Source organism: Cryobacterium sp., from assembly GCF_026786305.1.
Lineage (GTDB): Bacteria > Actinomycetota > Actinomycetes > Actinomycetales > Microbacteriaceae > Cryobacterium.
In genome coordinates, this window is the sequence record NZ_JAJAYI010000073.1 from 1 (window position 1) to 57,230 (window position 57,230).

General features: G+C 65.6%; 53 protein-coding genes and 3 pseudogenes (1 of these 56 running past the window's edge). 18 read left to right on the plus strand and 38 right to left on the minus strand.

Annotated elements, in window-relative coordinates; all coding sequences use genetic code 11:
* The 6 genes and pseudogenes from LH475_RS09005 to LH475_RS14565 all read right to left on the minus strand — a co-directional run.
* A pseudogene (locus LH475_RS09005) lies at positions 1-330 on the minus strand (hypothetical protein); the annotation flags it as partial.
* Positions 331-402: 72 nt separating this feature from the next.
* On the minus strand, positions 403-714 hold the full coding sequence (locus LH475_RS09010; RefSeq protein ID WP_196843693.1) for a GNAT family N-acetyltransferase: 312 nt from the start codon (positions 712-714) through the stop codon (positions 403-405).
* A 466-nt stretch (positions 715-1,180) separates the two neighbouring features.
* Entirely contained in the window at positions 1,181-1,606 is a 426-nt protein-coding gene (arr, locus tag LH475_RS09015; RefSeq protein WP_297413542.1) for an NAD(+)--rifampin ADP-ribosyltransferase, read from the minus strand.
* A 158-nt stretch (positions 1,607-1,764) separates the two neighbouring features.
* Complete coding sequence (locus LH475_RS09020) at positions 1,765-2,664, minus strand: sigma factor-like helix-turn-helix DNA-binding protein (RefSeq protein ID WP_297413614.1); 900 nt, start codon at positions 2,662-2,664, stop codon at positions 1,765-1,767.
* Positions 2,665-2,769: 105 nt separating this feature from the next.
* Positions 2,770-2,874: pseudogene (locus tag LH475_RS14560) on the minus strand (YciI family protein); the annotation flags it as partial.
* Positions 2,875-2,889: 15 nt separating this feature from the next.
* Complete coding sequence (locus LH475_RS14565; protein WP_327012086.1) at positions 2,890-3,135, minus strand: hypothetical protein; 246 nt, start codon at positions 3,133-3,135, stop codon at positions 2,890-2,892.
* Positions 3,136-3,144: 9 nt separating this feature from the next.
* Here LH475_RS14565 and LH475_RS09030 point away from each other — a divergent pair, with 9 nt between their 5' ends.
* The 7 genes from LH475_RS09030 (at position 3,145) to LH475_RS09060 (ending at position 8,145) form a co-directional block, all read left to right on the plus strand.
* Positions 3,145-3,249 carry a DUF3224 domain-containing protein gene (locus LH475_RS09030; protein ID WP_297413543.1) on the plus strand — a complete coding sequence of 35 codons (105 nt, stop codon included), beginning with the start codon at positions 3,145-3,147 and terminating at the stop codon, positions 3,247-3,249.
* A 283-nt stretch (positions 3,250-3,532) separates the two neighbouring features.
* Positions 3,533-3,667 (plus strand): hypothetical protein, encoded by a 135-nt coding sequence (locus tag LH475_RS09035; RefSeq protein WP_297413545.1) that lies wholly within the window; start codon positions 3,533-3,535, stop codon positions 3,665-3,667.
* A 382-nt stretch (positions 3,668-4,049) separates the two neighbouring features.
* Positions 4,050-4,187, plus strand: coding sequence for a hypothetical protein (locus LH475_RS09040; RefSeq protein ID WP_196843691.1), 138 nt, complete (start codon positions 4,050-4,052; stop codon positions 4,185-4,187).
* A gap of 417 nt (positions 4,188-4,604) precedes the next feature.
* A complete protein-coding gene (locus LH475_RS09045; RefSeq protein ID WP_196843690.1) occupies positions 4,605-5,813 on the plus strand; it encodes an FAD-binding domain-containing protein in 1,209 nt (402 codons plus the stop codon).
* Positions 5,814-6,282: 469 nt separating this feature from the next.
* A complete protein-coding gene (locus LH475_RS09050) occupies positions 6,283-6,531 on the plus strand; it encodes a hypothetical protein (protein ID WP_297413548.1) in 249 nt (82 codons plus the stop codon).
* A gap of 50 nt (positions 6,532-6,581) precedes the next feature.
* On the plus strand, positions 6,582-7,076 hold the full coding sequence (locus LH475_RS09055; protein WP_196843689.1) for a DNA alkylation repair protein: 495 nt from the start codon (positions 6,582-6,584) through the stop codon (positions 7,074-7,076).
* 91 nt (positions 7,077-7,167) lie between these two features.
* On the plus strand, positions 7,168-8,145 hold the full coding sequence (locus tag LH475_RS09060; protein WP_297413551.1) for an NAD(P)H-quinone oxidoreductase: 978 nt from the start codon (positions 7,168-7,170) through the stop codon (positions 8,143-8,145).
* A gap of 45 nt (positions 8,146-8,190) precedes the next feature.
* Here LH475_RS09060 and LH475_RS09065 read toward each other — a convergent pair whose 3' ends face one another.
* The 3 genes from LH475_RS09065 to LH475_RS09075 all read right to left on the minus strand — a co-directional run bounded on the left by LH475_RS09065 (position 8,191) and on the right by LH475_RS09075 (position 12,447).
* A complete protein-coding gene (locus tag LH475_RS09065; RefSeq protein ID WP_196843687.1) occupies positions 8,191-8,430 on the minus strand; it encodes a hypothetical protein in 240 nt (79 codons plus the stop codon).
* A 257-nt stretch (positions 8,431-8,687) separates the two neighbouring features.
* A complete protein-coding gene (locus LH475_RS09070) occupies positions 8,688-10,310 on the minus strand; it encodes a GGDEF domain-containing protein (protein ID WP_196843686.1) in 1,623 nt (540 codons plus the stop codon).
* Positions 10,311-10,782: 472 nt separating this feature from the next.
* Positions 10,783-12,447, minus strand: coding sequence for an alkaline phosphatase D family protein (locus LH475_RS09075; protein WP_297413554.1), 1,665 nt, complete (start codon positions 12,445-12,447; stop codon positions 10,783-10,785).
* 259 nt (positions 12,448-12,706) lie between these two features.
* On the opposite strand from LH475_RS09075, the gene LH475_RS09080 reads away from it, so the two are divergent.
* A complete protein-coding gene (locus tag LH475_RS09080; RefSeq protein WP_297413556.1) occupies positions 12,707-13,372 on the plus strand; it encodes a hypothetical protein in 666 nt (221 codons plus the stop codon).
* A gap of 38 nt (positions 13,373-13,410) precedes the next feature.
* Here the strand turns inward: LH475_RS09080 and LH475_RS09085 are convergent, their stop codons facing one another.
* The gene (locus LH475_RS09085; protein ID WP_196843683.1) at positions 13,411-14,259 is read right to left on the minus strand and encodes a nuclease-related domain-containing protein; all 849 of its coding nucleotides are present in this window, start codon (positions 14,257-14,259) and stop codon (positions 13,411-13,413) included.
* Positions 14,260-14,544: 285 nt separating this feature from the next.
* Here LH475_RS09085 and LH475_RS09090 point away from each other — a divergent pair, with 285 nt between their 5' ends.
* The gene (locus LH475_RS09090; protein ID WP_196843682.1) at positions 14,545-14,754 is read left to right on the plus strand and encodes a hypothetical protein; all 210 of its coding nucleotides are present in this window, start codon (positions 14,545-14,547) and stop codon (positions 14,752-14,754) included.
* Positions 14,755-14,757: 3 nt separating this feature from the next.
* Here LH475_RS09090 and LH475_RS09095 read toward each other — a convergent pair whose 3' ends face one another.
* On the minus strand, positions 14,758-15,450 hold the full coding sequence (locus LH475_RS09095) for a hypothetical protein (protein ID WP_297413559.1): 693 nt from the start codon (positions 15,448-15,450) through the stop codon (positions 14,758-14,760).
* Between the two features lie 171 nt (positions 15,451-15,621).
* Between LH475_RS09095 and LH475_RS09100 the strand changes: the two genes are divergently transcribed.
* On the plus strand, positions 15,622-16,557 hold the full coding sequence (locus LH475_RS09100; protein ID WP_297413561.1) for a DUF1524 domain-containing protein: 936 nt from the start codon (positions 15,622-15,624) through the stop codon (positions 16,555-16,557).
* Positions 16,558-16,615: 58 nt separating this feature from the next.
* Here the strand turns inward: LH475_RS09100 and LH475_RS09105 are convergent, their stop codons facing one another.
* The 4 genes from LH475_RS09105 to LH475_RS09120 all read right to left on the minus strand — a co-directional run bounded on the left by LH475_RS09105 (position 16,616) and on the right by LH475_RS09120 (position 19,925).
* Positions 16,616-16,936, minus strand: coding sequence for a hypothetical protein (locus tag LH475_RS09105; RefSeq protein WP_196843679.1), 321 nt, complete (start codon positions 16,934-16,936; stop codon positions 16,616-16,618).
* Positions 16,914-17,381 carry a ribonuclease E activity regulator RraA gene (rraA, locus tag LH475_RS09110; RefSeq protein WP_297413563.1) on the minus strand — a complete coding sequence of 156 codons (468 nt, stop codon included), beginning with the start codon at positions 17,379-17,381 and terminating at the stop codon, positions 16,914-16,916. The genes LH475_RS09105 and rraA overlap by 23 nt, the downstream gene beginning before the upstream one ends.
* Positions 17,382-17,937: 556 nt before the next feature.
* Positions 17,938-19,047: an o-succinylbenzoate synthase gene (menC, locus tag LH475_RS09115; protein WP_297413565.1), complete on the minus strand. Its 1,110-nt coding sequence runs from the start codon at positions 19,045-19,047 to the stop codon at positions 17,938-17,940.
* Positions 19,044-19,925 (minus strand): hypothetical protein, encoded by an 882-nt coding sequence (locus LH475_RS09120; RefSeq protein WP_196843676.1) that lies wholly within the window; start codon positions 19,923-19,925, stop codon positions 19,044-19,046. Before LH475_RS09120 ends, menC begins: the two co-directional genes overlap by 4 nt.
* A gap of 347 nt (positions 19,926-20,272) precedes the next feature.
* Here LH475_RS09120 and LH475_RS09125 point away from each other — a divergent pair, with 347 nt between their 5' ends.
* Positions 20,273-20,542: an acylphosphatase gene (locus LH475_RS09125; RefSeq protein WP_297413571.1), complete on the plus strand. Its 270-nt coding sequence runs from the start codon at positions 20,273-20,275 to the stop codon at positions 20,540-20,542.
* A 72-nt stretch (positions 20,543-20,614) separates the two neighbouring features.
* Positions 20,615-21,268, plus strand: coding sequence for a Pr6Pr family membrane protein (locus LH475_RS09130; protein WP_196843674.1), 654 nt, complete (start codon positions 20,615-20,617; stop codon positions 21,266-21,268).
* Position 21,269: 1 nt separating this feature from the next.
* Here the strand turns inward: LH475_RS09130 and LH475_RS09135 are convergent, their stop codons facing one another.
* The 7 genes from LH475_RS09135 to LH475_RS09165 form a co-directional block, all read right to left on the minus strand.
* A complete protein-coding gene (locus LH475_RS09135; RefSeq protein ID WP_196843673.1) occupies positions 21,270-22,679 on the minus strand; it encodes an FAD-dependent oxidoreductase in 1,410 nt (469 codons plus the stop codon).
* 223 nt (positions 22,680-22,902) lie between these two features.
* Positions 22,903-23,706: an SDR family NAD(P)-dependent oxidoreductase gene (locus tag LH475_RS09140; protein ID WP_196843672.1), complete on the minus strand. Its 804-nt coding sequence runs from the start codon at positions 23,704-23,706 to the stop codon at positions 22,903-22,905.
* A 9-nt stretch (positions 23,707-23,715) separates the two neighbouring features.
* Positions 23,716-25,410 carry a methyltransferase gene (locus tag LH475_RS09145; RefSeq protein ID WP_297413574.1) on the minus strand — a complete coding sequence of 565 codons (1,695 nt, stop codon included), beginning with the start codon at positions 25,408-25,410 and terminating at the stop codon, positions 23,716-23,718.
* A gap of 35 nt (positions 25,411-25,445) precedes the next feature.
* Positions 25,446-26,642, minus strand: coding sequence for an NAD(P)/FAD-dependent oxidoreductase (locus LH475_RS09150; RefSeq protein ID WP_196843671.1), 1,197 nt, complete (start codon positions 26,640-26,642; stop codon positions 25,446-25,448).
* Positions 26,635-27,339 carry a class I SAM-dependent methyltransferase gene (locus tag LH475_RS09155; protein ID WP_297413577.1) on the minus strand — a complete coding sequence of 235 codons (705 nt, stop codon included), beginning with the start codon at positions 27,337-27,339 and terminating at the stop codon, positions 26,635-26,637. Before LH475_RS09155 ends, LH475_RS09150 begins: the two co-directional genes overlap by 8 nt.
* On the minus strand, positions 27,340-28,566 hold the full coding sequence (locus tag LH475_RS09160) for a type III polyketide synthase (protein WP_196843669.1): 1,227 nt from the start codon (positions 28,564-28,566) through the stop codon (positions 27,340-27,342).
* Positions 28,567-28,664: 98 nt separating this feature from the next.
* Positions 28,665-29,594, minus strand: a complete 930-nt coding sequence (locus LH475_RS09165; protein ID WP_297413579.1) for a phosphatase PAP2 family protein — start codon at positions 29,592-29,594, stop codon at positions 28,665-28,667.
* 219 nt (positions 29,595-29,813) lie between these two features.
* On the opposite strand from LH475_RS09165, the gene LH475_RS09170 reads away from it, so the two are divergent.
* A complete protein-coding gene (locus tag LH475_RS09170; protein ID WP_196843667.1) occupies positions 29,814-30,752 on the plus strand; it encodes a phosphodiesterase in 939 nt (312 codons plus the stop codon).
* Here the strand turns inward: LH475_RS09170 and LH475_RS09175 are convergent.
* The 4 genes and pseudogenes from LH475_RS09175 to LH475_RS09190 all read right to left on the minus strand — a co-directional run bounded on the left by LH475_RS09175 (position 30,682) and on the right by LH475_RS09190 (position 36,459).
* Positions 30,682-32,478 carry a stealth family protein gene (locus tag LH475_RS09175; RefSeq protein ID WP_196843666.1) on the minus strand — a complete coding sequence of 599 codons (1,797 nt, stop codon included), beginning with the start codon at positions 32,476-32,478 and terminating at the stop codon, positions 30,682-30,684. The two genes, LH475_RS09170 and LH475_RS09175, sit on opposite strands and share 71 nt — an antisense overlap.
* A 301-nt stretch (positions 32,479-32,779) precedes the next feature.
* On the minus strand, positions 32,780-34,858 hold the full coding sequence (locus tag LH475_RS09180) for a thioredoxin domain-containing protein (RefSeq protein WP_196843665.1): 2,079 nt from the start codon (positions 34,856-34,858) through the stop codon (positions 32,780-32,782).
* Between the two features lie 48 nt (positions 34,859-34,906).
* A pseudogene (pnuC, locus tag LH475_RS09185) lies at positions 34,907-35,509 on the minus strand (nicotinamide riboside transporter PnuC); the annotation flags it as partial.
* A 116-nt stretch (positions 35,510-35,625) separates the two neighbouring features.
* Positions 35,626-36,459: an aldo/keto reductase gene (locus LH475_RS09190; RefSeq protein WP_196843664.1), complete on the minus strand. Its 834-nt coding sequence runs from the start codon at positions 36,457-36,459 to the stop codon at positions 35,626-35,628.
* A 165-nt stretch (positions 36,460-36,624) separates the two neighbouring features.
* Between LH475_RS09190 and hrpA the strand changes: the two genes are divergently transcribed.
* Positions 36,625-40,764, plus strand: a complete 4,140-nt coding sequence (gene hrpA, locus LH475_RS09195; RefSeq protein WP_297413582.1) for an ATP-dependent RNA helicase HrpA — start codon at positions 36,625-36,627, stop codon at positions 40,762-40,764.
* 50 nt (positions 40,765-40,814) lie between these two features.
* On the opposite strand, the gene LH475_RS09200 is transcribed toward hrpA, so the two are convergent.
* From LH475_RS09200 to LH475_RS09210, 3 genes are read right to left on the minus strand one after another with little or no spacing between them, the layout of a single operon-like run.
* On the minus strand, positions 40,815-41,567 hold the full coding sequence (locus LH475_RS09200) for an amino acid ABC transporter ATP-binding protein (protein ID WP_158252828.1): 753 nt from the start codon (positions 41,565-41,567) through the stop codon (positions 40,815-40,817).
* Positions 41,568-41,590: 23 nt separating this feature from the next.
* On the minus strand, positions 41,591-42,574 hold the full coding sequence (locus LH475_RS09205; RefSeq protein WP_196843663.1) for an amino acid ABC transporter permease: 984 nt from the start codon (positions 42,572-42,574) through the stop codon (positions 41,591-41,593).
* Positions 42,575-42,592: 18 nt separating this feature from the next.
* Positions 42,593-43,486: an ABC transporter substrate-binding protein gene (locus tag LH475_RS09210; RefSeq protein ID WP_196843662.1), complete on the minus strand. Its 894-nt coding sequence runs from the start codon at positions 43,484-43,486 to the stop codon at positions 42,593-42,595.
* A 143-nt stretch (positions 43,487-43,629) separates the two neighbouring features.
* On the opposite strand from LH475_RS09210, the gene LH475_RS09215 reads away from it, so the two are divergent.
* The 3 genes from LH475_RS09215 (at position 43,630) to LH475_RS09225 (ending at position 46,386) form a co-directional block, all read left to right on the plus strand.
* A complete protein-coding gene (locus LH475_RS09215) occupies positions 43,630-44,169 on the plus strand; it encodes a GNAT family N-acetyltransferase (protein WP_297413587.1) in 540 nt (179 codons plus the stop codon).
* Positions 44,170-44,269: 100 nt separating this feature from the next.
* Complete coding sequence (locus LH475_RS09220) at positions 44,270-45,478, plus strand: MFS transporter (protein ID WP_297413589.1); 1,209 nt, start codon at positions 44,270-44,272, stop codon at positions 45,476-45,478.
* Positions 45,479-45,573: 95 nt separating this feature from the next.
* The gene (locus LH475_RS09225; RefSeq protein ID WP_196843659.1) at positions 45,574-46,386 is read left to right on the plus strand and encodes an aldo/keto reductase; all 813 of its coding nucleotides are present in this window, start codon (positions 45,574-45,576) and stop codon (positions 46,384-46,386) included.
* A gap of 142 nt (positions 46,387-46,528) precedes the next feature.
* Here the strand turns inward: LH475_RS09225 and LH475_RS09230 are convergent, their stop codons facing one another.
* The 9 genes from LH475_RS09230 to LH475_RS09270 form a co-directional block, all read right to left on the minus strand.
* Positions 46,529-47,515, minus strand: coding sequence for an aldo/keto reductase (locus tag LH475_RS09230; RefSeq protein WP_196843658.1), 987 nt, complete (start codon positions 47,513-47,515; stop codon positions 46,529-46,531).
* Positions 47,516-47,615: 100 nt separating this feature from the next.
* Positions 47,616-48,920: a thymidine phosphorylase gene (locus LH475_RS09235; RefSeq protein ID WP_196843657.1), complete on the minus strand. Its 1,305-nt coding sequence runs from the start codon at positions 48,918-48,920 to the stop codon at positions 47,616-47,618.
* Between the two features lie 44 nt (positions 48,921-48,964).
* The gene (locus tag LH475_RS09240) at positions 48,965-49,378 is read right to left on the minus strand and encodes a cytidine deaminase (protein WP_196843734.1); all 414 of its coding nucleotides are present in this window, start codon (positions 49,376-49,378) and stop codon (positions 48,965-48,967) included.
* Positions 49,379-49,380: 2 nt separating this feature from the next.
* Positions 49,381-50,679, minus strand: coding sequence for an ABC transporter permease (locus tag LH475_RS09245; protein ID WP_196843656.1), 1,299 nt, complete (start codon positions 50,677-50,679; stop codon positions 49,381-49,383).
* A complete protein-coding gene (locus LH475_RS09250) occupies positions 50,676-51,911 on the minus strand; it encodes an ABC transporter permease (RefSeq protein WP_297413617.1) in 1,236 nt (411 codons plus the stop codon). The genes LH475_RS09245 and LH475_RS09250 overlap by 4 nt, the downstream gene beginning before the upstream one ends.
* Before the next feature lie 53 nt (positions 51,912-51,964).
* Complete coding sequence (locus LH475_RS09255) at positions 51,965-53,485, minus strand: ABC transporter ATP-binding protein (protein ID WP_196843655.1); 1,521 nt, start codon at positions 53,483-53,485, stop codon at positions 51,965-51,967.
* 91 nt (positions 53,486-53,576) lie between these two features.
* Positions 53,577-54,686, minus strand: coding sequence for a BMP family ABC transporter substrate-binding protein (locus LH475_RS09260; protein WP_196843654.1), 1,110 nt, complete (start codon positions 54,684-54,686; stop codon positions 53,577-53,579).
* Between the two features lie 142 nt (positions 54,687-54,828).
* The gene (locus tag LH475_RS09265) at positions 54,829-55,893 is read right to left on the minus strand and encodes a BMP family ABC transporter substrate-binding protein (RefSeq protein WP_196843653.1); all 1,065 of its coding nucleotides are present in this window, start codon (positions 55,891-55,893) and stop codon (positions 54,829-54,831) included.
* A 102-nt stretch (positions 55,894-55,995) separates the two neighbouring features.
* Positions 55,996-57,114 (minus strand): mannose-1-phosphate guanylyltransferase, encoded by a 1,119-nt coding sequence (locus LH475_RS09270; protein WP_196843732.1) that lies wholly within the window; start codon positions 57,112-57,114, stop codon positions 55,996-55,998.
* Between the two features lie 86 nt (positions 57,115-57,200).
* Between LH475_RS09270 and LH475_RS09275 the strand changes: the two genes are divergently transcribed.
* Positions 57,201-57,230 carry the start of a glycosyltransferase family 1 protein gene (locus tag LH475_RS09275; protein WP_196843652.1) on the plus strand. 1,155 nt of this gene lie beyond the right edge of the window, so the window shows 30 of its 1,185 coding nt (coding positions 1-30); it begins with the start codon at positions 57,201-57,203; the stop codon falls past the right edge of the window.

The following is a 57,230-nucleotide window of genomic DNA, read 5'->3' on the forward strand; positions in this document are numbered from 1 at the left end:
CGGCAGAACAGGGTTGGTGTTGAGATCCTGCACGATCCTCTCGGTGGCCATCGAGTTGGCCTCGAGCTCCGAGGCGTTCATCCCCAACACGACGAGTTCGTCTGGGGCGGCGCGAAGATGCGACACCCACGACGACATCAGATCGAGTACTCGCCAGTGGTCCCTGGACAAACCGTCGATTCCGAGTTCCGCGTAGAGCTCCGAGACAGCGCCGATCGCGGCGTCGTCGATGTGTGTGACGAGCCTTAGCGGCCGGTAAAAGATGGCATCGGACGCGGGATCGCCACGCTCGAAGAACCCGTCGGGATAACCGCTCTCGATCTCGCTCACGGATCAATGATGCACCCTGGCTTTCACGGAGACCAGCTCTCGCCGAACGGTCAGCGGGCCGAACCGGTGGAGCTAGTGAGCGCGTCGGTAGATGTGCTCGACGACATCGCGGCCCAGGCCATCGGCATGCGATGTCTCGGAGCCGATATCCACGTATCCCGCGCGGGCCAGCACCCTGGCCGAGCCGAAAGTGTGCTCGGCTACGCGGGCGAGAACCGGCCGTATCGTCGCAACGGTCAGAAACACGAGGAGGGCTGCGCAGGCAAGTCCTTCGCCCCATCGAGCCGGGTCGATCCAGTAGGTAACCTCGCGGTCTCCATCGATTGTGAAGCTTCCAATGGTTCCCACCAGACCGTTACCGTCGTCGATCGCGCGGAGGATCACTGGCGGAGGATCACTGAGGGAGGCTCACTGAGGGATCGGTTCGAATTCGCTCGTAGTGGGTATCGAACACGTTCCGATCGGATGGATCCGCGCCGGTGAGCGCAGCCATCTCAGCTGCCGCACGATCCTGTTCCCAATCGAAGAGTCGATCAAGTTCAGCATCGTCAAGTTCCCGAAGCATTATGGCCACGCGCCTACCGTAACGGCTCCTACCGACAGACACCCGCAGGCCGAACCTTTAGCGGGACAGATTCGCCGCATCGCGGAGTCGCACCGCTCGGGAACGGATGTGACAGCGTTTATGGGGTCGAGCTCACCCGGCCGCGATCAATCCGCCCCGTTAGGGCTGGTTTGGCTTTCGCCTCGCCACCATAACGCGACCCACAATCCGCAACGGCGGCAGAGGTATGCGCCACCATCATTGAGGTAATGGAGTTTCGCCGGGCCCATCTGCGTCCGAACTCGGTCAGTCGTAGATGACCGCCAAGCCCCGGCGCTCCAGGTCGGCGAGGTTGTCTCGCATGGCCTGTAACTGATCAGGCGAGTGTCCGACCCAGTCCACCAGTTCACCGACGACCTTCACTGGCTCCCGGGTCCGATAGGATCGGGTCGGATTGCCAGGGAACTTTTTGTCCGTCACGTTGGGATCGTCTTCAGGGGTGCCCATCGGTTCAACGATATAGATCCGGCCAGAGCCCTCGCCTGCCGCTAGTTCAGCGCCCCACGTTGCGGCATCCACGGTCGCCGCAACATAGACGTGGTTCGCGGTCCGGCCCCCGCCGACGTTCGAACGCCGTCCGGGCCCCAAAAGATCGCCCACCGCGAGGTTCGCTTTCGTCCCGTGAAACAACGCCTCCGCCGCGTGGACTTCGAACGGTTTCGGCACGCTCATAATGTGTTCTCCCCAACATATTTGTACCGGGACTCTAGCGCGGTCGAGCACGTGGGCATTATCCACGACCCGGTCGCCGACGATCCACGACGAGCAGGCAGCCGCTGCGCCCGCAAGCTGGACTCTTATTGTGCACGATCAACGTGAACGTAAATTGGTCATTGCAGGCCGTCGACCTTCGCGAGGAGGACATCGCGTTCCCGGGAGTTAGTCGCCAGGCGGGCCGCTGTGAGCAGCTCGGATCTAGCCTCATCCGTCCGGCCGAGCTTCGCCAGGAGTTCACCGCGAACGCTGGGCAGCAGGTACGAGCCGCGAAGGGCGCCGTCGCTGTCGACGCGATCGACGATGGCGAGGGCGGTGGCTGGACTCATGGCCATCGATACCGCGACGGCCCTGTTGAGGTCGACGATGGGATTGGTCGCGATGCTCCCCAGTGCCTCGTAGAGCAGCACGATCCGGTGCCAGTCGGTGTGGTCGAACATCTCTGCAGTCGCGTGACACTCGCCGAGGTCGCGTCGAATCCAGTGGTCGCCCGTTGTCGGTGCGTACCCTTCCGTGAAGATCAGGTAGGCGACACCGAGCACGGACCCGATGTGCCTCTGCCATTCGTTTCGTTCCGGTACCTCGAAGGTGATCTTCGCAGCGCCCAGCGTCGCTTTCGCGCGAACGATGCGCTGCTGGATCGTGGCGACTGGCACGAAGAACATCCGCGCGATCTCGGCGGTCGACAGGCCGCCGATGATGCGGAGCGTCAGAGCGATCTGCGCCTCGCGGCCCAGGACCGGGTGGCACGCCGTGAAGACCAATCGGAGGACGTCGTCCTCGATGGGATGCCCGGAGCCCACTCCTGCAACGTAATCGTCCAGGTCCTGCGCCAGGGAACGGTATCGGTCCTCCAGCTTCCGGCGACGGTTCCACGCATCGATTGCTTCCCGCTTTGCGACGGTGGTGAGCCAGACGCCGGGATTTGTGGGTATCCCTGTGGAGGGCCACTCGGCCAGAGCGTCTGCGACCGCCTCCTGCGCCACATCTTCCGCCAGGCAGATGTCGCCGGTCAGGCGCGCGAGCGCCGGTCACTCCTGCCCGTTCTCGGCTCTCCACGCGCCCTCATTCTTCAGGGCGTCAGTATCGGCGAAGTCGGCGAAGTCGCTCATTTCGGTCACACGTCGCCCTTCGAGCTTCGAGCCCGGGCCCAGCGGAGCCCGACTGGCCCACTGAGCGGCTTCTTCCTTCGACGACACTTGGATGATCCAGAAGCCATTGAAGAGTTCGTGGACCTCCCCCTAGGGACCGTTCGTGGCGACCGGGGCCTCACCCGCGAAGTCCACAACACAACTGACGGTCGTGTCGTCGGCCAAGCCCTCGCCAGCCAGCAGCACGCCCGCCGCAACGAGTGCCTCGTTGTAGGCGCCCATCTTTTCGATGATCTCCTGGGACGGGCGGGTGCGCTTGGGGCGGTCGACTTCCGAACCAGAGGCCTCGCGCTCGGCCAGCTCGGCGTGGTGCACGAAGGTTCGCAGACGCTGCACTATGCGATCGTGCCCGGGTCGGGACACGGCGAGCTCAACGGCATTACCGGAACATTTCACCTCACCATCGAGGACGATGGCACCCACCGGTATGAACTCGACTACGAGGTATAGCCGGCGGAACGCTCGCCGACAGGATTCCTCCGTGCACCCCAGGAGAATTCAGGGAGCATGTCGGGGTGCGCGATAGCGGGACGCTCACCGGACGGCATTCCAGGTGCCCACGAAGTGTGATCGAGGCTGGATTTGAACCTTGCTCGCGTGCCCGCAAACCGAACAACCTGAGGGACCGTGCTCTCACGCGGATCCCTCAATGAACGTCCAGAATTCTGGGGCTTTCAGCCACTGAGGTAAAGCCGCCATGTCGAGGGGATCAGCCGTCTGCCATCATTGGTTCATGGCCTCGACTCCTATGCTCGAAAGCGCCGTGCCGGACCTTCCGTCCCGAAACTTTGACGCTACGAAAGCCTTCTACGGCGGCTTCGGTCTCGAGCCGGTGTTTCGCGACGTGGGTTGGATGATCCTGACCTGAGGTGGCTTGCAGTTGGAATTCTTCCCATTCCCCGGCCTCGAGCTGCACGACGCCACCCGCCGAACCGGGGTACCCGACGTCATTACCGGGATCGCTCGTCTGCAGCCTGTTCGAATGCAGAAGTGGGGGCTACGGGCTGGGTATCTCGTGGATCCCGATGGTACCCAACTCACCGTCATTGAGCAGCGAGCCCGAAGACAGCGCTGACGCTCCGTTAAGCCGGGGTGAGGAGTCTCCGTCGGTGGGTTACCGGAGCGTTTTGAGGACCATGCGGATGTTGTCGTTGTCGAGTTCGGTGAATCACCGGATTGCGAATCGACAAATCAAAGAAGGTTTGTCGTCCAGAGCGGTTCGACTCACCGTGGGTGGAAAGCGCAGGGCCATGATGAACCGTACCACCACCGCCCTGCGCCTCGTTGTCGCCGGCCTGATCCTCGCCGCGGTCATCAGCACCGCGGCGGATGTCGCCTCCCGGGTGCCCCTTAACCCCTTCAATTTCTTCGGGTTGTGCACAGTGTGAACACGGCCGGGCCGGTGGCTTGTCATCGCCCGTGCATCTGTGACGAGGTACATGATCATCGTCGGCATTGTCTACGCACTCCTTCTGGCGCCGCTCGGCGCCGCCGGCGGGGTTCCGTTGCCGTGAGCCAACGCTGTGCTTCACATTGTGGTGCCCGTCTACGCCGTCGTGGACTGGCTCGTGTTCGGGACGCTGGTGTTCCGGGCGAGCCGACTTGCGCGAAAGGAAGTACAGGGACCAGCAGTGACCTGAGAGAGCCGGTGTCAGGCTTATTCGACCGCTCCGGAAAGAAGTGCCGCACGCGCACTGATGCCGGCGAACAAAAGCAATGCGACAATAAGCAAGCAGTCGTCGGTGCAGGGTACAGATGCATTAGACACGGGGCTTTCCTCCATCTCCTCAGCCTAGAGTCGGCTGATGATCATCTCCCTTGATGGCGCCTCTCCGGAAGCCGTGGTTGAACGACACTTCTCGCATCTCGTGTGTGATCGCATCAGGGCGAGCCCAGACATCCGCGGTGGCCAAACGGCGGCGAATGCTGCGCTCAACGCTTTCGACGTGGCCGGGTACGCTGCGACGCGTAACCGGGTACTTCCAGAAGCGGCTCGCGGAGCCTCCCGGTTGTCGCCCTACATTCGCCACGGGTTGCTTTCGCTGAGGGAGGTCTGGAACGCAGTCGCCGGTCCAGCGTCGGATGTCTCAAAATTTCGCGACGAACTCCTCTGGCAGGAGTATGGCCGACATTTATACGCTCGACTTGGCATGCAGTTGCATCGCAATCTGCGGTTCGACGTGGCATGGTCTGGGGATTTCACACCAGCGGCCTGGCCGCGCGAAATGGCCTGTGTGAACTGGGCACTCTCGAGTCTGGAAACAGAGGGCTGGCTTGTGAATCAGACTCGCATGTGGCTTGCCTCGCATTACACCGTGCGATCCGGAGCAGGGTGGATGGCTGCGCAGGAGTATTTTCATCGCCACCTGCTCGACGGCTCTCGCGCTGCCAATCTGCTCGGGTGGCAATGGACAGTTGGCGCAGGCACCGGAAAACCCTACGGATTTGCACGTTGGCAGGTGGAGAAACGAGCGCCTCAACTGTGCACGGCTTGTCCTCTCAATCGCAATTGCCCGATAGAGAACTTTCCTTCGGATACGGTTCCGCGGCCGGTTGCCGTACCGAATCCACGGCTCGTCCGGGACGACGATCTGGCAACCACCCGAGGTCCATCCACGGTCGTCGAACGCTCCACACCACAATCTGTTTTGCTCACAGTCGAATCACTGGGCGATGAGGATCCGGCACTTCTCGCCCATCCGCAGCTCCCTGTTGTCTTCATCTTCGACGAACCGGCCTTGGAAAAACTGCGCCTGTCGAGCAAAAGACTCGTGTTTTTCGTAGAGACGCTCCAAGATCTGGCGGAGCGGCGTGAAGTGATCGTGCATCTAGGAGACCCCAAACAGATCACTCCGGACCTTGACGCCGCGATCACCTGGGCCCCAGTGCCGAGCTTTGAAAAATACGCCAGGATTGCCGCGGAGATTCATCCGTGGCCGTGGCTCGCCGAACCTCATGCCGGTTCGCTCACAAGCTTTTCGGCGTGGCGCCAGAAACTGACGCAGCCGAAATAATACTCGGTCCGTGCGCCTCCGGCGGCATGTCTCCAACCCATCGAATCGAGCGCGCGCGCCGCCACGGGTCACGTCCCGCCGCGGAGTGCGATTCCACTCACCCTGCAGGTAGAAGTTTTCTGATTCTGGGGCTTCTGGTCTGGGGACGTGGATCAGGCCGGTGAGCGTGCCCCGATCGGCGTTCTTGAGCACCTCGTTCAAGGCGTCAAGCTGGCGGCGCAACCTGTTCCATCCCCGGGAACCAATCGCCGCCTGGGATGAGACACCGCGCCGGTGTCGAGACACTGAGGTTAGTAGACATCCATGCAGCTGGCGAGCGATAGCTGGACTGCGGCGTTCGGTGCTTCTCTGTCGTCGGTGGTCGTTCTGACTTCTCGGCCAGCTGGAGTACTTCGGCGCTCTGCAGATACTGGTGTGGAATCCGCTGGCTGCGGTCCCGGGCGCGACGCTCGGGCAGATCCGTGCGGATATGGCTCGCGCCAATGAGCACCTCAACGCGGACTGGGTCGTTGCCTGGGGTGGGATCGGCATTCTCTTGGCCGCCGTGGTTGCGCTGGTGGCGACCGTGCGGAGCACCAGTCGGGTCAAGCCGGTGGTGGCGGCCTATCTCGTGCTGCTGGTGAGTGCGGCCTCCCTGCTTGCTCTGATCGTGCTGATCATTCGTGCCGCGCGCGGCGCAGCCGAACGTGCCGCAGCTCGCGCCGGGGGTCTTGGTTAATTCGAGCCAGCCATTGCGAGTAAGAGTCGCCGCTGAGGCAGAATAGTCGGATGAGCGATGCCGGCGACTTCGTAGATCGCACGCTGCAGAACGAAGCAACGTGGGAGCGCGCAGCTGAGGCGCAGGCCCGTCTGGGCAACGAGCTGGAAATCTATGGCGCTTCGGTGGGTGCCGTGCGGGGAACCATCCGCGATCTGAACCGCCGGTATACAGACATGACGCGCGGCGAGGTGACCGCGCTGAGTTCCGAGCTGTGGAACGTGCCTGTATTCGAGCGCCGCCTGGCTGCGATCGTGTTGCTGCAGGCGAACCTGTCGCGGCTGGACAACACCGACCTGACCCGCATCGAGGGTTTTCTGCGGGGCGCGGGGCTGCCCGAGCTCGTGAATCCGCTCGCCCTCGACGTGGTGCTCCCCCTGGTCCACAGGCTGGGCGGAGCGAATCGCGCCCGTGCGGAGGCGGCTTTGAATCGGTGGGCAATCGACGGCAACCCGTGCCTACGCCTTGCCGCACACAGCGTCAGCGCGCACATCACGAACGGATAACGGCGGATCGAAGCGGCCTTCGGCGTTTGTTTTGCGGCACGAGTACGCGGTGCCACGGCTGGCTGGCGCGCCCCGCGCGTAGGCTGCGCCTATGCGCGCAATTATCGTGAACTCTCCCGGTGGGCCGGACGCCCTCACCCTGACGACCGTGCCCGACCTCGTCGTCGGTGCCCACGACATTCGGGTGGAGGTGGCTGCGGCGGGTGTGAACCGAGCGGATGTCGTGCAGCGGCAGGGCCATTACCCCTCGCCCGCCGACGCACCCCAGTGGCCGGGGCTTGAGGTGTCGGGCGTCGTCACCGAGGTGGGCGACGACGTGACCCGGTTCGGGACCGGCGACCGGGTGTGTGCTCTGCTCGCCGGCGGCGGCTATGCCACCGAAGCCGTGGTGAATGAAGACCTGGCCCTCTTGGTGCCACTGTCGATGGACCTCATCGACGCCGCTGCCCTGCCGGAAGCCCTGGCCACCGTGTGGTCGAACGTGTTCATGAGCGCTGAACTCACACCCGGCGAGACCCTGCTCGTGCACGGCGGCGGCAGTGGAATCGGCACGACCGCAATCCAGCTTGCCCGGCTCATGGAGGCCCGCGTGGCCGTGACGGCCGGCTCCAGCGAGAAACTCGCCGTCTGCGAGGGCCTCGGGGCGCAGATTCTGATCAACTATCGGGAGCAGGATTTTGTGGCCGAGATCGAGGCAGCCACGCACGGGCGAGGCGCCGACGTAGTCCTCGACATCATGGGCGGCTCCTATGCGGCGCGCAACATCGAGGCGGTCGCGGTGAACGGCCGCATCATGGTGATTGCGAACCAGAGCGGCGAACCCGCCGCGTTCGACCCGTTCCGCCTCATGCAGAAACGCGCTCGCTACTGGGGCACCACCCTGCGTGCGCGGTCGCTGGCCGAAAAAGTCGCCATCATGCGAGCGCTCGAAGCGGCGGTCTGGCCCTGGATCGTATCGGGCGAGTTTCGACCCGTGATCGACGGCCGATTCTCGTTTGCGGATGCAGCGGATGCGCACCGACGGCTGGAAGCATCCGCTCACGTGGGCAAAATCGTGCTCGTGCCCTGACCCGGCTACCGACCGGTGCGACCCCTTCCGACTAGCGTCGAACGACTATGCCTGCTTATCGGCCAGCTCGGCGGCTGTAGCTGCAGGTGCAGCCCTGGCCTCGGCCTTCGCCGCGGCGGCGGCCTTGACGTCGGCGTCGATCGCGTCGACGAGGTCGGTGTGCATGGTGATCAGGAGCCCGTTGACGAAACCACCGACCAGGGCACCGACGCGACCACCGGTTGCGTCGCCGTAGACACGGCGGCGCCGAAACGAAAGCTCTACGTGAGGTCGCCGGTGACGCATGCCGCACCCTGCTCCGACACGTGGGCCCAGCAACCAGCACCCGCAGCGGCTCGTGACGGTCGCGGTACTGCCGAGCTGACTCTCACACGGTTGTGCGAGCATCCGTTCTCGTACCCAGCAGAATGAACGAAATCCGTTTCGCCTATCTTCCCCTGCGAACCCTCAACAGTGCGCATGGTGTCGATGCCGGGCATGGCGGGGTCAGACCCGTCAGGCCCCGCCTTCCGCTAGGGTGCCAGCACCGCATATTGGTGTGGTCAGCAAATCGTTGCAGCGTCGGGCTTGGCAGCGTGAACGCGGTCCCGCCCGTTGTGCTTGGCCTCGTAGAGAGCGGAATCCGCTCGAGACAGCCAGACCGAGACGGATTCGTGCGGTTCCAACGCCGCCACCCCCGCACTCACCGTGCAGGTCAGCCCCGGTGCGAGGCTCTCCCAGTCATACCCGCGTATGGAGGTCAAAAGCCGTTCGCAGGCCGCCGTCGCTTCAGCCAGGCTGGTTTCGGCAAAGACGAGCAAGAATTCCTCTCCGCCCACTCGCACCGCGAGGTCGGTGCCGCGGGTGATCGTGCGCAGCATCGAGGCCATCACCGTTAGAACCTGATCACCCGCCGCGTGACCGTGGTCGTCGTTCACCTGCTTAAAGTGATCGAAATCGATCATGGCGGCGCAGAGCGGTCGCCTGCCTTTCTCGGCGCGGCCCATCATCCATGGCAGTTCACGGTCGAGCGCGCGACGATTCGATAAGCGGGTGAGCGGATCGGTGTTTGCCTGGTCGTCGAGTTCCTCGGCCCGGAGGCGTTCCATCCGCACTTCCAGTTGGGATTTCTCTACCTCGTGGCGAGCTTGTTCGATTTCGATGGTGTTGATCAGCATCTGCGCCTGCAGCCCGGCCGTCTGTACGGTCATGAGCAAAGTCACGGCGTGCAGCCGCTCATGATGCGCCAGCGACTGAGCGAAACGCCCGCCCGCCTTGTGCATCTCATACAGCGACCGGTGCAGCTTGGCGAGCAGTGCCGGTTCGTCGTTGACGTCGGGATCGGCGAGCTGAGCTTCCATCATGGCGGTGGCTTCGTCGAAACAGCCGTCAGCCCTCACCATCTCGGCGAGCTGGGCATCGATGTCGACCTCAAGGCTGCGGTAGCCATGCACCTTGGCCAGCACCTTGCCCTGCCGACCTTGCTCGCGAGCCTCGTCGTACCGCCCGAGCCCGATCAAAAGGCTCACGAGGTTGGTTCGCGCAATCGCCTCCTGAAACGGGTTTTCCTGCTCCTGCGCCAGGCCAACCGCCTCACGCATGAGAACCAATCCGTCCTTGAAGGGTTGCGACGCGTCTTCGTTGCGGGAAAGCCTGGCCCGAGCGATGGTCAGATAGGTGTCGCCGAGGTTGTTCAGGGCCGTGAAACTTGTCTCCGGGTCGTGCAGCGCTTCGGCGAGTGCCAGAGCCTGCTTGCCCAGTTCTACCGAACGCACGGCATCGCCCATTGCCCCGTGCACCAGCGACGAGCGGCTCAGCGCCCAGAATTCTGCCGTCGGGTTGGCGCACGCGCGTGCCGCCTCGATCGCGCCGAGAACGTGGTGGAGCGCTGCCTCATTCAGTGCGGTGTCGGAGAACGCCAGCGCGAGCGTGCAGTGCACGTTCGACTGGGCCAACAGATCGCCACTTGCCGTGAAGTATTCCAACGCAAGAAGGCCCTGCTTGACCGACGCCTGATAGTCACCCAGCCGCAGTCGGTGCAACGTGAGCAGCTCGCGGGCAATTGCCTGTTGCCAGGGAGTCGCTTCGGGGCGGGCCAGCGCCTCTTCGGCCTGATCCGCGCCGGGACAATGTTCCCCCTGCGAGCTTGCTCGTTTACTGTTCGAGAGGAGGTCGTCGACGCTCATCGAAAGTTCCCCTGCGACAGCAGTGTCAGTAAGGATCATGGTGTAGCCCCCAGCGGTTTGCGGCTCATGAGGAACCGGGTAACGGCCCGCACGAACGTGAACCGCCACTGAGCCAATTCTGCTCATGGGTCAAGTTAAGCATGAAGCAAACCGGATGTGTGCCCCCTAACCCACCCAGTACGGGGCAGTGGCCGGTACTTTCGCGGCGGGCTGCCCCTTTCCAGGTTCTGCTCCGTCCGGTTTTAGAAGGTGATCAGCCAGAACACATCGCCCGCCTGAGCCGACTGTCACCAACGTCACGATCAGGTACACCGAGCGCGTCGTCTTTTGCTGCTGGATGCAACACCGAAGGTCGGGGCGTGCCCGAGCGGTGGTGACGGCTCCGGTTCTCACGAACTGCAGGGTCACACCCGCACGAGAGCACCGCGCGAGTTTCCAGACGCGGAACAAGAACGCCACCCGCGTCAGCCAATCACCGTGCCCGAGGCGCCAGGGTGACCGTTGCCACATTCTCCACCAGCGGATGCCGGTCATCGCCGTGGAGTACAACACCCTTCTCCCACCAAAGTTTTAGCCCGGCGGGGGTATCTTCAAGGCTCGCCAGACAGTTGTCAAACCAGGGCCCCTTGATGCCCGCCCAGCGGAACGGCGGCGACGCAACCCCGGCGGCGCGGGCCAGCAGCGCGCTCACTCGCGTGGCTATTCCGAAGGCGAGCACGGCGGAGAACGATCGCATTGCCACGGGGAGTGGATTGCGGATCGGCGAGCAGACGGCTTGCACGATGCGGCTACCCGTCGTTCGTTCCACCTCGGAGACGGTCGAGTAGTGCACGTCACCCGACAAAAAAGTCACCGTCTGCGGAATCGTCCCCCGTTGGCCGTCGGCGACCTCTGTGGCCATCCGCGCCAAATCCTGGAAGCTCCGCTGGAAGGCACCCCAATGCTCCAGATCGACCAACTGGCGCAGCCATTCGCCGACGCGCGCGGCTGGCTTGCCCCAGGCGCCTTCGGACACGGCCTCGTCCCACGATTCCAGGTGGTGGAGCCCGGGCGGCAGCAGAAACGGCAGGGAGGTACCGATCAGCAGGTGCCGAAATCCGCCGCGCATCCGCTCGTCTAGCCAGTCGGTCTCTGCGTCGTCCAGCAATGATCGCCGAGCGGGCTCCAATTCCCGGGCTGCGCGGGAGTCGACCACAATCAGCCGTACATCGTTGATGTCGCGGCAATAACTCCACCGGTAGCTGCTGGGTTCTTGATCACACCGTTCAGCAAACGCGTCGAGCCTGGAGCTGATGTCGAGTTCGGAAGCGCCGCCGTGGGATGCGATGTCGCGCCAAATTTCATCGGCAGCTCGTTCGGTGGGTGACATGTTGCCGAGATGCTGGTACACCCAGTACGAGGCCAACCCCGCCACAATGCGCCCCCGCCACCACGACGTTGCCGCCATCTGTCGTTTCCAACTCAGCGAGGTATTCCAGTCGTCACGAATGTCGTGGTCGTCGAAAATCATCGCGGTCGGCACCGTGGAGAGCAGCCAACGGTTGGCCTCGTCTGACCAGGCCAGGCGGTAGAGGTGTGCGTATTCTTCGAAGTCGGCCAGTTCCTTGCCGGGCGGCTCGCTGATGTCACGTCGAGCGCGAATGAACTCCTGCATCTTCTCCGTGGTCAAGTCTGCGTACACCTGATCGCCGAGAAAGAGGATCAGATCCGGACGCGGCACGTCGTTGCCAGGCGAGGCGAGGCGCAGGGCGCAGGCTCGGAGAGCGTCGACGCCGTGCGTGCGGTTGCCGTCTGCGTCATGTGGAACGCTGGTGCGGCAGGAACCAAACGACATGCGAAGTGGATGCCCGCTTCCGAGCGTCGCGATGACAGCCGCCGGAAAAGTGGAGTGCGCCATCGGCCACGCCAACGTCCCGTCGAACTCCACGGTGTACGGCAGCGTCATGTCGGGTTGCAGGCCGTCAACGTACACGAGCGCGTAGTGGTGTCCATGCACGGCGAAGGTGCGCGCCTGCCACGCTCGACCCGCGGCCGTCACGGCAACCTGACCGGCCTCCCGCGTCTCACACCAGATGCTCGCCGAGACGTCGTCGACGTACCGAATCATCGGGCCGAGAATCAGGGGCGAACTCGTCATGAGTAAGTTGTACCGCGTCAAACCGGCGACGGCTAGACATTTTTCGTCGGCAATCGGTATTGATGCTTCCCGCCGAGGTCGGTCGGCCGAAACTTTCTGCGTCCGGGGCACGCCGGCCGAGGTGCTCACCGACGAGGGAGCGCGCAGTCGTAGGGCGTCGACCAGGCTCGGCGGTACCGCCGGCGACGCGTCGGCGACCAAGTCGTGGTCCGCCGCCCGTAGACCGGTTCGGCACTGCTCCGGCGGCGAGTACGCTCGAATGGTGCTGTCCCGCGATTTGATTCGTCTGTACCCTGAGCTCTACCACGTGGCCGCTGACGGCAGTTGGCCTGCCATCGAGCGGCACGGACTGCTCAGCCCGACCGCGCTCGTGACCCGGTGGGGCGTCAAGCAGGGCGCCCCACAAGCGGCCATTCTGGGTAAGCGGCGAGGCGAGTCGCGTGTGCTGGAGCATGCGGAATTCGGTACCGCGGTCATCCGTCATCAAAAAGCCATTCACGAGCCGTCGCTCGACGACGCCCTCGAGGATATGACGCTCGCCGACTGGTACGCAGCCCTGAACGACCGCGTGTTCTTTCACCTGCAGCCGCGATTTCTGCGCGACCTGCTGAACGCCCGCTCCTATCGGAATGACGCCCACACCGTGATCACCCTGAGCACCAAAAGTCTGGTCGCCGCGCACGAGGACGAGATTGAGTTGAGCGCCATCAATTCCGGCTTCGCTCAGCGGCACGACAAAGAACTGCGCGGGCGCGACACCTTCGTATCAATCGAGGACTATCGACACCCGACCCGGTCACACGCGGTGACCAAGGGTCGCGATGTCGCCGAACTCGCTATTCCGCGCGCGGTGCGCGACCTGCGTGACCACGTCGTGCGTGTCGAACGGATGCGCGAGGGCACCGTTCTGGAGCGCCTCGCCTGATAACTCGGTGCGCGAGCTCTCGTGCAGGAGCCGGGCAGTCAGCGGGCGGCCAGAAACTCCACGGCGGAGACGATGAGGGGCGAGGTCGCGATGGCGAGCACGGTCGCGCCCGCCGCGGCGGCAAGAACCGTGAACGTGGTGCGCCGGGTGCGGGCGGCCGCTACCTGCTGTTCAAGTGCGGTGAACCGGGCGTGCAGGTGAGCCGGTGCGAGCGGCTGGCTCGCGGCCCGCCACGTGGCCGGGTCATCGATGACCGCGGTGAGCGCGGCCTGCTGCTGCTTGGTGAACACCGGGGGGCGCGCGACAAGCCACCGGCGCAGGCGCGGTGCGTCGATCACCGTCACGGTATCCGGTTTGCGGGCGAGCAGAATTTTGTGCGGATTGACCAGCACAATCATGGCTTGAACGACGGTTGCTGCCGGCATCTCCGCGGCCAGCAGGGCGGTGATCTGGGCCGATTCGAACCGGGGGTCTCGCAGGTACGGCATGGCGTGTTCGCCGATCGGAATCGAGCGCGGTGATCCGGTCAAGTCCCGATCCCAGTGGGTCTTCGAGTTGATTGAGAAGATTCCACCCGGACCCACCACGAGGTGATCGACCCAGAATGCCGTATTGCGAATGGGCAGGGAGTGATAGACGCTGTAGCCGTCGGGAAGCCGGGCGAGAATATCGCCGACAACGATCTCGGCCTGCGCGGCGCGCAGCCACCCCAGCTCGTTCGCGTCGAGCGGCGAGGCGCCCAGGGTGCGTGCGAGCCGTGACTGCGGCGGCCGATCGCCGTGCTGGCGGAGCAGTTCCTCGACGACGGATTGACCGGCGAACCGGCCCGGAGCGGTGAGTGCACCGGGCACCACTATACGAGCAGGCTCGCTAGCACGAGGATGCATTCCAGCTCCGACACTTATTATGGCCACGTTCACTTACCTCACCACGGGTTCGCACCCCGTACTATCGTGGCACCGCCACCTGCCGATTGCGTGTTAACAATCGGCCGCGTCGCAGCATTGGTTAGTAACTCTGAAGTAATGCTCATTCGTGCTCTGAAGGCGACGCACGAGGCTGGCATGAAGCATCCGCTGTCAATTTAGAGGGACGACCCCGGCCGGTGCCTCCCCCGCTAAGTAGGGCAACGTCAGCTAGCCTGAAATCCACCCCACCGATTGGATCCGCACGTGAAACACCTGACCTTCAACGTTTGCGCGATCGCGGGACTCGGTTTCAGCGGCTTAGCCGTGCTTCTCCTGCTGGCCAATCTTGTCTCGGGCAACCAGTTCGTCGACGCGATCCTGCCGGCGGCCGTTGTCTCCCTCGTGGTCGGCGGCGCATTCTCTGTGCGCGCCCGCCTGCTTTCGGCCAAGGGGAACGGTCCGGCCAAGCGCTGACTCCTAGTGTCTGGGCTGCTCCGCGCTACCGGGTTGCGGCACGATCGACGGCCGGATGCCCCAGGTCAGCGGGTTGTCGACCACGGCGGCGAGTTCCATGCGTTCGATCGGGCGCAGCACCCGCGGGCGCGCGGCCAGCCAGTCGCCGAGTGTGGCCGCCCCGAGCACCGGCACGGTCCGGCCCGACACCGACCGGCCGGTCACCCGTAGTCGACGAGCGCCGAGCACGACGAGCGCCGGCTGCACCGCGGTTCGCAGCGGCAGCCGCTGGCGCAGCCGCGTCGTAAGGCGGCGCGCGGCGGCTTCGGCGGCCGCGAGCTCCGACGAGCGTTTCCCGGCGACGAGCACCGTGCGTCGGTGAACCCAGGCGATCCGGCCGTCGTAGAGCTGCGCGTGCAGCGCGAAGACGCCGCCGGGGCCCACCAGGAGACGCACCACGCTCGCGTCGTCACCGCCGAGCACGGGCAGTGTGAAGGCGGCCCAGTGTTCCGGCAGCGTAACGAGCAGCGTGTCCACGGCGGACTCACAGCGCGCGCGGGCCACCGCGAGGTCGGTCGGCGTGGCGGTAGCTGGTCGCGACCCACGGCCGAGCAGCCAGGCTGGTCCTGTCGATGATCGAGGCGCTCCGGTACGATTCGATTCGGGCAATTCCGGAGACGTCGTCAGACGCCGCCGCGTGGAGAGTATGTGCGTCATCAGTGCTCCTCGCCGGGTTCTATATCCTGCCAGTGCCACCCCCGCTGCAAGACCCCCAGAATGGGTTACTTTTTACCAGGCGGATGCCGTGCCTCGGCTCCGCGGTTTGAGGCGCCCGGGTTGCGCAACGTATATTCATAGGGTCGTTCGTGTGCGGCCAGAAGGAGCCCCATGACCGTTCGCCGCCCGACCCGATCATTTCTGGTGGTGGGGTTGATTGCGGGCGCGCTCGCGGTGATTTTGGTGGGAACGGCGGTAGCGGAAGCATCCGTTTCGCCTGATCGGGCCGACACGGTAGGCAGTCCAACGCCCATACCGTCACCCGCCGTCAGTGCAGCCCCCGAGGCTTCGGCCGACACCGCGGCCCTCGCCGTGCTCGCGACCCTGCCGGTGAAGGGGCGGGCACCGAAGACCGGTTACGACCGCGAGGGAAGCTTCGGGTCGTCCTGGCAAGACGTCGACCAGAACGGCTGCGACACCCGCAACGATATTCTGGCCCGCGACCTGACCGTGCTCGTGGTCGACGGCAGCTGCGAGGTGCAGAGCGGCACCCTGATGGGACTGTACACCGGCCTGACCATCAATTTCGTGCGCGGGCAGGCGACCTCGTCGCTCGTGCAGATCGACCACGTAGTCGCCCTGTCGAACGCCTGGCAAACCGGCGCGCAGCAACTGTCGCAGGAGCAGCGGGTGGCGTTGGCCAATGATCCGCTCAACCTGCTCGCCGTCGACGGCGTGACCAACTCCCGGAAGGGCGATGGCGACACGGCCACCTGGTTGCCGCCGCTGAAAAGTTACCGGTGCGCCTACGTGGCACGGCAGGTCTCGGTGAAAGCGACCTATGCGCTGTGGGTGACTCCGGCCGAGCATGATGCGATGACGCGCATACTGTCGGGCTGCCCCAACGAACTCGCGACCATCGGTACCCAACCGGTCGTCGCGCCCGAAGTCGTGCCCAAGGCAGCGCCGGTTGCCGATACCCCGAACGACGTCTATTTTCAGAACTGCACCGCCGCCCGCGAGGCCGGAGAAGCTCCCGTGCACGCTGGAGATCCCGGCTATGGACGCCACCTCGACCGCGACGGCGACGGAACCGGCTGCGAGTAGGGCGTGGGCCCGGGCAATCGACAGGCCGAGGCCGGAACCGCCGAGAGGCTCTCCCCCTCTACGTGACGACAGCGCCCGGCACGGTGTCGGCGTGCTTGGGGGCTCCCGGTCCCCGGTCTGAGCCGGGAGTGGGGTCGGCCCGGTCGATCAACCGCTGTTGCAGGTCAGCCCGTACCTGCCCGCTGGGCACGAGGTTGATCAGAACACCGTCCGCCGCCAGCACAATCGTCGGCATCGCCAGAACTGCGCCGCGGCGCGTGGACGGCATCCGCTTGCCACGGCCAGCGACGAACCGGCGAGCGGTGACGAACTTGTCAGCCGGTGAGGCGGTAGCCGATGCCGCGCACGGTGTGAGGTCAGCGTTCGACCAAAATTCCATCTTCGTCGCAGTAGACGGTACGACCCGGAGTGAAGGTGACGCCGGCGATCTCGACGACGGCATCCGCTACCCCGGAACCGGTCTTGGAACTCTTGCGGGGGTTGCTGCCGAGGGCTTTCACCCCGAGGTCGAGGACGCCGATGGCCACTCGGTCGCGCACCGCGCCGTTGATGATCGCGCCCGACCAGCCGTTTTCGACAGCGAGGTCGGCGATCATGTCGCCCATGAGCGCCGAGTTGAGCGAGCCACCGCCGTCGATGACGAGCACGGCGCCGTGGCCGGGCGTGGACAGGATCGATTTGAGCAGGGCGTTGTCTTCGAAGCAGGTGACCGTGCGGATCGGGCCGCTGAAGCGGGCTCGCCCACCGATCGTCTGAAACTGCAATGGTACGGATTGCAGCTCGTCGCCACGCTCGTCGTATAAATCGGCGGTCAATACGGTCATTGTTCCTCCAGAGTTCCGGTGCTTCCAGAGTAGGCCCCGGCCAGGCAGCCCTGAACTCTATGTATATGACGCTGGCGAGGAACGCCTTCGTGCGCGGGTTCTACGGATTGTCCAGCACACTGGCCGGCTGGCCGTTTTCCACGACGACGCCGGCATCCATAAAAGGGAGATTCCCCTGACCACTTCGACGCCGCCGAAGCTCGTGCCACCGTGCGGGCACTGAACAGTGCTGCAACGGCGAAGGCCGTCGGTGCAGCGCTCGTCGCGGCGACCGTTACGCGTGTGGTGTCGGTCACCGGGCATCCGCTCTCAGGGTGGCAGGTGACGGTTGCGAGGCCGGACGCAGTGCCGCCCCTCACGCGGGCGAGCGGAGACGGCGGCAGCGCGCGGGCGTTGCCGCGGCCGTGGTGGCGTTCCAGGTACTGCTGCGGAATGATCACCCGCATGGCCTGCGGCAAGACGACCCTGAAGAGGGTGAAGGTGGCGTTCAGGCCTGCGTCACATGCAGGGTCATGGCCGTCTCCTCTGGTTGGGGAAAGGCCTGGTTGGGGAAAGGCTAGAAACGGATGCTGTCGGTGCGGGCGGTCACGCTGGCCAACACGTCGCGCAGCACCTCCACGCCGATGCCGGGGCCGGTCGGCACCCGCAGGTGCCCGTTCTCGAGCTCGAACGGTGCGGTGAGATCCTGCGCGAAATACCGGTTGGAGGCTGAGGTATCGCCCGGCAGTACGAAGTTCGGCAGCGCGGCGAGGGCCACGTTGGCCGCCCGGCCGATGCCGGTTTCGAGCATGCCGCCGCACCAGACTGGCACGCCGTGGGCCGCGGCGACATCGTGGATGCGACGCGCCTCGAGGTAGCCGCCGACCCGGGCCGGCTTCACGTTGATAATGCTGCAGGCGCCGAGGGTGATCGCCGTTGCGGCGTCGCGGGCCGATTCGATCGACTCGTCGAGACAGATCGGCGTGGCGATGAGCTTGGCCAGGTTGGCGTGGCCGAGCATGTCATCCTCCTTCATCGGCTGTTCCATCAGCAGCAGGTCGAAGGGGTCGAGCAGGGCGAGGTGACGGGCATCGGCGAGGGTGTACGCGGTATTGGCGTCTACCTGCAGCAGAACGTCGGGGCCGAAACGTTCACGCACCGCCCGCACCGGCGCGAGGTCCCAGCCGGGTTCGATTTTCAGCTTGATGCGCAGGTAGCCCTCGGCAAGGTAGCCAGCGACGGCGTCGAGCAATTCGGGGATCGAGTCCATGATGCCAACCGAGACGCCGGCCGGCACGGTGTCGCGCACCGCGCCGAGGTGGTTGCCGAAAGAGACACCGGTGGTTGTGAGTTGCGCATCGAGAATGGCCGTTTCAAGTACGGCCTTGCTCATCATGTGCCCCTTCACCGGTTCGAGCGCGGTGGCCACGAGTTCGGCGCTGAGCCGGTCGCCGAGCGCCTGCAGCCGAGGCACGAGGTGGTCGCGAATGACCAGATCGCTCGCGTCGAGAAATTCGGAGCTGTAGAGGGGATGGGCGTCGGCAGCACACTCGGCCCAGCCCTCGGCATCCGATGTGATGACGCGCACCACGGTCACCTCCCGCTCGGTCGACGTGCCGAACGAGGTGCGGAACGGCCGCACCAACGGCATGTGCACGCGGCGTAGTTCGATGGTCTCGATTTTCACGCTGTTCCTCCTGGTTCGAGTCGGTACCAGCCGTCACGGCTGACCCCGCGGGCTATATGCCCTGAAGCGAATACGTCGGTGAGGATGGAGCGGATGCTCCGCCGCCACTCGGCCGCGAGCTGCGGGTTCTTCGCGCGCAGCGCCACAATGTCAGTGGGGACCCGGCACCACCGGGCGCCGCCCACCGCGATGAGCACGGGGTCTCCGTCGGGGCCGAGTCGGAGCACATCGTTGGCTCCGAAGTCGGGGCGCCGGGCCGCAAGCGGGCGGTCTTCACTGCAGGCGGCCGACTCGTCGCTCGTGAGGGGCCAGACGGCGACCAGACGGTCGCTTTCGTCGTTGGCGTTCATCCCGCCCTGCATGGGGCCGTAGAAATCGACGGCGTACTCGCTCGTGTAGGCGCCCAGTTTGGTGAGGTTGAAGCGGGCGTTGCGGCTGACCAGGGGATCGAAGGTCCAGGTCATTTCGGTCAGGTCGCGAGCCAGCCCCCAGGCCCGCTGGTGCTGTTTGAGGGCGAAGCCCACGCCACGGTCGCTGATGCCGGGTAGAACCCCGGCGATCAGGGAGTACATCGACGGCGCCTGCCTGGCGGGGGACCGCGGGGTGACGATCGCCGCGGCAGCGCCGACGAGGCGGCCGGCCCGGTCTCGGGCCGCGGTAACGTTGCAGCCGGCGTGGCTGATGCTGCGCAGCAGTTCGGAGGAGATGGCGCTCTCGCCCGGCGGCAGCAGCCAGATCGTATTGAACAAGGTTTCGATCTCGAGAAAACCAGCGAGGCTGCCCTCGTCGCGCACTCGAACGTCGGCCGATTCAGACGCAATCCGAGCCGCAGTCTGGGCCTGCTCCGTCAGAGCGGTAAAGGACGGTTTCTGGAACATCTGCCCAGTATGGTCGAGTCGCGGACGGTGATCTTTAGCGCCCAGCATGAAAAAATGGTCGGTTTGTGGTCGCGCAGCACAATACGGGTTGGCTACGGTGCACGAATGACCCCTTTGGGCCTGTTCGTCGGTGACCGTTCCCGCTGGCTAATCCGATTGTCGCGAGGGTCGGCGGCGCGACCGCGTCGAAGACGTGCAGACCGGGGTACTGGCCTATTCGACGCTGCCGGACCAGCCGATCGATGACACTCGGCGCGATGGCATTCTCGGCCGGCAGGTGCCCGAGCCGGCTGGTCGACGCCACCGGAACGCTCGCGCGGTCAGCGCGTTCGGTGCACACTAGCCAGGTGATTCGTAAACGAGTGCTCGCGCGAGGCGAGGTGCAGGGCGTCGGATTTCGGTACCACGCAAAGGCCGAGGCGCTGCGCCTCGGGCTGGTCGGGTATGCCCGCAACCGGTCTGACGGATCGGTGGAACTCGAGATCGAGGGGCGGGAGGCATCCGTTTCGCGCATGCTGGCCTGGTTGCAGGTCGGCCCGCGCTATGCCGTTGTGACCGCGCTCGAGGTGAGCGATATCGCTGCAACGGGCGAACGGGAGTTTCAGATCACCGGCTGAGGTCGGGGGCCGCCCAGCGCTGGCGTAGCGTTGTCCTATGACCGCGCGCACGAGTCCCGCCGGGGGATGGGAATGACAGCGCGCACCGCGTTCGGTTTGGCGCGCCTCGGACTGGCAGCGGGCGGGCTCGTCGCCCTGATCGGCTATTTTCGGTACACCCTCGGTGTGACCACGTTTGCGATTACCAATTTTTTCAGCTATTTCACGGTGCAGAGCGCCATTGCGTCGGTTTTCGTCTTCGTGACGGCCGCCGTGGTCGCGTTACGACGGCCCACCGACCCGGCCTGGCTCGACATGTTGCGGGCCATGGTCACGACCTACATTCTGGTCTCTGGCGTCGTCTACGGCATCATCGTCTGGCAATCGTCGGGGGCGAACTACTCGATCGAGGTGCCGTGGTCGAGCCAGCTACTGCACTTCGTGATTCCGCTCTGCGCCCTCATCGACTGGATCGTGGACCCGTTCAAGGCCCGCCTACCCTGGAAATATCTCGGCTGGGCCATCGTGTTCCCCGTGTTCTGGCTGGTCTTCACGCTCCTTCGCGGACCGATCGTGGGATGGTACCCGTACTTCTTTCTCGACGCCCGCCAGGTGAGCGGCCCCGGTGAGACCGTGTTCTATTGCCTGATCACTGTGGGAATCATTACCGGCATTGCTTCGCTGCTCACCTGGCTCACCCGGATCAGGCGGATGCCGCGCCACCTGCTTGCGCCTTGGCGCGCCTGAGCTACTGTTTGGGCTCCGCGAGGAACGGTTCGAGCGCGGTGAGCGCGGCCGCGAGAAAAGCTTCGTCGTCGAGTTCGGACAGCCGGGTTGCGTTTTCGGCGGCGACCATGCCCAAGAGGACGGGTTCGCCGGTGAGCGGCATCATGTTGACCCAGACCGGAAAGTCGGCGTCTTCGCCGACGATGGTCCAGAGGCGGGCCGCGGTATCCCAGAACGGCACGTCGAAGCGCAGCCAGATTTTGTCGACCAGGCCCATGCCGAGGGCGGCGATGGCACCGCGGTGGGCGAACGGCAGCGCGGGCGAAAACTCGATCGCCGCGTTCTTCAGCACACCAAGCGGCACCGTCACGATGACGCGATCGGCCGACAGCGACTCGCCGGTGCCGAGTCGCAGGCTCACACCGCGGTCGTCGTGGGCAACACGGTTGACCACGCTCGAGAGCAGCAGCTCGAGGCCCTCCGCGTCACTGGTCAGCAGCGTTGCATAGCCGCCGACCACGATCTGGTCGTCGTCGGCGCTCGCGATGTCGGTCGTGTACCAGGCCGATTGCTGGCTCGGGGTGGCCCCGGTTTCGATCTTTAGCTTCGTGGCGATTTCGTACTCGAGCCAGTCGGCATCCGAGAGGCCGTCGGCGTTCGGGGTTTTCGAGAGGTTGGCTTCGCCCGAGTCGATCAGCGCACGTTCGACCGAGACGTCCTGCTGCTGGTCGGCAGCCCAGTCGAGGGCACCTGCGACGACCTGCGCGCCGAGCGGGGACACCGTGACGACGGCACCGGCTCGGGTGCGCACCTCGGGGGTACGCACGAACGGCAACAGCGTCACCCCGAGAGCGGTCAGCTCGTCGTCCAGAGCAGTGACGGAGCTACGGTGCACGAACGAGGGGCCGCGTTCGATCGGAAAGGGCCAGTCGCCATTGACCGTGTCGATGCGTCCGCCGATGCGGTCGCGGGCCTCGATGACGAGCACGCTGAAGCCGGCGTCGACGAGTTCGCGCGCGGCGGTGATGCCGGCGATTCCGGCGCCGACGATCGTGATGCGCTCGCCGGGAGCCGCGACATCCCGCACCTGGCTGGCCGCGAGAAGGCCCGAAGCTCGGGCGCCCTGAACGGTGCCTGGCTCATCGACCGCGGTCGCTTCGCCGGCGAAAAATACGCGGGCGTCGACGGCCTGGCCGAGGGCCGCTCGGTGCTCGGGCGTGGCGCCGACGGCGGCGTAGCTGAAGGATCCGCGGGAGAAGGCGTCAGCCGACCAGTTGGTGCGGGAGACCGTCACTGGTTGGGGCACCAGCGACGGTGTGAGAGTGGTGGGTGAAGCGGATGTCGTCGGCACCGGCGCCGGCGTCACGCAGGCCGCGAGGGCCAACACGGAAAAACCCGACGCCGTGCCGAGCAGAAAAGTGCGCCGCTTCACGATTGGCCTGGTTCAGAACGGCGGATCTCGGGTCTGCGCCCGCAGTGGTTCAATCCGGCGCCAGTCATGAGACCAAACTACCGCAGACCGCCCCGAAGCCTCGGGCTGAGACGACGACGTTACCGATTTGAGTTGTCATTGCCGCCCCGCGGGCAGCTGGGGGCTGGTTCAGGAGATTCGTGTCAGCGTCCGCCGGCACCGCGTCGACCCAACAGGCCACGGCTCAGGACGGGCGGCGTTCCTCGGCCACGGAGTTTCCGCCGTCGACGACGATCACCTGCCCGGTGACGTAGGCGGCCCCCGGCGAGGCGAGAAACGCGATGACGGATGCGACCTCCCCCGGCGTCCCGCTGCGTGCGGCCGGAACAAGGGCACCTTCCAGAGCTTCGCTCGTGAGCTGGGAGCCGGTCGCGATCCAGCCCGGGGCGACGACGTTTGACGTGATGCCGGCTGCTGCCTCGTCGACGGCGAGGGCACGGGCCAGCCCAACCAGCCCGGCCTTGGCCGCGGAGTAGGCGATATCGCCGCGGCTCGCCATGATCGTTCCGCTGACGCTCGACACCGTCACGATGCGGCCCCAGCCGGCCGCGCGCATGAAACCGATCACGGTGCGCGTGGCGTGAAACGCCGTGGACAGGTTGATAGCGAGGCCGTGATCCCACTCGGCGGGGCTGGTCAGAATGTCGCCGTGGCCCATCTCGGCGTCCCCGACCGCGACCATACCGGCGTTGTTCACGAGGATCGTTGGTTGGTGCCCGCTCGCAGCGAGCGCCGCCTCCAGCCCTGCGGCACCCGCGACCGAGTCGAGGGTGCAGACGATTCCGATGGCATCGAGGCCGTCTGCGGCCAGCTCCTGCGCGCGGTCGTGCACCCGCGCCGTGGTGCCGGTGAGGATCACCCGAGCGCCGAGTTCGCCGAGCATCCGTGCTGCTGCGAAGCCGATACCGGCGGCGCTGCCCGCCCCGGTGACGAGCGCCGTACGCCCACCGAGGTCGAGGGCGGCCGGGAGCGCGTGGGCAAGAGTCATTGCGTCAGGTTAGCGCCCCGCGCCCGAGCCGGTGGTGCTGGGCGGCGACACTGTCAGGAAGCCGTCGGCCAGCAGCTCGCGTACCCTCGGCAGCAGTTCGCCGCTCAGCAAGGCCTCGTCGGCGTCGAGTAACTGGGCGAGAGCTCCGATGATGGCGCCGACGGCGAGGTCGCCGTCGCAGGCGCCGACCAGCCCGGCCAGAGCGGTGTCGAGCGAAACCGAACGGCCGAATCCGCTGCCCTGATGCAGGGTCATGAGTGTCGGATCCTGCTGACCTGGCCAGTAGTGGCGTTCTTCGGTGACGTCAGAGGCCACGGTGAGATTCGTTTGCAACAGGCGCGCGTCATCCGTTTGTGCCTGCCAGTCGTGCGCCGCGAGGCACTCGGCGAGGTGCGCGCCGAGCCCAGCCGGGTTGTGACCGAGGGCGTCGGGCAACCGTTCGAGGCGGCGCAGGGTGGGTTCGGTGGCGGACGCCACGCTCAGAGTTTCGTCGGGCATTCCTCGGGGCTCTGCGTCTGTCGGCAGCCGCAGCAGCAGGTAGCCGAACCCGACCCGGCGTACACCGCGCGTCTCGAAGTCGTTCAGCCAGGCGTTGTACAGCCGGTCGAAGTCGGGGCCGGGGCGGGTGCCGCCGTCGCGAATCCAGGTCTCGGCATACTCACCCGGTGACTGTACCTCACGTTCAATGATCCATGCGTCGAGCGCTGCACGAGCCGTCGCAGATTCTCCGGCTTCCGGCGTGAGCCAGTGCTCGAGCCGCTCGAAGGCATCCGTTTCGTCGTGGTATTCCCAGTTGCCGAGCAACTGGACGACGCCGCCGGGAGTGAGATGATCAGCAGCCCCGCGCACAACGGCCTCGACCAGGGCGTCGCCGACCATCCCTCCGTCGCGATACTCGTAGCTCGGCACCCCCTCGGCCCGCGGCGTGATCACGAACGGCGGATTCGAAATGATGTGGTCGAACCGCTCCCCGATCACCGGCTCGAACAGGCTACCGAACCGAAATTCGATGTTGTAGATGTCGTTCAGCTCGGCGTTCAGCGCCGCGAGTTCGAGCGCACGCACCGAGATGTCGGTCGCGACGACGCACTCGGCGTGCCGAGAGGCGTGCATGGCCTGAATTCCGCATCCCGTGCCGATGTCGAGCGCGCGCTCCACCGGGGTCGGCATCATGAGTGCGCTGAGGGTGCGCGAGGCGCCGCCGATGCCGAGAACGTGTGTTTCGCCGAGCGGATGCCCCAGCGCCAACTCCCCCAGGTCGCTCACGATCCACCAGCTGCCGGCCCCGTGGGCGTCGATGAAGCTGTACGGGCGCAGGTCGACGAGCGGGCACAGGAGCGCATCCGGTGCGGTCACGCCTCTTGCGCCGGCACGTTCGACAGCGGGCGGTCGATCAATTCCATCGACCGCTCTGACGAGCCCGAGTTGCTCGGCTCCGGCCGCCCCAAGAGCCGGCAACGCGGCATCGAGGTCGGCGCGCGGCACCGCGTCCCCGAGCAGGAACAGCCGGGCAAGAGTCGCGGCGGGCTCGTTCCGGTCGAGCGTGGTGGCGAGCGCGGCGAGCGCCCGCCGGGCCGGAACCCGCTGATTGCGGCGGAGGGCGGCATCCGCTTCGATGCCCCACAAGCCGGTCAGGCCGGGAACCGAGAAGTGGGCGGCGGCAAGGTCGGTGCGCAGGCGGGAAATAAGAGTTGCAGAAGTCACCCGTCCATTCAACTCGATGCGCGGCCGACGCCCCGTCACAGCCAGCGCATGGTGAATGCCCGGGCCACGAGCTCGTTGGCCGGTGGCAGCGTGAGCGAGCGCACGAGGGCGTTGCGAGCGCCAAGCCGCAGGCCGTGCGCCGGCCGGCCCATCTGCATGTTGAATGCTGCCTGCCGGACCGCACGGCGAGCGGCGTCGCGGCGGGTACGGTCGTAGTCGGCCAGCACGGATGCCGCCTCCCCCGGCGCCAGCAGCGCCCGCTGCAGCGCCGGCGCGAGTGCAACGGCGTCGAGCCAGCCGAGGTTCATGCCCTGCCCGCCGATCGGACTGATCTGGTGTGCCGCGTCGCCGACCAGCACGATGCGGCCGGCGGGCCGCGGCTGAGGCAGCGGCCCGGGGCGCCAATGCCCCGCGCGCGACGGCCCCTCCCCCAGCGGCTCCGAGTGCATCCGCCCCGCGAGCCTCTGCTGCACGGCGAACGCGCTGGCCGCTCCGAGCGGCTCGGCAACCCTCACTCCTGTTCGATGACGGATGAGCGCGGCCAGGTCGGCGCTGTCGGCATTCGCGGCCAGAAAATCGGTCATCGCCACCCAGCGGCGTCGGGCACCGGGCAGCGGAAACGACTCGACCACCCCGCCGCGCTCGAAATAGAGCACCGCACCGGTGTCGCTCGGTCCGGGGTCGGCGAAGTCACCCATGAGATAGGTTTCGTGACGGCCGAGCTGCCGCCAGGCAATGCCGGCCGCTTGGCGCACCCCACTGCGCGCACCGTCCGCGCCGATCACATAGCGGGCCTCGATCGGGCCAGAGTCGGTCGAGAGTTCGACGGCGTCGCCGCGGCACTGAACCCCGGTGACCGTTACGCCGCTGCGATACCGGTCGGGCCGCAACTGCTCGAACCGGCCGAGCAGCAGGGCCTCCGTCTCGTATTGCGGCAGGGCGACGACGAACGGATACCCCGGCGCAGCCCGCTCGAACGACATCTTCCCGAGCCTCCGGCCGTCGCAGCGCACCTCCCCCGCGGGAATCCGCACAGCCCGCTCGAGCACGGCGTCGGCGACACCGATACCGGCGAGGGCGCGCAGCAACGGCGGGTGGATACCGATCGCCCTCGAGCGGAGCGACGGCTGCTCCCGCTGCTCGAGCACCTCGACATCCAGTCCGCCTACGGCCAGCACGCAGGCAAGCATCGTGCCGACCGGACCCCCGCCGACGATAACGACGTCACGCATTCGGCGCGTCCCAGCTCAGTACGAGCCGGGACGGCAGGCCTCGCGATACCGTCCACCCGGCGGGAACCGCCGCCCGTAGCTCGACCGGCGTGTAGCTGCGGCGAATCGAGGTGAGGCCGTCGGGGCGAATATAGGAGTGCCGAAAGAACGGCCAGGTCGCCGCCGCGAACCCGAGATAGGCGATGTTGGAGCGTTCCAGGTCGGCGTGCAGCACCCGGCGACGGGCGAGATCCTCTGAATCCACGAGCAACCCTTTCAGTTCAGCAACGCTGAGGTGGTGCAGCACATGGTTCGAGACCACGAAATCGAAGCGCGCACCCTCAGCGACGAGGTCCGAGCTGAGCGCCCGCCGAAACGACAGCCCGGCAATTCGCGACTGGCTGGTCGCGAACAGGTGCGCGCGGGCATCCGGGTCGATGCCGGTCACCCTCAGCCGAAGACCGTCGCGTACCGCCCAGCGGGCCAGCGCCCGCGAGACGTCGCCGCCGCCCGAGCCGACGTCGAGCAGCGTCGCTTCGGTCGTGGTTGACAAGGCGGGGCGAATGCTGCGGCGATAGATCCTCCACCAGCCCGACACGACCGCGTTGACCACGCGAAAATCCTGGTAGGTGCGGGTGAGCATGGCCGGATCGCACAGCGGAGAATCCATGATCTCTGCTGCTCCGTGAGCCCGCACACGCAATGAGGGAAGGACCATTCAGCCCTCGATCACGGTCATCAGGCCGGATTCCACGGTGAGCCCCGGGCCGAACGCCATGGCGCAGACCCGTTCGCCATCGGCGGTGGCTGGGCCGTCGAGAATGGCCTTCATCACGAACAGAATCGTCGCGCTGCTCATGTTGCCGTTGGTGCGCAGCGTCTCCCTCGAGGGCACCAGTTGGTCCGCGCGCAGCTCGAGCTTCGCCTCGGTCTTGTCGAGAATGCTGCGGCCGCCGGGGTGGATCGCCCAGTGTTCGATTACCGAGCTGAGCGAGGCGGCGGGAGCGAGGGTGAGAACCGGGGCGAGGAGGGTCGCGACGGTACCGGCAGAGTATGCGGCGGAATCCGCTTCGCGAGGAGCGGCGAGCTGCCCGGTGATGGCCGCATCACGGGCGAACAGCGGGGCAAGGGCGCCCTCGATGTGTTCGTCGATGATGTGCGGCACGTAGGTGCTCAGAATCATTTCGAAGCCCTCATCGCCGATTTTCCAGGCCATGTCGCCCTCGCCGACCGGGGTGATGACCGTTTCGAACAGGTCGAGGCCGAGTGCTTTTTCGCCGGGCAGCGGCGGCCGGGCGCTGACGATGCCGGCGGCCGCGCCGTCGGAGAACAGTGAGGACGCCACGATCGTGTCGGGGTCGCTCGAGGTGCGCAGGTGTAGTGAGCAGAGTTCGGCACTGACCACGAGCACGACCGCGTTCGGGTCGGCTTCGACGAACTGCTTCGCGGTGCGGAGGGCCGGCATGGCGGCGTAGCAGCCCATGAATCCGAGGTGGTAACGCTGGGTGCTGGCTCGCAGGCCGAGCTCTCGCACGAGCATGTAGTCAGGGCCGGGGGCATAGAACCCGGTGCAGGAGACGGTGACGACGTGGGTCACGTCTTCCGGTCGGACGTCGGGGCAGGCGGCGAGCGCCCGGCGCCCCGCTTCGACAAAGAGTTTGGTGGCCTCCGTGATGTACAGCTCGTTGCGTACCCGGGTGCTCGGCACGAGCAGAAGCTGCTGCTTTGAATCGAAGAACTGCGGTTCGGTCTCATCGTTGTCGAGGGTGAGCTCGGCGATCACGGTATGCCGGGTCTCGATGCCCGACACGTTGAAACTCGTGCTGACCAGCCGTTGAGCCAGCCGGCTGAGTCCGGGCTGGGCGGCAAAGATGTCGCGCACCTGCTCTTGAATCAGAATCGTCGGGGGAACTAGGGTCTGGATCGCTCTCAGCGTGACGGCCATGAGTCAGTCTCGCACGCGACTTCGATTGAGTACACCCCAACTTTACGAATCTGGGGCAGCCGGGCGGACAGAATCTGGGGCAGCCGGGCGAACAGAATCTAGGGCAGCCGGGCGAACAGACGGGTTCCGCTGAGCGCCAGCAGCAGCCCGGCGGTGACGATGGCCGCGACACCGCCGAGGTAGGCGACGATCGTGCCGAGCGTTCCGACACTGTCAAACAGGCTGCTGTTCAGTACCAGAGTGGCGATGAAGGCCACGGCAGAGAGCCCGCCACAGCCGATCGACAGCCAACGAATGCCGCGAATAGTCGACTGACGCAGTCCAGTGAACGTCCGGCGCGGGGCTGCTGGTTGGGCGAGAGCCGCAGCATCCGCTCGCGGTACGACGCCCACGCGCGGCCAGGCCAGCACGGCTCCGGCGAGGCATCCCCACAGGGCGACCCAGAGCAGGGCGGCGATCACGTCGCTCGGTCGATGCCACTGGTTGGCGAGCGTCGCTACGCCGGCCAGCACGGCGAAGGCGGTTCCCCAGCCGGCGACCATCGGGCGCATCCGCGGGCTCGCGACCAGGAACACGACGAGAGCGGATGCCGCCGCCACAGTGGTATGCCCGGATGGGAATGAGTTTCCGGCGTAGCCCTCGACCGCCAGGTCAGGGCGGGCCAGAATTCCATATTTCAGCAGTTGAGCCGAGGCCGTCGCCGCTCCGCCAGCGACGAGCGCGACGATCAGGTTGCGCCAGTTGCGGCGCACGAGCGCGATGACCGCGGTCAGTACCACTCCAAACGCCACGGCGACATCCGGCACCGAGTCGAGCACTCGGCCGGTGAACGGTGTGATGCTCCGTCGGCCGAATTCGGCGCCGTCATAGGCGAGCTGGTCGGCCTCCTGGCCGGCGTGGCTGCGCACAAAGAACAGGTAGAGACCGATAAAGGCGACCGTGGTCAGCGCGGCTCCGGCGAGGTACCCGAGCGATCCCTGTCGGAGGGAGCTGAGACTTGACCGGTTGCGCACGGTCAAGCATGCCACAGCGTTTCTGGGAGGCACAGCGTTTCGGGGAGCTACTGCGATGCTGGGAGCCCGCACCTCGCCGCGACCAGGCGAGAGAGCTCCTTGCCCATTTACCCCAAGGGACGCACGATTGATGCGTGGCGTACACCCGTTGTTCAAGAACTTCTGATCGAATAGGCTCAATCATCGTGACGGCATGCCCGCAGAGCACGCCCGCGACAAACGAATGGACGCTCCGTGAGCATTCGAACGGCTGAGTACCCCCGGCCGGACCACTTCTTGTTACACCTGAGCGACACCCACCTGCTGGCGGGGGGTTCGAAGCTCTATGGCAGCGTCAACGGTGAAGCGCATCTGGCCGAACTCTTCGCCGAGGTTGAGGCCTCCGGCGCCCGCCCCCAAGCCATCGTCTTCACCGGCGATCTCGCCGACAAGGGTGAGCCGGGCGCCTACGAGCTCCTGCGCGAGATCGTCGAACCCGCGGCGGCCCGGCTCGGCGCCCGCGTCATCTGGGTGATGGGCAATCACGACAACCGTTCGGCGTTCCGCGCCGAACTGCTCGATCAACTGCCGAGCGAAGCTCCCGTTGACCGGTCGTACGACCTCAATGGTCTGCGTCTGATTACGCTCGACACCTCGGTGCCAGGCCACCACCACGGCGCGGTGTCCGACCAGCAGTTGCTCTGGCTCGCCGACGAATTGCGTGTGCCGGCACCGGACGGCACGATTCTGGCCATGCACCACCCACCGATCCCGAGCGTGCTCGACCTCGCCACCGCGGTGGAACTGCGCGATCAGGACCGTCTGGCCGCGGTCCTGAGCGGCACGGACGTGCGTAGCATCATCGCCGGACACCTGCACTACTCGTCAATGGCGGTGTTCGCCGGCATTCCTGTGTCGGTGTCGTCGGCGACCTGCTACACGCAGGACCTCAACGTTCCCGTCGGAGGGACCCTCGGTCGTGACGGCGCCCGCGCGTTCAACCTCGTGCACGTCTACCCGGGCACCGTGCTGCACTCCGTGGTGCCGCTCGGCCACTATCCGACGCTCGACTATGTCGATGCCGCCGAAAGCGCGCGTCGACTGCGCGCTTCCGGCGTCGAGATCAAGCCGTCGGAAACTCTGCCTGCATTGCGCGAGCCGCCAATGACCAGGCCGATCCCGGTTCTGCACTAGTTGCGACACTGGTCCGTTCCCACGGCGCCACGATCGGAAAGTACAGCTCCAAAAACTCGGTGACCGCACCGCGGCGCACCTCGGTCGAAATCTCCGGGTGACTGCCGTCGTTCAGGCAGAACATGTCCTGGTCGCGACGCTTGCGCAGGTGATTCATCTGCCGCAGGGCGATGCGCAGGGTCGTCTCGATGTATAGCGAGTGCGCCTGTGTCTGCGCGACCGCACGACCGGTCATCAAGGCGTAGTAGTGGTAGAGCGAATTGGTGACCGAGATGTCGGTCGCCGAACGAAAACGACTCGCCGCGGTGCGACTGAAGTCCTCGGGAAACTCCCGCTCCAGTTCCAGCAGCACGCTCCGACGCATCGGTGCCGGCGTGTGCTCCAGGTGCCGGGTGGTGACCTTGCCGAATCGACCGCGCAGCAGCGCCCGGTTCACGCGGGCGGCGTTCTCGAAACCGCTGCGGGTCGGGTCGTTCTCGCCGAGACCGATACGAGTGGATGCCTCCACAAACTTGGTCACTCCGCCCGGCGAGAAGAACAGCTCGGGACCGACAGGACGGCCGAAGAACATGTCGTCGTTGGAGTAGAGAAAATGCTCCGCCAGCCCGGGAATGTGGTGCAGCTGGCTTTCTACGGCGTGCGAATTGTGAATGGGCAGCACACTCGTGTCCACGAAGAAGTCTTCGCTGCGCATGATGGTCACGCGGGGGTGTTCGGCGAGCCACTCGGGCGCGGGCGAGTCGGTGGCGATGAAGATGCGTCGAATCCACGGGGCGAACATGTACACGCTGCGTAGCGCGTACTTGAGCTCGTCGATCTGCCGAAAACGGGCGTCGGAATCGTCGCCTTCGCCGACAACGTAGGCCTTCATACGCTTGGCACGTTCCCGCTGAAACTCGTCGCTCGAGCCGTCGACCCAGCTGAACACGAGATCGATGTCGAAGGAGACGTCGCTGGCCAGGTCATCAAACATGTTCTGCAGGGTCAGCCAGGTGCGCCCGTACAGGTCGATCGTGGTCTCGCGGGCTTCGGAGCGCGGCAGCCGGGTGCGCATGAGGGCATTTTCGACCGGGGCGATGATTTCGTCTTCGCCGAACCGCCACAGCTCAAATTGGAACGCGGTCTGGGCGCCGTAGCGCAGGCGACCGATCGGTTCGATGCGCGGCCGGTAGACCCGAAAAACGGAAGACTTGCGCAGCGCCGTGAGCGCGCCGTCGGCGAGCAGAAACGGCTGGCTCACGTTGCCGTCCAAGGGCTTGGCGTAGAAGGGCTCGTTGGCGAACGCCGTGGCGAGAACCTTGGTTATTTCCTTGCGCCGTTTGCGGTCCACGGCGATGACTGGACGGTTGTGGTCGCCGCGCACGAGCACAAAGTCGACGCCGGCGTTGGTGAGGGCGTCGTACACTGCGACGAGGTCTTTCACCATGGACTCGTGCGGCGTGTAGTGACCATTGATGAGGGCAATCTCGCCCTTCCGCACGACAAGGTCGTCGCGGTCAAACCGGCGGGTGCGGGCATCCGGTGTGATCAACACCAACTCGGGCTCACCGCTGAGCGACAGGGTCGGGATCAAACCGGTGTTGGTCGGGGGTTCCGGCTCGCTCGAGTCGTAACCCACAGAGTCGGGGCGAAAGGCGTCGGTGCCAAAGATATCGCCACCGAACGTATCGGAGTGACCCCGGTCGGAAACATCCGCTTGTGCGTCCGGAATATCGCGTGTCGCCATGGTCCTCCTTGAAAAAGTGGAGCACTCAATCGCGGGCCGGCCAGGGCTGAACCCGAGGAGTGCGGCCGACTGCGTCGGCGTGGATGCTTCAGTGTGTTTCGCAGCGACGATCTTCTCGAGAAGTGACGAAGTTCTCAATGGGCGACTGGCGTTCGGTGAAACGCCGTGGGCGCTCGTAGTCAGTCTACGTCCCGATGTCGGTAATTTGCTGCGCCCACTGATCGACCGGTCGGCGCCGGCGAAACGAATGCTGCGGCATCCGTTTCTCGGCCCGATTGTTGCTGTTCAGCGGCAATCTCGCTCAAGAACGCAGCGGCGACAGTTCTGCCGGGTCGGTGATCGGCAATCGGCAGACGAAGTCACGGCAGAGGTAGGCCGTGGGCTGGCCGCTCGGTGCGGTGCGTGCCGCGAACAGGTCGAATCCGGCGGCGGCGAACGCCCCGGCCTGGGATTCTGAAACGGATGCGACGACTCCCGCCGGGTGGCGTCGGGCCAGGTCCTGCAGGGTGACGGGGTACGCGGTGGCGACCGGTGGGGTTGACGGGCCGGGCCGGTCGGGCGAGACGATCACGAGCTGCTCGATCGGGCCCCCCAGCTCATCGAACAGGCGCAGGGCAGCGCCAAACGCGAGCGGACGGTCGGGCGCGAGGGCGGAGACCGGACCGAGGCCGGCCTGCGCCGCCCGCCGATAACGGTCGTCGCCGGTGAGGAAGTGCAGCAACAGGGCAGCGTCGGCCGTGGCGGACAGTCCGGACGGATAGGCGCCCTCGGAGGGGTCGACGGCGCTGACCAGGCCCTGCGCGGTGAGCACCGGATCTGCGCCGTGCGGCGGGCGGAAGGCGGGTGCCGCGGTCGTGGCGGCGGATAGAGCCGGGCCGGCGACGTCACCCCGGGGCGTTGCCGCCGGCACGAGGGTCGGCGCGACGGGCCGGTCGGTGGTGCCCGACAGTGTGCTCTCGAGCAGGTGACGAGCCTGGATGGCGTAGGTCACGTCGCCGGTGACGAGTGCGAGTTCGAGGAGACCCCGTGAGTACATGCCATAGTCCTCCAGCGTGGCTTTCGCGTTGGAGGTGCGGCCGCCGGAGGCAGGTCCGTCAACCGACGCGCGGACGAGGGTGCCGTCGGCGCGCTCGTGGTGCTCGCGCAGATAGTTTGCTGCGCGGCGGGCGGCGTCAACGAGGTGGGGCTGGTTGAAGGCGAAGCCGGCTCGGGCGAGAGCCTGGATCGCGAGACCGTTCCAGCCGGTCAGCACCTTCTCGTCGAGAGCCGGCGGGGCCTGCCGGAGGCGGTCGTTCTGTTCGAGTGCGTAGTAGCCGCCCTCGACTCGTTGGCCGTCGACGGTGCTCTCGGAGTCCTGGGCGCTCGCGAACCCGCCGCCCGGCAGTTGCATCACGTCGCAGAGAAAGCGGGCGATTCCCTCTGCGACGTGGCGAGCCCAGGCCGCTCCGGTGAGCATCCAGGCGCGCGTGTACAGGCTGAGCAGCTGGGCGTTGTCGTAGAGCATGCGTTCGTAGTGCGGGTCGCTCCAGTTGCGGTTGACCGCGTAGCGAAAGAAGCCGCCCTCGATCGGGTCCCGCAGCGGTGACGCGCCCATGAGCTTGAGGGTGCGCAGGGCGAGGGTCGGTCCGTCGTCGCTCTGCCCGCCGGCGGCCTTGGCGCTGCGGGCGTTCCCGTCCCCGTGTCGCAGCAGAGAACCGTGTCCGAGCAGAAAGGAGAGTGCCGGGGCCACCGGAAACTTCGGCGCGCCGCCGAAGCCGCCAAACCGGGCGTCCTCATACCCGACCAGTTCGGCGACAGCGCGGTCGAGCGCATCGGCGCCGGGCTGCGCACCAGTCGCGGAGCCTGCGGCGCCAGGCGCTGCCCCCGCGGCGAGGTCGCGCGCCGACTCGCTGAGCATTTCGGCCACCCGCGCGGCGCCGGCCGTCACCTCGGCGCGGCGGCTGAGCCAGGCCGTCGTCACCGCGGTCAGAACATCACGAAACGATGGATGCCCCGCCAGAGCGACCGGCGGAAAGTACGTTCCCGCGTGAAACGCCTGCCCGTCGGGCGTGACGAACACGTTGAGCGGCCAGCCGAGTCCGTCGGTGAAGGCACTCGCAGCGGCGAGGTAGCTCGCGTCGACATCGGGGTGCTCCTCGCGGTCAACCTTGATACTGACGAAGTGGGCGTTGAGATACTCGGCGATTGCCGGGTCGCTAAAACTTTCCCGGGCCATGACATGGCACCAGTGGCAGGTCGAATACCCGATCGACACAAGCACGGGCACATCCCGCTCGTGTGCTTCAACGAACGCATCCTCGCCCCAGCCGAACCAGTCGACCGGATTGTCGGCGTGGCTTCGCAAGTAGGGGCTGATGGCGTCGGCAAGTCGGTTGGGCATGCTCCATTGTGCTCCCAAACTGCAGGGAGGGGCGAGCGGAACCTGCCGCTAGACAGCGCCGAAAAGTGCGTCCTGCCGGCGTTGTACTCGCACCCAGACCAGGAATCCAACGAGGGTGAAGGCTCCATAGAACAGGTAGAGCACGGCGGAGGCATAGTAGCCGGCGCTGATCAGCAGGGGCACACCGACCACGTCGACGGCCACCCAGACCAGCCAGAATTCGGTCCAGCCCTTGGCCATGCCATAGGTGGCGAGCAGGGAACCGGTGAAGATCCAGGCATCCGCCCAGACCGGTTCGAACGAGCCAAGAGCGCGAAAGATGGGCGTGAGTACGAGGGTGCCGGCGACCAGGCCCAGAACGAGCAGGATACGGGTGCGGTTGCCGGCCCAGTGTGGCGCGACGGCGATGTGCACCGTTGAGTCGCGGCTGCGCTGCCATCGCACCCAGCCGAAAACCGCCACGACGATGAACATGATCTGACGGCCGGCCTGGCCGAGCAGGTTGACCGGGTTGGGTGTGCCGAACACAGCACCCAGAAACACCGTGAACAGCAGCGCGTTACCGACGATCCCCACCGGCCATGCCCAGATCTTACGGCGCATGCCACCGACCGCGCTCGCAATACCGAAGGCGTTGCCGACGACCTCGCGCGTGCCCGCGCCTTATCAAACGCCGCGCATTCCAATGTACGCCGGTGCCCGGAAAAAAAGTGGCTCCGACAGACGGGCAGTCTGCGGGGCCACTCGATACAAGCGGATGCTGCGGGCTAGTTCACCTCGTTGGGGTGGGCCGAGACCCGTCCGGAGCGCTCGAGCGCGGAGATCATGGTGACCTCGGTGTGAGTGAGTTCGAAGTCGAACACGTTGAAGTTCTCCGCCATGCGCTCCACCCGGTTCGACTTGGGGAACACAATGTTGCCGACCTCCAGATGCCAGCGAATGACGATCTGCGCGGGCGACTTGCCGTGCGTGTCGGCAGCATCCGCTATCACCTGCTCCTCGAACAAGGGATACTTACCCTGGCCGAGGGGACCCCAGGCCTCGATGTCAATGCCGTTTTCGCGGGCAAACGCTGCGACCTCGGGCTGCTGGTGCGCCGGGTGCAGCTCGATCTGGTTGACAGCGGGAACGATGCTCGTCTCGTGCAGCAGGCGGTCGAGGTGCGGCACCAGAAAGTTGGAGACTCCGATGGAGCGGGTGCGGCCGGACTCCTGAATCTTTTCGAGGGCCCTCCAGCTCTCGACGAACTTGTCATTCGCCGGGGCCGGCCAGTGGATCAGGTAGAGGTCAACATAGTCGAGGCCGAGCTTCTCGAGGCTCTCCTCGAACGCGTCGAAGGCGCTCTCGGTGCCCTGACGGTCGTTCCAGAGCTTGGTCGTGATGAACAGCTCGGAGCGGTCGATGCCCGAGGCGGCAAGCGCCGTGCCCACGCCCTCTTCGTTGCCGTAGATGGCGGCGGTGTCGATGTGGCGGTAGCCGACCGAGAGCGCGTCGGACACGATGCGGGTGGTTTCATCGGGTTCGACCTTGAACACGCCGAAACCGAGCTGCGGAATCGTGTGGCCGTCGTTGAGGGTGATGGTGGGTACAGATTTCGTCATGCACCAACCCTATTAGCCCGATTCTCGGCTTACCTCCCCCCGCACCCAATGTTCACTGACCGCGAAAACGCCAACGCCCCCAGCAGGCCAGCAGGCCAGCAGGCCAGCAGGCCAGCTGCGCGTGCTTTCACGGCACGGATGAGGGCGAAGTAACATTGACACTTCATGGAAACGCTGAATATCACCTTCCCGCCCGAACTGCCGGTCAGCCAGCGTCGGGACGACATCGCCCGCGCCATCCGCGACAACCAGGTCGTCATCGTCGCCGGATCGACCGGGTCGGGCAAGACCACCCAGTTGCCCAAGATCTGTCTCGAACTCGGCCGCAAGAACATCGGCCACACCCAGCCACGCCGGCTCGCCGCGCGCACCATTGCCGAGCGCATCGCCGAGGAACTCGGCCAGGAGGTCGGCCAACTGGTCGGCTACCAGGTGCGATTCACCGACAAGGTCGGCACTGACACCCGCATTAAGTTGATGACCGACGGCATCCTCTTGAATGAGATTCACCGCGATCGCATGCTGCGCAAATACGACACGATCATCATCGACGAGGCGCACGAGCGCAGCCTCAACATTGACTTTCTGCTCGGCTACCTGCGGCAGTTGCTGCCCAAGCGCCCCGATCTCAAGCTCATCATCACCTCGGCCACCATCGACCCGGCCAGTTTTGCAAAGCACTTTGCGGCCGCCGACGGCACCCCGGCACCGGTCGTCGAGGTGTCCGGACGCACCTATCCGGTCGAGATTCGCTACCGACCGCTCGTGGCCGAGCCCGGCATCGACGACGATGACGACACCACGGATGCCGCTCCCCCGGTCGACCGCGACTACATCGAGGGCATCACCGCGGCTCTCGACGAGCTCGAACGAGAATCGAACGGCGACGTGCTCGTCTTTCTCTCCGGCGAGACCGAGATTCGCGACGCCGCCGACGCGCTGCAGGGCAAGTACGCCTCCTCGGCCAGCCGCAACCCGACCGAAGTGCTGCCGCTCTACGGCCGCCTGTCATCGGCCGACCAGCACCGGGTGTTCCAGCCATCGACCGTGGCGGGGGTCAAACGGCGCATCGTGCTCGCGACCAACGTCGCCGAGACCAGCCTGACGGTGCCGGGCATCCGCTACGTCATCGACGCGGGAACCGCGCGCATCAGCCGGTACAGCGTGCGCTCCAAGGTGCAACGACTGCCGATCGAAGCGATCTCGCAGGCCTCGGGCAACCAGCGCAGTGGCCGCAGTGGGCGAACCAGCGACGGTATCGCAATTCGGTTGTATTCCGAAGAAGACTATATGCGCCGACCGGAGTATACCGAGCCGGAGATTCTGCGCACCAACCTCGCCGCCGTCATTCTGCAGATGATCTCGCTCGGCCTCGGCGACATCGCCTCGTTCCCGTTTCTGACCCCACCGGACTCCCGCAACATCAAGGACGGCCTCGACCTGCTCGCCGAACTCGGCGCCATCGAGGCCGAGGGCGCCGGGCGTACCAGGAGCGGGCGCGGCGCGGCGCGTGCCAGCAACACCGCAACGGATACCGCCACGCCGGCCACCGCAACTGGCCCGGCCACCCCGCACCTCACCCGCATCGGCCAACAGCTCGCGCAGCTGCCGATCGACCCGCGCTTTGGCCGCATGGTGATCGAGTCTAAGACGCAGGGCACGAGCCGAGAAGTCATGGCGATCGTCGCCGGGCTCACCATTCAGGATCCACGGGAACGCCCGCTGGAACGTCGCGCCCAGGCCGACCAGTTTCACGCCCGGTTCGCCGACCCCACGAGCGACTTTCTCACCCTGCTCAACCTCTGGAACTACCTCGAAAAACAGCAGTCCGAACTGGGCTCGAGTGCCTTTCGGCGACTGTGCAAGAACGAGTACCTCAACTACCTGCGGGTGCGCGAATGGCACGACGTGCTACGCCAGTTGCGCCAGCTCGCCAAGCCGCTCGGCCTGCACCTCGGTGAGCCGAGCGCGAACCCCGACGGCGTGCACCGGTCGCTGCTCGCCGGGCTGCTCTCACACATCGGGCTCAAAGACGTCGCCAAGAAGGACTACGTCGGTGCCCGCCAGCAACGCTTCGTGCTGTTTCCCGGGTCGACCCTGGCCAAGAAACAGCCCAACGCGGTCATGAGCGCCGAACTGGTCGAGACCAGCCGACTGTTCGCCCGCATGAACGCGGTCGTCGACCCGGCCTGGGCCGAACCGCTCGCCGGCACCCTGTGCAAGCGAAGCTACTCCGAACCGCACTGGGAAATGAAGCAGGGCGCCGCCGTCGTTTACGAACGCGTGACCCTCTACGGTGTGCCGATCGTGGCCCGCCGCCGAGTGCAGTTCTCCCGCATCGACCCGGCCTATGCCCGCGAGCTCTTCATTCGCCACGCGCTCGTCGAGGGCGAGTGGGACCGCGCCTCAAGACCGCAATCGTCCCCGGTTGAGCGGGAAGCAGATCGTGGCGGCCCTGGCCCGTCGCGCAACGAGCGCGTCAGCATCTCCGTCGACGGCGACACCGCCTCGGGCGGGCGCGGTTCCGGCCGATCGGACGGCGCACCGGCCGTCGGCAGCAGCGCGAGCCGCGGCGGTCGGCCTGGCCAGACGGGCGACCCCGGTATGTGGGCGTTTGAGCGGGCCAACGCCCGGCTGCGGGAGGAACTCGCCGAGTTGGAGGAGCGCACCCGGCGCCGGGACATCCTCTTCGATGATGAGGCTGTCTTCGACTTCTACCAGCGCCGCATTCCGGCCGACGTGTCATCGACCAAGAGCTTCGAGGGCTGGTGGCGCACGGCCCGGTTCGACACGCCCGACCTGCTCACCATGACCGCCGAGGCGCTCGTCGCCGAGGACTCCCCCGAGATCGACGAGGGGCTCTTTCCGCCGAGCTGGCAGCAGGGCGACCAGCGTCTGAGCCTCGGCTACCGCTTCGAGCCCGGCGAAGACGACGACGGCGTGACCGTGCGGATTCCGCTCGCTCTGCTCGCCCGCCTCTCGCCGAACGGTTTCGACTGGCAGGTGCCGGGCCTGAGAGCCGAGCTCGTGACCGCCATGATCAAATCGCTACCCAAGAGCATCCGGCGCAACGTCGTTCCCGCGGCCGACTGGGCAGCACGACTGCTCGACGAACTGCCCGGCGAGCCCGGCATTGTCGTGTCTCGACACGCTCGACAACTTGATCAGGTGCCGGCACCCGAGGCCTCGTTCGCCGAGACCCTCGCCGCCCTCATTCAGAAGCTCACCTATGTGCCGGTGACGGCGCTCGATTTCGAGCTCGGCCGCGTTCCCTCACACCTGCGCATGACCTTCGTCGTAACCGACGAGCGCGGGCGCACGGTTGCCGCTGACAAGGACCTCGCCGACCTGCAGCGACGGCTCGGCACTCGGGTGCGGGAGAGCGTCGCGAAGGCGACCAACTCCGCGACGCCCAGCAATGCAATCGAGCGCAGCGGCATCACTACCTGGGATCTCGGCGAACTCCCCCGCTTTCTCGACACGAAATTAGGCGGTACCGCGCAGGGCGACAACACGATTCGCGGGTATCCGACGCTGGTCGATGATGGGGCATCCGTTTCCATTCGCATGATGAGCACCGAGCTGGAGCAGGCCCGCGCGCTACCCCGCGGCGTGCGTCGGCTGCTGCTGCTCGCGACACCATCACCAGCCGCGTATGTGCAGCAGCACCTCACCGCTGCCGAGAAACTCAGCCTCGCGACGAGCCCCTACAAGACCACGCAGGCTCTGTTCGAAGACTGCCTCGCCGCCGCGGTCGACGACGTGCTCTTTCGGGTACGCCCCGACGGGCAGGTGTTCATGAAAGCGGAATTTGACACCATTCGCGACCGGGTGTCTGGGGTGGTGATGGACTCCATGTTCGAAACCGTTGGCCTGGTCGCGCGCATTCTCACCGCGAGCCGCACCGCTGACAAGGCATTGAAGGCCGCGACCAGTATGGCGTTGCTACCCGGAATCAGCGACGCCCGCCAACAGCTCACCGCACTGGTCTACCCCGGATTCGTCAGCGCCACCGGACTCGCCCAGCTGCGGCACCTGCCGCGCTACCTCGGCGGCGTCAGCGCGCGCGTGCCGAAACTGGTCGACAATCCCAGCCGCGACCGAGTCTGGATGAATGAAACCCAGGCCGCCACCACCCGGTTCGAGAATGCCGGTGGCACCATGCCACTCCAAGCGGATGCTGCGGCGCCCGTCGTGCGCGCCCGCTGGATGATCGAGGAGTTGCGTATCAGCCTGTTCGCGCAGGAGCTGAAGGCGGCGGAGTCGGTCTCGCTGCAGCGCATCCAGAAGGTGCTCGCCGGGTAGGTCACGCGCCTGGGCCCACCTTATGCGCGTGGGCCCGGGTCCGGTGCAGGTCAGAGAACCTTGGAGAGGAAGGCCTGGGTGCGGTGGTGCTGGGGGTTGGCGAGCACCTCGGTGGGTACGCCGCTCTCGACGACGACGCCGCCGTCCATGAAGACGAGCGAGTCGGCGACCTCGCGAGCGAAGCCCATCTCGTGGGTAACGACGATCATGGTCATGCCGTCGCGGGCCAGGCCCTGCATGACATCCAGTACCTCGCCGACGAGCTCGGGGTCGAGCGCACTCGTGGGCTCGTCGAACAGCATGAGCTTGGGTTCCATCGCCAGGGCGCGCGCGATCGCGACCCGCTGCTGCTGGCCGCCGGAGAGATGAGCCGGGTAGTAGTCGGCACGTTCGGCGAGGCCGACCCGGGCGAGCAGGGCGCGAGCGTTGGCTTCGACCCCGGCCTTGGAGAGACCCTTGACCCGGATGGGCGCTTCCATCACGTTCTGTAGCGCGGTCATGTGCGGAAACAGGTTGAAGCGCTGAAACACCATGCCGATGTCACGGCGCTGCCGAGCGGCCTCTTTCGGTCGCATCTCGTAGAGCTTGTGGTTGGCCTCGCGGTAGCCGATCAGCTCACCGTCGACGCTGAGGCGCCCGGCCGACACAACCTCGAGGTGGTTGATGCAGCGCAGAAAAGTGGACTTGCCGGAGCCGCTGGGCCCCACCAGGCACATGACCTCGCCGCGCTTGACCTCGAGCGAGATGCTCTTGAGCACCTCGTTGGAGCCGAAACTCTTGGAAACGCGGTCGGCGACCACCATGGGGGCGTCGATAACTGTACTCATCAGCGTTCTCCCTTGTGTGGGTCGGTAGGCGGTAGCACGGCAGTGGGTTGACCGCCGCGGATTACCGGGGTGACGCCCGTCAGTGCGGCGGTGGCGTCATCCGCTTTCTTGTCGGGACGACGGTCACCGATGCCGCGGGCGAACCGTTTCTCCAGAAAGTACTGGCCGACCATGAGAATGGAGGTGAAGAACAGGTACCAGATCGACGCGACGATGAGCATCGGCACCGTCTCGAAAGTGACGGCGGCGATATCGCGGGAGCGCGTGTACAGCTCGAGCGTGAACGGAACAGCCGTTACGAGTGACGTCGTCTTGAGCATCGAGATGACCTCGTTGCCCGCCGGCGGAATGATCACCCGCATCGACTGGGGAATGACCACGCGCACCATCGTCTGGAACCAACTCATGCCGAGCGCCGTCGCGGCCTCTTCCTGCCCGCTGTCCACCGCGAGTAGGCCGGCGCGCACGATTTCTGCCATGTAAGCGGCCTCGTTGAGGGCCAATCCGACGATCGCGAGAATGAACGCGCTCAGCGCCACCCGGGTCGGAAACGACACCCACGGTTCGGTGAACGGCAGCCCGATGTCGATGGACTGGTAGATCGTGCCGATCAGCCCCCAGAAGGTCAGTTGAACGTAGACCGGGGTACCACGAAACACCCAGAGGTAGACCCAGGCGATGCTGTTGACCACCGGGTTCGGTGACAGTCGCATGATGGCCAGGGCGACACCGAGAATGATCGCGATGACCATCGAATACACCGTGAGCTGCAGGGTGACAAATGCCGCCTGTGAGATGCGCTGGTCGAACAGGTACTTGCCAACCGCCGGCCAGTTGTAGGCCGGCCGCATCGCCGCGTCAGCGATGAACAGCGCCACGATGATGAGCAACACGACCGCGAAGGTGTTACGCCACGGGTGGCGCAGGCGGATCGCCTTGATTCCGGGCTCCGTCTTGTCGGAGTGCACGGCCGTGTCAGTCATGTTGTGAGTCGCTTACTTCTAGCCGTTGGATGCGGCGTTGATGGTGATGGTGTCGATGCCACCGTCGGTGACACCCCAGGCGTCGAGGATCTTGCCGTAGGAACCGTCGTCAACCATGGACTGCAGGGCAGCCTGCACGGCCTTGGTCAGTTCCGAACCCTTGTTCACGGTGATGCCGTACGGCGCCGTGTCGAAGCTCTCACCGGCGGCCTGCAGCTTGCCGTCAGCCTTGGAGATGGCGTAGAGGGTGACGGGTGAGTCGGCGCTGAGGGCATCAGCCTTGCCGAGAACGACCGCATTGGTCGCTTCATCCTGCGAGCCGTAGGGCAAAACCTCGATGGGCGCCTTGCCGGCGGCAGCGCAGGCCGCGTTCTTGGCGGGCAGCTCATCGGTGTCTTCGACCGTGTTGGACTGCACGGCGACAGTCAGGCCACAGGCGTTGTCGGGGTCGACGGTGGATCCGGTCGGCGAAGCCCAGAGAATTCCGGCGTTGTAGTAGTTGACGAAGTCCACCTGCTTCTCGCGCTCGAGGTTGTCGGTGAACGACGATTCGCCGATGTCGACGGTGCCGCCGGTGATGCTCGGAATGATGTTGTCGAACGACGCGATCTGGTATTTGGTCGTCAGGCCGAGTTTTGCGGCGATGCCGTTGGAGAGTTCGATGCCCCAGCCAATCGGTGCCCCCGACTCGTCCTTGAACTCGTTCGGCGGGTAGGCGGCGTCGGTTCCGATGACGAGCACACCCGCGCTCTTGATGTCTCCCGGCAGCAACGCGACCGCGGCGGCATCCGCTTCGATGGTGCTCGCGGCGTCCGTCGGCGCCGTGGCGGCCGGGGTGGAGTTGTCGACACAGCCGGTCAGCAGCAGAACGGCTGCGGCAGCGAATGCCGGAATGATATAACGTGCGCGCATGGCACTTCCTTCTTCATCTGGGCGAAAATGCGCGGATTCTACGGTGAACCCACACGCGAGTAAGACCTAACGAGCCTAGTGCAACCGCAGCACGACAGATTCGAGCACGCACCCCCACAACAAAAAGTTGTTTTGACGAGCGGATGCTGCAGATCTATCGTCGAGAGGTGCCCACCGCCAGCCCGAACATTTTGTACACGTCACCGACCGACCCGCTCGCAGCCCCGATGGTGGCCGAGCTGTCACGGGAGTACGACGAGCGCTACGGCCTGAACAACGGAATTCCGTCGTCGGTCGAGCTCAGCCGATATCCGGCCAGGCGCTTTCAGCCGGTCGACGGCGGCACCTTTCTGCTGCTCGTGGAGAACGGCCGTGCCGTTGCCGCCGGCGCATTCATGCGAGCCGACGCTCCGGACACGGTCGAGGTCAAACGGGTCTGGACCCACTCGGCGCACCGCCGCCGGGGGCTGGCCCGCCAGGTGATGGTCGAGTTGGAGGCCGAGGCGGCGCGGCGGGCCATCCCGTCGATTGTGCTGACCACCGGGCCGCGCCAGCCAGAGGCGGTCGCGCTGTACGTCGCGCTCGGCTACGAGCCGCAATTCGACCTCGATGCCGAGTGGGAATCGATCGGCTACCTCGAATTTCGCAAGCGACTCCCGTCGTCCGACGACGAGCGGCCGTAGGTACCGGCCTGGGATAGTCGGCACGGGCCCCTCTCCAGCCCGCAGGGGTCGCGTCGTCTCCCCCGGTTTTCGGCGCGCCCGACCCTAGACTGAAATCATTGTGAAAAGTTACTGGACGCTACTGCGCACGCCCGGCGTGTCCCGCCTGATCGGCGCGCAGCTGACGGCCCGTTTTCCGTTCGGAATGCTCTCGCTCGCTTTTCTCATTCACATTGAGCGCATCTTTGATTCCTATGGCGCGGCCGGGCTGGTCCTCGGTGCCATGAGCATCGGTCAGGCCATCGCCGGCCCGCTCACCAGCCGGCTGATGGGCCGACTCGGCATGCGCCCCGTAATCATCGCGACCATGTTGATCTGCGCGGTCTCGATCATCGTCATGGCGCTGGTCCCACTGCCGATTCCGAGCCTCATGCTCATCGGATTCGTCGCCGGCCTGTCCACGCCGCCGATTCAGCCGGCCGTGCGCACCATCTACCCCAAGATCGTCAACTCCCGCCAGCTCACCCCGCTGTTCTCGCTCGACGCCTCCGCGCAGGAGATTATCTGGGTGCTCGGACCCGTGATCGCGACCTTTGTCGCCCTGCAGGTATCGACGACCGCGGGCATCCTGCTCGCCGCATTCTTTCTGGTCGCCGGCGGAACCTGGTTCGTCTCGCTGCCCGAAGTCGGCCGGGTGCGCATTCCGCGCAGTCGCCGCAAGCTCGGCGTCGTGCTCAAGAAGCCCGAGGTGCTGCTCAGTACCATCGTCGGATTTACGCTCGTCGCTGCCTGCGCCGCCGTCGAAGCCGGTGTGGTCGCGGTGTTCGGCCACGGCAGCGCCGACGCCGGCTGGGTGCTCGGAATTTTCGCGATCGGCTCGCTCATCGGCGGGCTGGCGCTCGGCCACGCTCCGATCGGACCGTGGGCCCTCGCAGCCCGTATGCTCATCGTGACGATCGGGCTCGCCCTGGCGAGCCTGTGGCTCACCTTCTGGTGGCTCTCGCTGGCCTTGTTGCTGGCGGGTGTCGGCATCGCTCCCGCCTTCGCTGTGCTCTTCGGCATCGTCTCGGCGAGCGTGAAGTTCAGCGACACCGCCGAGGCCTACGGCTGGGTCGGCACCGGCCAGCTGATCGGCGCCGCCATGGGCTCCGCCATCGCCGGGTTCTCGATCGACCACTCCGGGCCAGTGTCGGCGATCTACGTCGCCGCCGGCTTCGCCGCCCTCGGCTCCATCATTCCCGCGCTCGGTCGCCGCTGGCACCCCGACCTGCGCGGACGGGACATCAGCCCCATTCCCGACACCGAGCCCATTCAGATACAGGTGTCCTGAGCACCTTCACTTCGCCGAACCGTGAGTTTGGGCCCGGTTTCGAGCCAAAACAGGGACCAAACTCACGGCTCGGCGACGTCCGGTTTAATGGACAGATGGATATCACGCTCAATGACGGCCACACCATTCCGCAACTCGGTCTCGGGGTGTACAAAATAGCGGATGCTCTCGCCTCCGACACCGTTCAGGTCGCGCTCGAGGCCGGGTACCGTCACGTCGATACCGCCGCGCTCTACGAGAACGAGGTCGGCGTCGGGCAGGGGCTGGCACGCTCGAGTGTGCCCCGCGAAGACGTGTACGTCACAACCAAGGTATGGAACGATCGCCACGGCTACGACGAAACACTGCGGGCGTTCGACGAGAGCCTGGCCAAGCTCGGCCTCGACTACGTCGACCTGTACCTGATCCACTGGCCGGCACCGCAACAGAATCGCTATGTCGAGACCTATCGGGCCCTCGAAGCGCTCCGCGCCACCGGCCGTGCCCGTTCGATCGGAGTCTCCAACTTTCACCCGCACCACCTCGACCGGCTCCTGGCCGAGACCGACGTTGTGCCGGTGCTCAACCAGGTGGAGTTGCACCCCTGGCTACCGCAAACCGAGGTGCGCGCGTATGACGCGGCCCACGGCATCCGCACCGAAGCGTGGTCGCCGCTGGCCCGCGGGCGCGCGATCGGCAACGAGACCCTCGACGCGATCGGAGTGAAGCACGGCAAATCAGCGGCCCAGATCGTGATCGCCTGGCACCTGTCGCTCGGCACCATCGTCATTCCCAAGTCGGTCACGCCGGCACGGATTCGCGCGAACTTCGACGTGTTTGACACTGTGCTCGATGCCGCCGACCTGGCCGCGATTGCGGCGCTCAACAGCGGCGAGCGCACGGGCAAAGACCCCGACGACCTCGACTGACCTGACTTGATCTGGCCTACAAGGGAACGCGGGCGTTGCTGCCGAGCGGGTCGGCACGTCCTCGGCGTTCGGCAGAGTGCTCACAAACCGGTAGACCACCAGCCCCAGCGTCACAACGAACCCGCCGCCGTGCGCCGAGCCATCACCAGCGCGGGTGGATCTGCTCGCGCAGCAACCGGTCGTAGATGTTCTGCACGCCCTCGTTGAAGGCGAGGTCGAGCGGTTCGGCCACGCCGGCCGTGGCATTGCCCTGCACCTGCGCGACCGAGCGGGCGCCCGGAATAACGGCGCTCACCCCGTCGATCTGGGCGACCCAGGCCAGTGCGGCCTGCGACGGACTGAGGCCGGCCGGAGCGAGGGCGGCGAATTCGGTGGCGGCCTGTAGCCCCACTTCGAAGTCGACGCCGGAGAAGGTCTCGCCGACGTCGAAGTGGCTGCCGTCGCGGTTGAAATTGCGGTGGTCGCTGTCGGCGAACACGGTCTTGCGCGAATATTTTCCGGTGAGCAGCCCGCTGGCCAGCGGAACCCGGGCGATGATGCCGACCCCGGCAACACGCGCGGCGGGCAGCACCTCATCGAGGGGTTTGAGCCGAAACGCGTTCAGAATGATCTGCACCGTGGCGACGCCCGGGTGGCGGATCGCGGCGAGGGCCTGGTCGCAGGTTTCCACGCTCACGCCGTAGTTGCTGATGACGCCCTCGTCGACGAGGGTGTCGAGCGCGTCGTAGACCTCGCCGGAGTCGAAGACAGCGCTCGGCGGGCAGTGCAGTTGCACGAGGTCGAGGGTGTCCATGCCCAGGTTCGTTCGCGACCGGTCGGTCCACTCGCGAAAGTTCGTGAGCACAAAGTTCTCGGGCAGTTGTTCGGCCCGGCGACCCATCTTGGTGGCGACGGTGAGCTCGCTGCCCGGGGCGTCATGCGCGAGAAAATTCCCGATCAGGCGCTCGCTGCGACCGTCACCATAGACATCCGCTGTGTCAAAGAACGTTATTCCGGCATCAGCGGATGCCGCGAGTACCCCGGTAGCGTCGTGGTCCGATACTGCTCCCCAATCGGCGCCGAGTTGCCAGGTACCCAGGCCGATAACGGAAACGGTGCGACCGGTGCGACCGAGGGTGCGTTTTTGCATGTATCCAGCTTAGGCATCGGGTGCGCCTCGGTGCCGGAGGATTTTGTTGCTGCTCGGACCTGCGACCCAGACATTTTGAAAGGCCCCAGCAAGGACGCGGCTAGCGGCTCCCGATGCGCTCCGCGATCAGCGGCCCGCCATCCTGCACGAGCTCCCCCGGGTCGCCAATGCGCCAGGCCCCCTCAACGGCCTCGAGCGCGCGCGCGAACCGCTCGGGCTCATCGGCGCTGAGCGTAAACAGCGGTTGGCCCTGAACGACGGTGTCGCCGGGCTTGGCGTGCAGGTCGATTCCGGCCGCGTGCTGCACCGGATCCTGCTTGCGCGCCCGCCCCGCACCGAGCCGCCAAGCGCCGATGCCGAACGGCAGCGCCTGCTGTTCGACCAGCACACCGGACCGCTCGGCGTGCACGATGTGAGTCTCGCGCGCGACCGGCAGCGCGGCCTCCGGGTCGCCGCCCTGCGCCCGAATCACGGCGCGCCACTTGTCCATTGCCCGGCCGTCCCTGAGGGCTGCGGTCACGTCGACGTCGGTGATTCCCACCAGGGCGAGCATCTCTTCGGCCAGGGCCACGGTGAGTTCGACCACATCGGCCGGGCCGCCACCGGCGAGCACCTCGACCGACTCGCGCACCTCGTTGGCGTTGCCGATTGCACAGCCCAGCGGCACATTCATGTTGGTCAGCAAAGCCGATGTCGCCACCCCGGCGTCCTCGCCGAGCTCCACCATCGTGCGTGCCAGCTCTCGCGACCGCTCGATGTCTTTCAGAAAGGCGCCGGAGCCGAACTTCACGTCGAGCACGAGCGCGCTCGTGCCCTCGGCGATCTTCTTCGACATTATCGACGACGCGATGAGCGGAATCGCCTCGACCGTGCCGGTGATGTCGCGCAGGGCGTAGAGCTTGCCGTCGGCCGGAGCCAGGCCGCTGCCGGCCGCGCAGACCACGCCGCCGATCTGCTGCAATTGCTGCCGCATCTCGGCATTGGTCAGGTTGGCTCGCCACCCCGGAATCGACTCGAGCTTGTCGAGCGTGCCGCCGGTGTGGCCGAGGCCACGGCCGGAAAGCTGCGGCACGGCCGCGCCGAACACCGCGACGAGCGGCATGAGCGGCAGGGTGATCTTGTCGCCGACGCCGCCGGTGGAGTGCTTGTCGGTGGTCGGCTTGCCGAGCCCGGCGAAGCTCATGCGTTCGCCGCTCGCGAGCATCGCCATCGTGAGCCCGCGAATCTCGTTTCGGGTCATGCCGTTCAGAAAGATCGCCATGGTCATGGCGGCCATCTGCTCGTCGCCGACATAACCGCGCGTGTAGGCGTCGATGAGCCAGTCGATTTGTGGGGTGGTCAGTTCGCCGCGGTCGCGCTTGGTGTGAATGAGGTCGACGGCGTCAAACGCTTCGATGGTGGTCACGTTGGAGACTCCTCAGGAAGCGGTGGTGTTAGGAAGCGGTGGTGTTAGGAAACGGTGGTGGCGCGGTACTCGGCGAGTTGGCGCGGCCCGAAAGCATCCGGCAGCACCTCGTCGATGGTTTTGACCCCCGAGACCGTTTCGAGCAGCATGCCCGGCGCGGAGTGTTCGTAGAGCAACTGCCGGCAGCGACCGCACGGCATGAGAATGCCGCCAGTGCCGTCGACGCAGGTGAAGGCCACGAGTTGGCCGCCGCCGCTTCGATGCAGGGCGGAGACCAGACCGCATTCCGCGCAGAGGGTGAGGCCATACGAGGCGTTCTCCACGTTGCATCCGCTGATTACTCGCCCGTCATCGACCAGAGCCGCGACACCGACCGGAAACTTCGAGTACGGCACGTACGCGGTTGCCATGGCGGCGAGAGCGGCCTCGCGCAACGCCGCCCAGTCGACGATCACAATGGTCACTTGATGTACGGCTTTCCGTCGGCGGCGGGCGCCCGCGAGCGGCCGACGAACCCGGCAACGGCGAAGATCGTCACGACGTAGGGGAGCATGAGCATGAATTCGCTCGGCACCGGCGAGCCGATGATGCCGAGCACGTTCTGCAGGTTGGTTGCGAAACCGAACAGAAGCGCCGCGAGGGTGGCCTTGATCGGATGCCACTGGCCGAAGATCACCGCGGCGAGGGCGATGAAGCCCATGCCGTTGGTCATCTCCTTGTTGAACGCACCGACCGCGCCGAGCGTGAAGTACGCTCCGCCGAAGCCGGAAACGACGCCGCCCAACGTGACGGCGATGAAGCGGGTGCGGTTGACGTTGATGCCGACCGTGTCGGCGGCTTGCGGATGCTCCCCCACGGCCCGCACGCGCAGGCCCCATTTGGTGCGAAACAGACCGAAATACACCACGGCAATGGCTACGTACATGACGTAGACAATGATGGTCTGGCGAAACAGGACCGGACCGATGATGGGGATTTCACTGAGCAACGGAACGTCGAGACGGGGAAAGACGTCCGGTGAATTGAGATTGGCGCTGGGAGCGAGCACCTGCGAGTAGAGAAAGCTGGTGAGGCCGATCACGAGCACATTGAGCACGACACCGACGATGACCTGGTCGACGAGGTACTTGAGCGCGAAGGCGGCGAGCACCATCGACACGAGCGCCCCGGCTACCATTGCCGCGAGCAGGCCGAGGTACGGGTTGCCCGTAGCGGAGGCGACGACCGCCGAGCTGAAAGCTCCCGCGAGTAGCTGGCCCTCGATGGCCACGTTCACCACGCCGGCGCGTTCCGACAACACACCACCGAGAGCACCGAAGATGAGCGGGGCACTGAGGGTGACCGTTCCGATCAGGAGTCCGGGCACCGGAATCGTGGAACCGGACGCCGCCCAGGCCAGAAACCCGACCAGAAACAGCAGCGCGAACAAAATGGAGAACACGATCGGAATCTTGGTGTGGCGGTAGACCAGCCACGCCGATGCTGCAGCCAGGAGCACGAGTACGATGGCGACGAACACTCCGGTGACGAAGGTCGGCAGGGCAACCGCGGGCAGCTGGATTACGTCACGGGCTTGCGACAGGCGAAAGGTGCTGAGTTCACCGCGCTGGCCGCGACCGAGTACGACGAACAGGAACAGCGACAGCACGGCAAAGCCGCCGAAGGTGATCGGAATCTTCCAGCTGCGAATCGCCGCGGTCGGCTTGATGATCGGGGCTGAAGCCGCCACGGGAGCCGTGCTCTGTGTGAGAGTGCTCATTTCGCCACCACCTCGTTGGTCTTGCGCGCCTTGACGGCGCGAATTGCGGGTTTCTTCGTGGTGCCGGGCGTAGGCAGGTGGAACATGGCGCGCACCAACGGCGGGGCCGCGATGAACAGCACGATGAGTGCCTGCACGACCACGACGATATCGATCGGCACACCCTCGGCAGCTTGCATGGCAAACCCACCGGCTTTGAATGCACCAAAGAGGATTCCGGCCGCGAAGATTCCCCAGGGTCGTGAACGACCCAGCAGGGCGACCGTGATGGCGTCGAAGCCGATACCGGCGTCGATGCCGGCCCCGAAACCGGTGGTCACGGTGCCGAGTACCTGGTTGATGCCGGCCAAGCCCACGAGCGCGCCCGAGATGGCCATGGCATACATGTAGACGTTCTTCACGTTGATGCCGGCGACCCGGGCCGCGCTCGGGTTCTGCCCGACAGCGCGAAACTGAAACCCGAGATTGGAGCGGCTGAGCAGCCACCAGACGAAGATCGTGGCCGCGATGACCGTGAGAAAACCGGCGTGCAGGTTGTACCGCGGTCCGAACAGGTCAGGGAACACCGCGGTCGGCAACATGGCCGGTGTTTTCGGGTTGTTGCTGCCGGGCGCCTGCAGGGCGCCCGGAGTGCGCAGCAGAAACTGGATGAGATACAGGGCCACGAAGTTGAGCATGATCGTAACAATCACCTCGTGGGCTCCGGTGCGAGCCTTGAGCAGGCCAACGATTCCGCCCCAGATCGCACCGCCGAGCAGACCGGCCAGAATGGCGACAATCAAGTGGATGCCGGCCGGCAGCTCGACCGCGAAGGCAACATACCCGGCGGCCCCGGCGGCGATGAGCATCTGCCCACGACCACCGATGTTGAACATTCCCACCCGAAAGGCGAGTCCGACGCCGAGACCGGCCGCGATCAGCGGCGTCGCGAACGTGAGTGTCTCGGTCAATGGACGAATGGCGGTGAGAAAGTTGTTGGCGCGAAAGTTATAGATGGCACCCTGAAAGAGGGCGGAGTACGCCCCCGCGACGGCGGCCCAGACGGCCTGCAGCAGGTCGCCCGGCCGCGAGAAGAAGTACACCGCCGTCTCCTGCACGCGTTCGTTGGTGAAGGCGATCAGAACCGCGCCGACAATGAGCGCGAACACGACGGCCAGGACGGAGATCATGGCGCTGCCGCCGGTGATATCGCGCAGGGTTTGGGTCCAACGTTCAGACCCGTCCTTCTTCACGTTGCCGGGATCCGGAGCTGCCGCAACCGCGGCTGCCGGTACTGACGTGTCACTCACAGTAAGGCCTTCGTTTCGGGGGCGTGTTCGCCGGCCATCATGAGGCCCAGCGTGGCACGGGGGGTGTTGCCGGGCACGATTCCAACGATTTCTCCTCGATACATCACCGCGATGCGGTCCGCGAGAGCGACGACCTCGTCGAGCTCGGTGGATACAACAATCACCGGAATGCCGGAGTCGCGGGTTTCAATGATGCGGGTGTGTACGAATTCGATCGAACCGACATCGAGCCCACGCGTCGGCTGTGCCGCGACAAAGAGGCGCAGCTCACGGCTCAGTTCACGTGCAAGAACAACCTTCTGCTGGTTGCCACCGGACAGCCGGCCGGCTTCCATCTCGCTACCCTGCGAGCGAATGTCGAATTCCCGAATTTTTTCAGCGGCGAACGTGGCTCGAAAACCCAGTTGCAGGTTGCCGGCCTTCACGAACGGCGCCCCGGAGCTGCGGTCGAGCATGAGATTCTCGGCGATGCTGAAATCGGCGATCAGACCGTCTTCGGTGCGGTCCTCGGGAACGAACCCGACGCCGGAATCGAGAATGTGCCGCACGCTGTAGCCGCGCAACGGTTTGCCGTCAAGTTCGATCGACCCGGTGACGTGGTGCTGCAGACCGAGCAACGCTTCGGTCAGCTCGGTTTGACCGTTACCCTGCACACCGGCGATCGCGAGCACCTCACCGGCCTGCACATCAAAACTCACGCTGTTGACGACGATCTGGTTGCGGGAGTCGATCACCGAGAGGTTTTTCACCGATAGGGCCGTTCCGCGCAGTTCGGGGGCGTTCTTGTGCACGGTCAATTCGACGGCGCGGCCGACCATGAGCGAGGCCAGCTCCGCGTTCGTCGCGGTCGGCGACGCCTCACCGACGACGGTTCCCAGGCGGATGACGGTGATGCGGTCCGCCACAGCGCGCACCTCCCGCAGTTTGTGCGTGATGAACACGATCGAGGTGCCGGACTCGGCGAGCTGGCGCATGATGATCATGAGCTCGTCGGTTTCTTGCGGCGTCAGCACAGCGGTGGGTTCGTCGAACACCAGCACCCTGGCATCCTGGGACAGCGCCTTGATGATCTCGACGCGCTGCTGCACACCGACCGGCAGGTCTTCGATGAGGGCGTCGGGATCGATGTCGAAGCCGAAACGGTCCGAGATCTCTCGCACCTTGGCCCGGGCGGCGCTGAGATCGAGGCGGCCGCCGAAGGTGGTCTGCTCGTGGCCGAGCACGACATTTTCGGCGACGGTGAACACGGGAACGAGCATGAAGTGCTGGTGCACCATGCCGATTCCCGCTTTCATGGCGTCGCCCGGCCCGGCGAACTTCTGCACCGTGTCGTCAAGCAGGATCTCGCCCTCTTCGGCGATATACAGGCCGTACAACACATTCATCAGGGTGGACTTGCCCGCGCCGTTCTCGCCCAGAAGGGCGTGAATTTCACCTGACTCGACCGTGAGGGAGATGTTGTTGTTGGCCACCAGCGCACCGAAGCGCTTGGTGATACCGCGAAGTTCGAGCTTCATTCATCCTGAATTCTTGGGTCGAGCATGGCGGGGACTGCACGAGGGTAATGAAATGGGGAGGCCAATATCCGGCCTCCCCATTTCACGTAGCCTATTTCTGCTTGGGCGAAGCGGGCGATTCGACCGTGATCGAACCGTCGATGATGCCGGCCTTGATGCCGTCAACGTCATCAGATATCGTCGCAGACACCTTGGACTCGAAGTCGTGGAACGGTGCGATGCCCACTCCTTCGTTGTCGAGGGTTCCGACGTAGGCCGTCACGTCGAACGTGCCGGATCCGGAGGCCGTCACGACGTCAGACACGGCGAGCTTGATGTCCTTCAGAATGCTGGTCAGGAACAGGCTGGAACCGGCCGGGTTGGTCTCGAACAGGTCGGCGTCAACACCGACCATGGCGATGTCCTTGCCCGAGCTCTTGATCGCTTCGATCGCGCTCAGAAAGATCGGTCCACCAACGGGCAGGAGCACGTCGGCGTTCTGGTCGATCAGGCCCTGCGCCTTGGCGAGGGAGTCGACGCCAGCAACGAAGCCACCGGTGAATGAGCCGGTCTGCGAGGCGACGTCCCAGCCAATGGTCTTTACGGCGGTGCCGTTCTTCTCGTTGTAGTACGCGACGCCGTCAGCGAAGCCGTCCATGAAGATCGTGACCGGGGGGATCTGCAGTCCGCCATAGGTGCCGACGACGGCGGTCTTGCTGTAACCGGCTGCGACATAGCCGGCCATGAAACCGGCCGGGGCGGTGTCGAACAAGATGGGCTTGATGTTCGGCGCGTCAACCTTGCCGTCAAAGTTGAGGTCGGCATCATTGTCGATGATGGCGTAGTTGACTTCGGGGTTGGCGAGAGCCGACTCGACGGTGGCCGCTGCGAGGTTGAACCCGACGGTCACGATGAGGTTGCAGCCCTGGTCAACGAGGTTTTGCACGTTCGACTGGTAGTCGGTCTCCGCAGCGGACTCGACCGTTTTCGGCGTGACGCCGAGGGCGTCTGCAGCCTCGTTGAGGCCCTCGAAGCCGAGCTGGTTGAAGGACTGGTCGTCGAATCCACCCTGATCGGACACCATGCACGGCAGAAAGTCGCTGGCAGCGGCAGAGTTGGTGTCATTGGTGGCGGCGGGCGCCTGGGCACAGGCCGAGAGCATCGCCACGGTGCCAAACATTGCAAGACCGGCAAGTACGGTCTTACGGGTCGAAATTGTCAAGAGGACCTCCTGGATGCTGCCCAGCTAGATCGCGCGGGCATCGTGCGGTACACGTTACCGAATGAAACCCTGCGCAGATGAGCAATGTGCGTGCGCGACCGAGTCGTTACCAAGCCGCGACATTGCGGACACAATTCTCCTCTTATTGGGGTGAACTGGGTCCTTTCACCGCGATGATCCCGGCTATGATCGCAGCCCTGATCTGGTTCATTTCGTCCACGAGTTCAGCAGAAACCAGGGCGGCCTGATCGTGGAAATCGGCGATCTCGACGCCGCCGTTCTTCAGAGTGCCCACGAAAGCCGTGTTGTCGAAGGTCCCATCGAGGTCGGCCCCGATGGTCTCCACCACTGCGGCCGACGTGTTCTTGAGCACGCTCGTGAGCACGACCGACTGAAATTGTTGCGGCAGCGTGACGTAGCCGTCGTTGTCGACCCAAATGATGGAGACGCCCGGTGTCTCGATCGCGGCAGCGGCCGCACCCTGCCCGACCTGACCGGCCACCGGCAGAATGATGTCGGCGCCCTGGTCTATAAACGACTGGGCGAGGGCCTTGCCCTTGTTGACGTCTTCGAAGTCACCCGTGAAACTACCATCCTGGGTGTCTTTGTTCCAGCCAAGCACCTGCACATCAGCCCTGTGCTTGTCGTTGTACATGGCGACACCGTCGACAAAACCGTCCATGAACAGGGTGACGGGTGGCTGGTTACCGCCGCCGAACGTCGCCACGATGCCGGTCTTGCTCACGCCGGCTGCGAGGTAGCCGGCCAGAAAGGACGCCTGGGCGGTGTCGAACACGATGGGTTTCACATTGGGCGCATCGACGACCTCGTCGACGATCGCGAAGTGCACGTCGGGGTTGGCGGTCGCCTCGGCGAGCGTGGCATCGGCGAGTTCGTAACCAACGGTGAGCACGAATTGGCAGCCGGTGGCGACGGCCTGACTCACGTTGGGTGCCAGGTCCGTCTCCGACGTCGACACGATCGCGTCGGTGTTGATGCTGTACTTCGTCGCCGCCTCCTGCAGGCCTTCCCAGCTGGACTGGTTGAAGGAGCGGTCTTCGAGACCGCCCGAGTTGGTGACCATGCGGGCGCAGTAGGCGGGGGCATCCGCTGTTGGGCTCGAGACCGGGGTCGGCGCTTTGGCGCACGCCACGAGGAGCAGGACGGAGACCGCGGCTACGGCGGGGACTGCGATCAAACGGCGCATGGCACTCCTTCACACTGAACTCGAATTTTACGCGCTGGTCGAGCTTGTCGAGACCATGGCGCTCGACAGTGTGGTTTCGACGGGCTCAGCCGACGAGTCATCCTAGAGCACGTCGCTGGAACCGGAGAGCTTGAGCGCGTCGACGACCGCCTTCACCTTCTGGGCGTTCGCGCTCGTTGTCACCAGCAGAGCGTCGGGGGTGTCGATGACCACGATGTCTTCGACGCCGATGAGGGCAATCATGCGGCCGGTGTGGCTGACGACGATGCCGCTCGACGAGTCGGCGAGCACCCGAGCGCCCTCGCCGAGGATGGCCAGGTTAGATTTGCGACCGTTGGAGTGCAGCTTGGCGATCGAGGCGAAGTCGCCCACGTCGTCCCAGTCGAACTGGCCGGGAATCACGACGAGCTTGCCGGCCGCGGCCGCCGGTTCGGCGACCGAATAGTCGATGGCGATTTTCTTGAGGCGAGGCCAGACCTTATCGACCACGGCGCCGCGGGCCGGGGTGTCCCACGCTTCGGCCAGCTCCATCAGCCCGGCGTGCAGCTCGGGCTCGGCCGACGCAATTTCGGCCAGCAGACGGTCAGCACGTGCTATGAAGATGCCGGAGTTCCAGAGATAGTTGCCATCAGACAGGTACTCTTCGGCGATTTCCGGGCTGGGCTTCTCGACGAAGGAGTCGACAGCGAGGGCGGACGGGGCGCCATCCACCGCGAGCGCGGCAGCACTCTTGATGTAGCCGAAGCCGATCGCGGGCTCCGTCGGCTGAATACCGATGGTCACGATGTAGCCCGCGTCCGCAGCGGCGACGGCCTCGGTCACGGCCACGCGAAAAAGCGCATCACCCTTGATGACCTGGTCGGCAGGGAATGATCCGATGATGACGCCCGGCTCGCGCAGCTGCAGAATGGCAGCGGCCAGGCCGATCGCAGCGGTCGAGTCGCGCGGTTCGCTCTCCAGAACAACATTCGGGTCGGCTAATTCGGGCAGCTGCTGCTCAACCGCTGCGCGATGGGCGCGCCCGGTGACGACCATGATGCGCTGCTCGGTCGACAGCGGAACCAGGCGATCCCAGGTGTCGCGCAGCAGGGTCTGGCCGGAGCCGGTGAGGTCGTGCAGAAATTTGGGGGCATCCGCTCGCGATAGCGGCCACAGCCGGGAACCGATTCCGCCGGCAGGAATCACGCTGTACAGGCGGTCGAGGGGCTCACTGGGCGTAATCACACGCCCAGACTACCGGGCAGCCCCGACACGACTGTTCATGCGCCCGTCACCCGGCGGCAATGCCGGGTGCCTAGCCTCCAATTATGCGGATCGCAGTCATCAGCGAAAGTTTC

What these genes read in the sequence shown, in the direction of transcription:
- arr (WP_297413542.1), bottom strand. Translation starts at nt 1,606, where the DNA reads ATGAGCGTGCCGAAACCGTTCGAAGTCCACGCGGCGGAGGCGTTGTTT.
- LH475_RS09035 (WP_297413545.1), top strand. Translation starts at nt 3,533, where the DNA reads ATGGCCTCGACTCCTATGCTCGAAAGCGCCGTGCCGGACCTTCCGTCC.
- LH475_RS09040 (WP_196843691.1), top strand. Translation starts at nt 4,050, where the DNA reads ATGATGAACCGTACCACCACCGCCCTGCGCCTCGTTGTCGCCGGCCTG.
- LH475_RS09045 (WP_196843690.1), top strand. Translation starts at nt 4,605, where the DNA reads ATGATCATCTCCCTTGATGGCGCCTCTCCGGAAGCCGTGGTTGAACGA.
- LH475_RS09050 (WP_297413548.1), top strand. Translation starts at nt 6,283, where the DNA reads ATGGCTCGCGCCAATGAGCACCTCAACGCGGACTGGGTCGTTGCCTGG.
- LH475_RS09055 (WP_196843689.1), top strand. Translation starts at nt 6,582, where the DNA reads ATGAGCGATGCCGGCGACTTCGTAGATCGCACGCTGCAGAACGAAGCA.
- LH475_RS09060 (WP_297413551.1), top strand. Translation starts at nt 7,168, where the DNA reads ATGCGCGCAATTATCGTGAACTCTCCCGGTGGGCCGGACGCCCTCACC.
- LH475_RS09065 (WP_196843687.1), bottom strand. Translation starts at nt 8,430, where the DNA reads ATGCGTCACCGGCGACCTCACGTAGAGCTTTCGTTTCGGCGCCGCCGT.
- LH475_RS09070 (WP_196843686.1), bottom strand. Translation starts at nt 10,310, where the DNA reads ATGAGCGTCGACGACCTCCTCTCGAACAGTAAACGAGCAAGCTCGCAG.
- LH475_RS09075 (WP_297413554.1), bottom strand. Translation starts at nt 12,447, where the DNA reads ATGACGAGTTCGCCCCTGATTCTCGGCCCGATGATTCGGTACGTCGAC.
- LH475_RS09080 (WP_297413556.1), top strand. Translation starts at nt 12,707, where the DNA reads ATGGTGCTGTCCCGCGATTTGATTCGTCTGTACCCTGAGCTCTACCAC.
- LH475_RS09085 (WP_196843683.1), bottom strand. Translation starts at nt 14,259, where the DNA reads ATGCATCCTCGTGCTAGCGAGCCTGCTCGTATAGTGGTGCCCGGTGCA.
- LH475_RS09095 (WP_297413559.1), bottom strand. Translation starts at nt 15,450, where the DNA reads ATGACGCACATACTCTCCACGCGGCGGCGTCTGACGACGTCTCCGGAA.
- LH475_RS09100 (WP_297413561.1), top strand. Translation starts at nt 15,622, where the DNA reads ATGACCGTTCGCCGCCCGACCCGATCATTTCTGGTGGTGGGGTTGATT.
- LH475_RS09105 (WP_196843679.1), bottom strand. Translation starts at nt 16,936, where the DNA reads ATGGAATTTTGGTCGAACGCTGACCTCACACCGTGCGCGGCATCGGCT.
- rraA (WP_297413563.1), bottom strand. Translation starts at nt 17,381, where the DNA reads ATGACCGTATTGACCGCCGATTTATACGACGAGCGTGGCGACGAGCTG.
- LH475_RS09120 (WP_196843676.1), bottom strand. Translation starts at nt 19,925, where the DNA reads ATGTTCCAGAAACCGTCCTTTACCGCTCTGACGGAGCAGGCCCAGACT.
- LH475_RS09130 (WP_196843674.1), top strand. Translation starts at nt 20,615, where the DNA reads ATGACAGCGCGCACCGCGTTCGGTTTGGCGCGCCTCGGACTGGCAGCG.
- LH475_RS09140 (WP_196843672.1), bottom strand. Translation starts at nt 23,706, where the DNA reads ATGACTCTTGCCCACGCGCTCCCGGCCGCCCTCGACCTCGGTGGGCGT.
- LH475_RS09150 (WP_196843671.1), bottom strand. Translation starts at nt 26,642, where the DNA reads ATGCGTGACGTCGTTATCGTCGGCGGGGGTCCGGTCGGCACGATGCTT.
- LH475_RS09155 (WP_297413577.1), bottom strand. Translation starts at nt 27,339, where the DNA reads ATGGTCCTTCCCTCATTGCGTGTGCGGGCTCACGGAGCAGCAGAGATC.
- LH475_RS09160 (WP_196843669.1), bottom strand. Translation starts at nt 28,566, where the DNA reads ATGGCCGTCACGCTGAGAGCGATCCAGACCCTAGTTCCCCCGACGATT.
- LH475_RS09175 (WP_196843666.1), bottom strand. Translation starts at nt 32,478, where the DNA reads ATGGCGACACGCGATATTCCGGACGCACAAGCGGATGTTTCCGACCGG.
- LH475_RS09180 (WP_196843665.1), bottom strand. Translation starts at nt 34,858, where the DNA reads ATGCCCAACCGACTTGCCGACGCCATCAGCCCCTACTTGCGAAGCCAC.
- LH475_RS09190 (WP_196843664.1), bottom strand. Translation starts at nt 36,459, where the DNA reads ATGACGAAATCTGTACCCACCATCACCCTCAACGACGGCCACACGATT.
- hrpA (WP_297413582.1), top strand. Translation starts at nt 36,625, where the DNA reads ATGGAAACGCTGAATATCACCTTCCCGCCCGAACTGCCGGTCAGCCAG.
- LH475_RS09200 (WP_158252828.1), bottom strand. Translation starts at nt 41,567, where the DNA reads ATGGTGGTCGCCGACCGCGTTTCCAAGAGTTTCGGCTCCAACGAGGTG.
- LH475_RS09205 (WP_196843663.1), bottom strand. Translation starts at nt 42,574, where the DNA reads ATGACTGACACGGCCGTGCACTCCGACAAGACGGAGCCCGGAATCAAG.
- LH475_RS09210 (WP_196843662.1), bottom strand. Translation starts at nt 43,486, where the DNA reads ATGCGCGCACGTTATATCATTCCGGCATTCGCTGCCGCAGCCGTTCTG.
- LH475_RS09215 (WP_297413587.1), top strand. Translation starts at nt 43,630, where the DNA reads ATGCTGCAGATCTATCGTCGAGAGGTGCCCACCGCCAGCCCGAACATT.
- LH475_RS09225 (WP_196843659.1), top strand. Translation starts at nt 45,574, where the DNA reads ATGGATATCACGCTCAATGACGGCCACACCATTCCGCAACTCGGTCTC.
- LH475_RS09230 (WP_196843658.1), bottom strand. Translation starts at nt 47,515, where the DNA reads ATGCAAAAACGCACCCTCGGTCGCACCGGTCGCACCGTTTCCGTTATC.
- LH475_RS09245 (WP_196843656.1), bottom strand. Translation starts at nt 50,679, where the DNA reads ATGAGCACTCTCACACAGAGCACGGCTCCCGTGGCGGCTTCAGCCCCG.
- LH475_RS09255 (WP_196843655.1), bottom strand. Translation starts at nt 53,485, where the DNA reads ATGAAGCTCGAACTTCGCGGTATCACCAAGCGCTTCGGTGCGCTGGTG.
- LH475_RS09265 (WP_196843653.1), bottom strand. Translation starts at nt 55,893, where the DNA reads ATGCGCCGTTTGATCGCAGTCCCCGCCGTAGCCGCGGTCTCCGTCCTG.